Raw genomic sequence first — 57,671 nt, forward strand, 5'->3', positions numbered from 1 at the left:
CTGCGAATCGGTGCCAGACAAGGAATCACGGTCGATTCCCGCGATGCAATAGTTGGTGCGCTCCCTCAGCCCTCTCGGCTAAATGTGGGTAATTGAAAGATCCGCCGATGGTGTACGACTATTACGGTTTCCCCGAGCATACCTATCACCTCAAATATCCGGCGCCGGGCCAGCCCGAGCTCGCAGCCGAAGTGAAGGCGCTGGTGACGCGCACCGGGCTCGATTGCCGCGAGGATCCCGATCAGGGCTTTGACCACGGCACTTTCGTGCCGCTCGGCCTGATGTATCCGAACGCCGACATGCCGATCGTGCTGCTGTCACTGAAGTCGAGCTACGATCCGGCCGAGCATATCAGGGTCGGGCAGGCGATCTCCTCGCTGCGCGACGACGGCGTCCTGATCGTCGGCAGCGGGCTGACTTATCACAATATGCGCGGCTTCAATCGACCGGAGTCCAAGCCGGTCTCGTACGACTTCGAAGCCTATCTGAACGAGGCCATCAGCAATCCGGACGCGACACGGCGCAACGCCATGCTCGTCGACTGGGAGAACGCACCCAGCGCGCGCCTCGCGCATCCGCGCGAGGACCATCTGTTGCCGCTGACGGGCGCCGCCGGCATCGACATTGGCCGCCGCGTCTTCGTCGACGGGGTCGCAGGCGTGGCGATGGCGTCGTATGTGTTTGGTGGGTGATTTTCCTTTTGGGACAAGGGAGAGGGCATCCTCACCCGTATTTCAGCTTCATGAACAGGATGCCGCCGGCGAGCACCATGGTGATGGCGTTGGCGGCGACCAGCGGGCCGTCGCCGGAGAGCAGGCCGTAGACGAGCCAGAGCACAAGGCCCAGCACCATCACCAGGAACATGCCCAGCGAGATGTCGCGCGCCGAGCGCGTCTTCCAGACCTTGATGAACTGCGGCGCATAGGCGACGGTGGTGCAGGTGGCGGCGGCAAAGCCGAGCAGCTTGATCGCGAAGGGGTCCATGCCGGCTCTATAACATGGATTCGGCCGTGCTCACGCGCGGGCCGCCATGAGGTCGCGGTAGAGCGCGGCATAGTCGCCGGCGCGGTTGCGCCAGGAGACGTCGGTCGCAAGGCCGCTCAATTGCAGCCGCCGCCAGGTCAGCTTGTCGTGGAAGACTGTGTTGGCCTTGCGCAGCGTGCCGGCGAGGGCGTCCGCCGTCACGGGGCTGAACTTGAAACCGGTGGCATCATGGCCGGATGCGTCGGCCTCGCCGATATCGACGATGGTATCCTCGAGGCCACCAACGCGCGACACGATCGGGACCGCGCCATAGCGCAGCGCGCAGAGCTGGGTCAAGCCGCACGGCTCGAAGCGCGACGGCACGATCAGCGCGTCCGAGCCGGCCTGGATCAGATGCGCCAGGATCTCGTCGTAGCCGATCACGACTCCGATCCGGCCGGGATTGGCGCGTGCGGCGGCCTGGTAGCCGTCCTGCAGATCGCGATCGCCGCTGCCGAGCAGCGCGAGCTGCATGCCTTCACCCAATATGGTTGGAATGGCCTCGAGCAGGAGATCGAGTCCCTTCTGCCAGGACAGGCGGCTGATGACGCCGAGCAACGGCGCCTCGTCAGAGGAATCGAGATTGAACTGCTGCTGAAGCGCCGCCTTGTTCGCAGCCCGGAACGTGAGGTCTTCCGCGCCGAAGCGGTAGGCGATGTGCGGATCGGTTTGCGGATTCCACACGGAGATGTCGATGCCGTTGAGAATGCCGCTGAGCACGCTCGCGCGTGCGCGAAGCAGGCCGCCGAACCCCATGCCGCCTTCGTCGCTCTGGATCTCCCGCGCGTAGGTCGGCGACACCGTGGTGATGCGATCGGCGAATTGCAGGCCCGCCTTCAAAAAGCTGATGCCGCCGAAATATTCGATTTCGTTGACGTTCAAGGAGTGCCAGGGCAGGCCGATCGCACCAATCAGCTCGGGAGCAAACTTGCCCTGATAGGCCATGTTGTGAATGGTCATCACGGTGCCGGGCCGCGGCCGGTTGTCATAATGCAGATAGGCCGGCACAAGCCCCGCCTGCCAGTCATGGGCGTGGATGATGTCGGGCACGAAAGCCGGAACCAGGCCGTGCCCGATATCGGCGGCGACGCGCGAGAGCGCGGCGAAGCGCACGCCGTTGTCCGGCCAGTCGACGCCTTCGCTGGTGACGTAAGGATTTCCCGGCCGCGCATAGAGGTGCGGCACGTCGAGCACGAACAGATCGAGGCCGTCGTGCGAGCCTGCGAGCAGGCGTCCAGGTCCGCCGAAATAATCCGGCCAGCGCCGGATTTCCTCCGCTCCGGCGAGCAGCCGCGTCACGTCGGGATAGCCGGGCATCAGGGTGCGCATCTCGACGCCATGCGCCTTCAGCGCAACCGGCAGCGCGCCGGCGACGTCCGCGAGGCCGCCGGTCTTGACGATGGGATAGACTTCAGAAGCGACCGCGAGGACGCGAACAGGCGTCATTTATTGAGCCCATCGATCATCGGCTGGGTGATCAGCGAGATGCCCTGCTCGGTGGTGCGGAAGCGCTTGGCATCGAACTCGGGATCTTCGCCGACGACGAGGCCCTCGGGGATTTCGACGCCGCGGTCGATCACGACGTTCTTCAAGCGAGCGCCGCGCCCAACATTCACGTAGGGCATGATCACGGCATTCTCGACATTGGCGTAGGAGTTGATGCGGACACCGGTGAACAGCAGCGAGCGGCGCAGCGAGGCGCCGGAGATGATACAGCCGCCCGAGACGAGCGAGCTCACGGCCTGGCCGCGCCGGCTCTCCTCGTCGTGGACGAATTTGGCCGGCGGTGTGATCTCGGCATAGGACCAGATCGGCCAGGCGCGGTCGAACAGGTCGAGTTCCGGTACGACATCGGTGAGATCGATATTGGCGGACCAATAGGCGTCGACGGTGCCGACGTCACGCCAATAGGCGCCGTTGTGGCTGCTGGAGCGCACGCAGGAGGTCGAGAACTGGTGCGCGAACGCGCGGCCGTTCTTGACGAGGTATGGAATGATGTCCTTGCCGAAATCGTGGTTCGAGTCCGGGTCCTCGGCGTCGCGCCTGAGCTGGTCGAACAGGAATTTCGCATTGAACACGTAGATGCCCATGCTGGCGAGCGAGACGTCCGGCTTGCCTGGCATCGGCGGCGGGTCTTTCGGCTTCTCCAGGAAGGACTGGATCCAGCCCTTCTCGTCGATATGCATGATGCCGAAGCCCGATGATTCCGCGCGCGGCATCTCGAGGCAGCCCACCGTAACGTCGGCGCCGCTCTCGACGTGCTCGCGCAGCATCACCTCGTAGTCCATCTTGTAGATGTGGTCGCCGGCCAGCACGACGATGAAGCGGCAGGCGTGAGATTCGATGATGTCGATGTTCTGGTAGACCGCGTCCGCCGTGCCGACATACCACATGTTTTCGGAGACGCGCTGGCTCGCCGGGAGAATGTCAAAACTCTCATTGCGCTCGGGGCGGAAGAAGTTCCAGCCCATCTGAAGGTGCCGGATCAGGCTGTGCGCCTTGTATTGGGTGGCGACCGCGATACGGCGGATGCCGGAGTTCACCGCGTTCGAGAGCGCGAAGTCGATGATGCGGGACTTGCCGCCAAAATAGACCGCCGGCTTGGCGCGCCGGTCGGTCAGCTCCAAAAGCCGGCTGCCGCGTCCACCAGCGAGGACGAACGCCAGCGCCTGGCGGGCAAGCGGTTCACTACCGACGGCACTCATGTCATCCTCCCGCGCTCTGGCGCTTGCCGAGGCCTTTTGTCGCGAGAAGCCCCGCGGTCCCGCGCCCATTGGAACCGATAGTAATGGTACGAATAGTAAATCGGGAAGTAGGTTGTTAGTTGCGAGCGCGGCAAGCTTAATGCTTTGCCTTGATGCCGTTCTTGGCCACCGAACTCCGGCGTCGCGCCGGTGTCACATGGCGACCGAGCAGGCGCGCTGGCCCGCCAGCGGCCGTCTCGCAGCGAGACGTGAAGGGCACTTGTGCGCCGCACGCAAATTCGAGGCTTTGACTAGGCGCAAGGATGTTCGATCATGGCGATGCGATCCATTTCCAAGCGAAACGTCAGATAAGGAGTAAGACGATGAGGATCTGGAAAACGGCAATTGCCTGTTCGCTGGCCGGCGTGGTCATGGCCGGCCAAATCGAGCAGGCCGCGGGGGGTCCGATGCCGACCAACGTCGCGACGATGAAGGCTGCCGTCGGCGATGATGTCACGCAGGTACATTGGCGCGGCGGTGGCTGGGGATGGGGTCTCGGCGGCCTCGCGGCCGGTGCGATCATCGGCGGCGCCATCGCCGCCAGCACCGCGCCTTACGGCTATGGCTACTATGGCGGCCCGTATTACGGCGGCTATGGCTATCCGGGGTACGGCTATGGTTATGCCCCGGCTTATTACGGCTATGGGCCGGCCTACGCTTATCCGCGATACTATCGGCCGTATCGTCCGTACTACGGCTATCGTTACGGCTACTACCGGCCATATCGGGTCTTTCACCGGCCTTACTATCGTGGATATTGGTAAGGTTCTGCGCGGCTAGAGCGCGAGCCACACGATCATGCTCATGCTGGCGAATTGCATGAGCACGATCGCGGCAAGATGCAGCGGGCCGGCCTCGAGGCGAAGCCTGCGCATCCCGCCGGGTCCGCTTAGTTCGATCCTGCGACCGCAGCCGTGAAGCTGCGATCGACGGCTTTGCCGACGTCGAGCTTTTTCGGCAGGATGCCATAGCGCGTCGAGCGGTCGGAGGCATCCTGCACCTCCTTCACGACGTTCTCGTCGATCACGATCGGGCTGGTGCGCTGCGCGGTGTAGGCCGAGAGCAGCACGTCTTCCGGCAGCTTGGTCAGCTCGGGCCGTGTTCCTGGCATACTCGGAAAGGTGATCAAGCGACCATAGCCGCGCCTTGTTCAGCCGCTGCACAAGATCCTGCACCGCCGCGCGCTTGGTGGCGATGGCGTTGTCGGAAGCGACGATGAAGGTGATGGTTGGCGTCAGGCCTTCGCCGTCGGCGATCACGCGGGCTTTGTCCTTCAGCGTCGCGAACGAGACGTAGGGCTCCCAGACCGCCCATGCATCGATCGAGCCGGCGAGCAGCGCGATCTTGGCGTCGACCGGTCCGAGCGGCGCGAAGGTCGCATCCTCCAGCTTGATCTGCGCCTTCTCCAGCGCCGCGTCGATCAGGAACTGACCCCAGCCGCCGCGCGTGCCGGCGAGCCGTTTGCCCCTGAGGTCGGCGGCCGACTTGATCGGCGAATCCTGGCGCACCAGGATGGCCTGCGTCTTCGCGTCTGACCTCGTCCCGCCGATCGCTTTGATCGGCGCGCCGGCCGCATAGACCGACAGGAACGAGAGATCGCCGGTATAGCCGACGTCGAGCGCACCGGCGTTGAGCGCTTCCAGGATCGGCGCGGCCGCGGGGAATTCCGACCACTCGATTCTATAGGGCAGGTCTTTCGTGTAACCGGAGATTTCGAGCAGCGACCGGTTGCCGCCTTTCTGGTCGCCGACGCGCAGCACGACGGTGTCGGCCGCGAACGATGCGGCGGCTGTCGACAAGGTGAGGGTGGCGGCAAGCAGCGATGCCGCGAGACGGCGGGTGATGGGATGATGATGAGAGTTGATGCGCATGTGGCCTGTCTTGTTGCTTTGCCCACGACGCGTGAGCGAGCGATGCAGCGAGATGATGAAGTTTATGACCGCGCGGAGCGCAGTCAATGAAATGGCTATCCGTATTGCAGAGGCGACAGGCAAGGACGTTTTAGCAAAGTGATGCTTTCGAGAAAGTGCGGTGTGCGCGGCCGAAATTGCGTAGGAAAGAAGCAGGGAGCGGGAAGCGCGGCAGCGGCGAAAATGCTTTCATCGTTCGCGAGGGTGGCGATGGAGAGAATGACTTCGCTTCGCCAAACATTCGAAATTCCATTTCATTGACGATGCGGCGACTGCGCCGCATGATTTGCGCATCGCATCAACGCGGCGTGTGAAGCGCCGGCGAAAAGCTTTTCTCTCAAACGCAGCTCCGTACGGAAGATGCGCAACGCGAGCCGTTGCGCATGTAGCGGAGCAGTGCCAGCGCAGGAGTGGGACCGATGAGCAACGACGACAAGCGCGGTGGATCGAGTCTCGACCGGCGGCATCTGCTCCAGGCGGGGCTTGCGGCAGCCTTCGCTGCGCCGTTCGGCGCTCTTGGTGCGGCACACGCCTTTGCGCCGCGCGGGATCGCGCCCGGCGTCGACTTCTCGGAATTTCCGTTGTGCCAGACGGCATCGAATGCACCTGCGCTCACTGGCGCTCCGCGCAAGCTGAAACTGTCGTGGAATGCCGGCGCGGTCTGCCTCGCGCCCGTGCCGGTCGCCATCGAGCACGGTTTCTTCCAGAAGCACAATCTCGACGTCGAGCTCGTCAACTATTCCGGCTCGACCGACCAGTTGCTCGAGGCGATCGCGACCGGAAAGAGCGACGCCGGCCTCGGCATGGCGCTGCGCTGGCTGAAGCCGCTGGAGCAGGGGTTTGACGTCAAGATCGCCGCCGGCGCCCATGGCGGCTGCATGCGGGTGCTGTCGCGCCGCGATTCCGGCGTCGCGAAGCTCGCCGATCTCAAGGGCAAGATCGTCGCGGTCGGCGACCTCGCCGGCCCCGACAAGAATTTCTTCTCGATCCAGCTCGCCAAGCTCGGCATCGATCCGATCAAGGACGTCGATTGGCGCGCCTATCCCGGCAATTTGCTCAATGTCGCCGTGGAGAAGGGCGAGGTGCAGGCCTTCCTGTCCTCCGATCCGCTCGCCTATCTCTGGCTCAAGGATACTCAGTACAAGGAAGTCGCTTCCAATCTCGATGGCGAGTATCGCGAAAAGAGCTGCTGCATTCTCGGCTTGCGCGGCAGCCTGGTGCGCGAGGAGCCGCAGATCGCCCGCGCCATCACGCAAGCGCTGCTCGATGCCGCGATGTTCACCGCGCAGAATGCGACGATTGCCGCACAATCATTCCAGCCCTACGCGCCGAAGGCGGCCACCCTCGCCGACATCGAGGGCATGGTGCGCTACCACACCCACCATCATCATCCGGTCGGCGACGTGCTCAAGCGCGAGCTCAAGGCCTACGCCGATGATCTGAAGAGCGTGCAGGTCTTCAAGCCGAGCACCGACACGGCCAAATTTGCGGAGCGCATCTATGTCGACGTATTCGCTGTCTGACGGCCTCGCCTCCGGCGCGCCGCGCCTCTCTCGCGCGCCACTGCTTGCGAATTGGGTCCGGGAGACCGGCGTCGGCGTGCTCGCAAGCATCGCCTGGGTCGGCTTTGGCCTGTCCTGCCTGTGGTGGCAGGATGTCGGCGACTGGTCACGCACGCATTCGGTCGGCATTGCAGCCTTCATCGTCGCTGCGGTTGCCTTGTTCGGAACGCTGAGTGCCGATTATCTCGGCTCCGCAGGCCGCGGCTTGCGCAAGCGCGCGCCCTGGCTGGTGGCGCTCGGCGCGTTCCTGACCTTGTGGGAGGTCGCAACGGCAAAATTTGCTTGGCTGCCGCTGCCGTTCTTTCCGCCGCCGCAATCGATCGTCGAGGTCTATACCGATGATCTGCCAAAGCTGCTCGACAGTGTCTTTGCCTCCGTAAAACTGCAGCTCGGCGGTTATCTGGTCGGCGCCACGATCGGTTTCCTGACCGGCGTCTCGATCGGCTGGTCGCGCGCAGTTGGTTATTGGGTGCATCCGGTGCTGCGCTTCATCGGTCCGTTGCCGGCGACCGCGTGGCTGCCGATTGCCTTCTTCACGTTCCCGTCGAGCTGGAGCGCCTCGACCTTCCTGATCGCGCTGGCGACCGGCTTTCCGGTCACCGTCTTGACCTGGTCCGGCGTCGCCAGCGTCAGCAACGCCTATTACGACGTCGCGCGGACCTTGGGGGCCAAGCCGTCCTTCCTGGTGCTGAAGGTCGCGATTCCGGCGGCACTCCCGCACGTGTTCGTCGGGCTGTTCATGGGGCTCGGTGCGTCCTTCGCGGTGCTCGTCGTCGCCGAGATGATCGGTGTCAAGGCCGGGCTAGGCTGGTACCTGCAATGGGCGCAGGGCTGGGCCGCCTATGCCAACATGTATGCGGCACTGATCGTGATGTCGCTGCTCTGCTCCGGCGCGATCACGCTGCTGTTCTCGATCCGCGACCGCCTGCTGGTTTGGCAGAAGGGGACTGTAAAATGGTAGCTCTGGCTCAAGCGATCGCGCGTCCGGCTGCCGGCGCCGCGCTCGACATCGAGCAGGTCAGCCACGCCTTCGACATCGACGGCGCCGAGCTGCCCGTTCTCAGCGACGTCAGCATCTCTGTCGAGCCCGGCGAGTTTGTCGCGCTGCTCGGTCCCTCCGGTTGCGGCAAGTCGACCTTGCTGCGGCTCGTCGCCGGCCTCGACAAGCCGAGGTCCGGAACGCTGCGCGAGGACGAGAGCCGCATCAACAGTCCACATCCCTCGCGCGTGGTCGTGTTCCAGGATCCGACCCTGTTTCCCTGGCGGTCGGTCTGGGACAACGTCGCCCTGGGCTCGAGGCCCAGGGCATTTTGAAGAGCCAGCGTTACCGCGTCGACGATGCTCTCGATCTCGTCGGGCTGTCGTCTTTCCGCAACGCTTATCCGCACCAGCTCTCCGGCGGCATGGCGCAGCGCGTCGCGCTGGCGCGGGCGCTGGTCAACGATCCCAAGATCCTGGTTCTCGACGAGCCACTGGGAAAACTCGACTCGCTGACCCGCATCACCATGCAGGCCGAGCTTGTCTCGCTGTGGCAGCGCAAGGGTTTTACCACGCTGCTGGTGACGCACGATGCCGAGGAAGCCTTGGTGCTCGCCAACCGCGTCATCGTCTTCAATGACCGCCCGGCACGGGTCAAGGCCGACATCCGTGTCGACCGGCCCTATCCGCGCCACCGCGGCGATCCCTATCTGGCCGATCTGCGCCGCCAGATTCTCGGTCTGCTGGGGTTGGACGCGACATGGTGACTCCCGTAGCCAAAGGGCGCACAGCTCCCGCCCAGCCCGATTACATCGCGCGTGCTGAAGACCTGGCAGCAGGCTTTGCCGCACGCGCCGCCGAGCATGACCGCAATGGCAGCTTCCCTTTCGAGAATTTTCGCGAGCTCTCCGAAGCGGGCCTGTTGTCGCTCACGGTTCCTGCGGCTCATGGTGGGGCCGGCGCCGGCGCACGATACGCCGCGCGCGTGATCGGCATCATAGGCAAGGCCGATCCGCCGACGGCGCTGGTTCTGTCAATGCATTACATCAATCATCTCGTCATGTCGCGGAGCCCGACCTGGCCGGCGCGGCTGTCACGCAAGCTTGCGCGCGAAAGCGTCGAGGGCCTGGCGCTGATCAACGCGCTGCGCGTCGAGCCGGAGCTCGGCTCGCCCGCGCGCGGCGGTCTGCCGACGACGATCGCGCGGCGCACCGAAACCGGCTGGCGCCTCTCCGGCCACAAGATCTATTCGACGGGATCGCCGATCCTGAAATGGTACCTGGTCTGGGCCCGGACCGACGAGGCGGAGCCGCGGGTCGGGCAGTTCCTGGTGCCGGCGGGCCTGCCGGGCACGCGCATCGTCGAGACCTGGGACCACCACGGCCTTCGTGCCAGCGGCAGCCATGACGTCATCTTCGACGATGTCGTGATCCCGCTCGATGCCGAGGTCGATGTCCGCAAGCCGGCGGATTGGCGCACGCCCGACGTGACGCAGGCGACCATCCATACGGTGTTCGTTGCCGCGATCTATGACGGCGTCGCCCGCGCCGCGCGCGACTGGCTGATCACGTTCCTGAAGCAGCGCGTTCCCGCCGGCCTCGGCGCGCCGCTCGCGAGCTTGCCGCGGGCGCAGGAGATTGTCGGCGCCATCGAGGCGCGGCTCACGGTCAATGCACGGCTGATCGAGTCTTTTGCGCGCGATTTCGATGACGGCGTCCAGCTCTCTGCGAGCGAGTCCAACGTCATCAAGCTCACCGTCACCAACAATGCCGTCGCGGCTGTCGAGGACGCGCTGTCGCTCTCCGGCAATCACGGCCTCAGCCGCACCAATCCGCTGGAGCGTCACTATCGCGACGTGCTGTGCGGGCGCGTGCACACACCGCAGGACGATTCCACGCGCACCGGTCTCGGCCGCGCCGCATTGGGCCTCTAGCTTTCGGGAAAAATCAGGGAGACGGTCATGTCGATCGAGTTCATCGGCTTCATCAGCAACAACCATTCGTCCGAGACCATCGTCCGCGAAGGGCCGGTGCTCAATCCGACCCACATCGAGACGGTGGCGAAAGCGCATGAGAATGCCGGCTTCGATCGTGCGCTGCTGGCGCTTCATTCGACCTCGCCCGATGCGCTCCAGGTCGCGCAGCACGTCCTCCGGGTCACCGATCGCCTGAACGTGTTGATCGCGCAGCGGCCCGGCTTCACCGCCCCGACGCTGCTGGCGCGGCAGTTCGCGGCGCTCGACCAATTCTCGCGCGGCCGCGTCGCGATCCATGTCATCACCGGGGGCAATGCCACCGAGCTGCGGCAGGACGGCAACACGCTCGACGACAAGGACGAGCGTTACGCTCGTACTTCCGAATTCCTCGACGTCCTCAAGCTGGAATGGACCAGCGACAAGCCGTTCACCTACAGGGGCAAGTACTACCAGGTCGAGAACGCCTTTTCGCAAGTGAAGCCGTATCGCCCGGAAGGCATCCGCGTCTATTTCGGCGGTGCTTCCGATGCGGCGATCGACGTTGCCGGCAAGCACGCCGACACATTCGCGCTGTGGGGTGAATCCTATGCGCAGGTACGCGACGTCACTTCCCGCGTCCACAACGCGGCGGTCCGGCACGGGCGGCCGACGCCGCGTTTCAGCCTGTCAGTGCGGCCCATCATTGCGTCGACCGAGAAACAGGCCTGGGAGAAGGCGGAAGACATTCTGGCGCGCGCGACCGCGCTTCAGGACAAGACCGGCTACCGCAAGCCCGCCGACGGCCACGCCACGGCCGGCGCGCGGCGCCTGCTCGCACTCGCCGACCAGGGCAGCCGCATCGACAAGCGGCTCTGGACCGAGATCGCGAAGCTCACCGGCGCCAACAGCAACACCACCGCGCTGGTCGGTACGCCCGAGCAGGTCGCGGAAGTCTTTGGCGACTATTACGACCTCGGTATCAGCCATTTCCTGATTCGCGGCTTCGATCCGCTGATCGACGCCATTGAATATGGCCGCGAGCTGATCCCGCTGACGCGTGAACTGATTGCGAAGCGTCAGGCTGTTCGCGGCGAGGCCGCGGAATGATCCGTCTCACGTTAGCCGGTGCGCTGCTGTTGCAAGATCTTGTGTTTCGGACACGGCGGCGTACGAGGCACGAGATCTCACGCATTGCTCAAGCATCCGTGAGATGAGAATGCGCCCTTCTACGCGAAAGCCGCTCTCGAAACGTTCCTTCTGCATTTCGCGTCCCCGACAACATCCCCATTGCTATTTGCGCCCGCTCCCTTGCGCCACGCCAGTTCCCGCCAAGATGCTTTAGACGACCACATCGGGAGACCGGCCATGGGCCTACAAGAAACAAAAATCGAATCGCTTCCCTTCGTCACTGCCGAACTCAACTATCTCGCGCCGGTCTTAGGCAAGCCGCGTACCTACGCCTTCGATCCGCCGCCGGGCGAGCCGAAGAGCACGGCGCTTGCCGAGCCGCATCAGGTCCCGATCTTCGATGCGCGGCTGATTGCGCAGAATATCTCGCTTGATCGCGAAGGCTTCGCGCTGGTGCGTCATCCGACCCGCGTGAAGGATTTCTACAACGAGGAGGAGGTCAGGGCGGTCTATTATCCCGCCGTGGAGGCGTTCCTGCGCGCGACGCTGAAAGCTGATCGTGTCTTCATCTTCGACCACACCGTGCGCAAGCGCATCGAGGGCGCCCCCGACATTCGTGGCGGTGGCCCGCGCCAGCCGGCGACACGCGTGCATGTCGACCAGACCGCCGTCTCCGGCGCCAATCGCGTGCGCGAGCATCTGCCTGACGAGGCCGAAGAGTTGCTGAAGGGTCGCGTGCAGGTGATCAATCTGTGGCGGCCGATCCGCGGCCCCTTGCGCGATTCACCGCTGGCGATGGCCGACGGCACGACGGTTGCGCCCGACGATCTCATCGCTTCCGATTTGATCTATCCCAATCGTCGCGGCGAGATCTATTCGGTAAGGTACAATCCGAACCACCGCTGGTTCTATTTCCCCGAGATGACCACAGACGAGGCGCTGCTGCTCAAGTGCTATGATTCCGCAACCGACGGCCGTACGCGGTTCGGGCCGCACACTGCCTTCGTCGATCCGACCACGCCGCCAGATGCCGCGCCGCGCGAGAGCATCGAGGTGCGCACGCTGGTGTTCCACAAACAGTAACAAAGTGTGATGGTGCTGCCGGGCGTTGCCCGGCAGTGTTTCCGGAACTTTGGGGAACAAAGCCACGTTTGCAGCGCCGGGCAGGGCAACCGGGAGGGTGCCGTGCAAGCGCAGACGACGCTATTGGTATCTCTGGCCAGCTTTTTGCTTTTTGCCTTTTCTGCTGCCCACGCCGAAAGCGGGCTTGCTTCGTACTACGGATACGCGAAGGCCGGCAGAGGTGGCGAGCTGACATGCGCGCACCGGACGCGTCCTTTCGGCGCCGTGCTGAGAGTGTCCTATAGCGGACGAACGATCCAGTGCCGCGTCAACGATCGTGGCCCGTTCATCCGCGGCCGCATCGTCGATCTCTCGGTGCCGGCCGCCCGGGCGCTCGGCATGATGAGCGCTGGCGTGGTGCGGGTCTCGGTGGATTAGGCCGGCAAGCGGGCTATAGTGCCTCCCAAAGCAAGGGTGAGGGGCGCCATGGCCAGGATCAGAGTCGGACTCGTCGGCTGCGGCTTCGTGTCGGAGCTGCACATGTATGCGTTCCAGCGCGTCTATGGCGTGGACGTCGAGGTCGCGGCGGTGGCCGCGCGCGGCGATCACGTGGTCGAGTTTGCGACGCGCCACCATATCCCGCGGGTCTATCGCAGCTTCGCGGAGGTGATTGCGGACCGTGAGCTCGATGTCATCGACATCTGCACCCCGCCCAATCTCCATGCCGAGATGATCGTCGCCGCCATGCAGGCGGGCAAGCACGTCATCTGTGAAAAGCCGTTCGCCGGCTATTTCGGCCGCGAGGGCGACCAACAGCCGATCGGCAAGCGCGTGCCGAAGGCGCTGATGTACGAGCGCGTGCTCGAGGAGATGGACGCGACGCGGGCGGCGATCGAGCGTAGCGGAAAATTGTTCATGTATGCCGAGGACTGGATCTACGCGCCCGCGGTGACCAAGACCGCGGAGATCATCAGGGCTACCGGCGACAAGATCCTGTTCATGAAGGGCGAAGAGAGCCATTCCGGCTCACACGCCGCACATGCCGCGCAATGGGCGATGACGGGTGGCGGCTCGCTGATCCGCATGGGCTGTCATCCGCTCTCGGCCGTGCTTTACCTCAAGCAGGTCGAGGCAAAAGCGCGCGGCGAGACCATTCGCGTCGCCAGCGTCATTTGCGACGTCGGCAACGTCACCGCTGGCCTCAGGCCCGAAGAACGCACCTATATCAAGGCCAATCCGGTTGATGTCGAGGATTGGGGCACGCTGACGGCGACCTTCTCCGACGGCACCAAGGCGACGGTGTTCTCCGGCGACATGATCATGGGCGGTGTGCGCAACCTGATCGAGACCCACACGAGCGGCGGCTCACTGTTCGCCAACATCACCCCGAACACGCATCTGATGAGCTACCAGACCAGCGAGGAGAAGCTCGCCAGCGTCTACATCACCGAAAAGGTCGATCGGAAAACCGGCTGGCAATATGTCTGCCTCGAGGAGGAATGGACGCGCGGCTACTTGCAGGAGATCCAGGACTTCATGGAATGCGCCGCGACGGGACGGCAGCCGCTGTCGGACCTCGCGCTGGCGTACGAGACGATCAAGGTGAATTACGCGGGCTATTGGGCGGCGGAGGAGGGGAGAAGGGTGGTGTTGTAGGGCGTGGCTCTCTTACCCTCCTCTCGAGGGAGGGCAATCGCATATGGGAAGCGGCTTCCATGCGCGCATCCTTCGAGACGCCCGCTTTGGCGGGCTCCTCAGGATGAGGGCGGAGTGTGCGGCAGCAGTTTCAACGGGCCCTATGCCAATTAGCCTCATCCTGAGGAGACCGCGGAGCGGTCGTCTCGAAGGACGAGGCGTTTGCTCGGGCCACTCCAAGAATTCATATGCGATAGCCTTACCGTCCAGGGGAGGTTGCCACGCGAGCGCAACCGCCTCATGCCCCGTAGGTCGAGCCCTTCGGTAGCGGGAAGACCGGCTCCCGCGTGCGGATGTTCGTCGGCCACACCACCGAGATGTGCTCGCCGGCGTTCTGCATCACGACCGGGGTCGAGCGCTCGTTCTGGCCGGAGAGCGGCGTGCCCGGCCGGAAGAATTTAACGCCATAGCCCTGGATGGTGCCGCCAGCGGGGATGTCGACGTCGAGCGCTGCCTTGCGGATGGCCTCCGGGTCGAAGCTGCCGTATTTCTCTTTGGCGACCGGCAGCACGTTGTTGAGCAGCACCCAGGTCTGGTTGAAACCCATCGAGCAGTGCGGCGGCACGTCGGTCGCGCCGGTCTTGGCCTGGTAGCGCGAAACCATGGTCTTGATCAGGTCGCCCATGCCCGGCGCGAGCTTGGCGGGATCGAGCAACTGCGCCGGCACCGGATCGATGTTGCAGAAATTGTCGATGTCGGCACCGAAAGTCGCGCGCAGCTTGTCGAGCTGGCTGTAGCCGGCGCCGGCGCCGAACAGCATCTTGAAGCGCAAACCGCTCTCGCGGGCCTGGCGCAGGAACAGGGTGATGTCGGGGTTGTAGCCGGCATGCGAGATCACGTCGGCCTTGGCGCGCTTGATTTTTGTCACCAGCACCGAAAGATCGGGCGCGGAGGCCGAATACCCTTCGCGCAGCACGACCTGGATGCCGGCCTCCTTGGCATAGGCCTCGTCGGCGGAGGCAACGCCGACGCCATAGGGGCCGTCCTCGTGGATTAACGCGACCTTGACCTCCTTCGGATCGATGCCGAGCTTGGCTTTCGCATGCTCGGTGATGAAGCTTGCAAAGGCCTGCCCGTACTGGTCGGAATGGATCTGCGCACGAAACACGTATTGCAGGTTCTTGTCCTTGAACACCGCGGTCGAGACCGCGGTCGTGATCCAGAGGATCTTCTTCTGCTGCTCCACCTTCGCCGCCATCGGCACCGCGTGCGCGCTGGAATAGACGCCGTTGATGATGTCGATCTTTTCCTGGCTGATCAGCCGCTCGGCCTCATTGATCGCGACGTCCGCCTTGCTCTGGGAGTCGGCGGCGACCGGCACGATCTTGGTCTTGCCGCCGATGCCGCCCTTCTCGTTGACGAGGTCGATGGCGATCTGCGCGCCGACCGAGGAGGCGACCGAGCCGCCGGCGGCAAAGGGGCCGGTGAGGTCGTAAATCAAGCCGATGCGCAAATTCTCGGCTTGCGCCTGGGCCCGTGTCCAATCGAGGCTGAGTGCGGCGGCGGCAGCCGCCGATGTCTTCAGCAGCTGCCTGCGTGAAGTCGGCATCCTATCCTCCCTCAAAAACCGTCTTACGTTTGGCTTTTTTCGAAGTATTGGGAGCAGGATGGCGAAAGTCAACATCGCCCAAGGTCGATAGGCGTCGGCCGCGACACAACGCACCTGCGAAAGACAAAGGAAAAGCCCACCGCTCCGCGCGGGAGCGATGGGCTTGCACGGGCGCGGATCGATTACTGCGACAGCTTCACGAAGCTCGGAAACTTCATCTTGCCTTCCGCGATCTTCTCGGGCCAGACCACGACCTGCTTGGAGTCCTGCCACTGGAAGACGAGGCCGGTGACAGTGCCGGGGCCTGACTTGATACCGTGGGTGAACTCGTCGTTCTTGCCGTAGAACTGGATGCGGCCGATCGTGCCCTCGTAATCGGTCTTCTCGAGCTCGGCGACCATCTTGTCGGGATCGGTCGAGCCGGCGCGCTTGATGGCTTCCGTGATGAAGTAGACCTCGTCATAGGCGGTGTAGCCTGTATAGGCCGGCGGTGCGCCGAACTTGGCCTTGAAGGCAGCCGCGAACGGCTTCGTCTTGGGGGTGACGGCGACGTCGGGTGTCGCAACCGCCAGCGACGGTATGCCGTCGGCCGCGCCATTGGTGTCCTTCCAGAAGGTCGGGCTCAGCGCCTGCGCGCTGATGCCGAACATCGGGATCGGCACCTGCTGGTTCTTCCACTGCACCGTCGGCTGCACGCCGACATGGGAGATGCCGGTGACGATCACGTCGGGCTTCTTGCTCTCGATGTTGTTGAAGATCGGCGTGAAGTCGGTGGTGTCAGGCGAGAAGCGGACGTGCTCGACGACCTTCAGGCCAGCCTTCGGCAGGCAGGCCTCGTAGCCGACGTCGAGCGGCTTGGTCCAGGCGGCGTCCTCGCTCATGATCGCTACGGTCTTGAACTTGAGCTTGTCGACGAGCAGGTCCTTGGCGGCGTCGCAGACGAGCTGGGCCTGCGCGGCCGAGGTCAGATAGCCGTGGAAGGTGTACTTGTTCTTCTCGTAGTCGTTGTGAATCGCCTTGGTGATCTCGTTCGAGGCCGCGCCTGGCGTGATCAGCGGCATCTTCAGCCGCGCCGCCCAGGGCTCGAGCGCCAGCACGACCTCGCTGATATAGCTCGCGATGACGGCGGAGACCTTGTCCTCGCTGACGGCGCGCTGGAAGGCGCGAACGGAATCCGCCGACGAGCTCTTGTTGTCGTAGGTCACGATCTCGATCTTGCGGCCGAGCACGCCGCCCTTGGCGTTGATCTCGTCGGCGGCAATCTGCGCGCCGCCTGGCGTCGCCGCGCCCGCGATCGACTGCACTTCTGCGATGACGCCGATCTTGATCGGATCGGTCGACTGCGCGTAGGCGGGAGCGGCAAGGCACAAGGCCAATGCGGAGGCGAGAAGGCTGCTGCCGAGAACTAATGGTCGCATGGTCGTTTCCCTTTCTGTTTTTGTTGATGTTGACAGACTTAAAGAAAATCGGCCCCGGCCTCGCTCGCGAAGCGGCCGGGATCGCCTTCCCACACGATCCTTGCATGCTCCAGCACATAGACGCGGTCGGCATGTGGCAGCGCGAAGGTCACGTTCTGCTCGCCGAGCAACACCGTGATCGATGTGGTCTGCCGCAGCTTGGTCAGCGCCTTCGAGAGTTGCTCGAGGATGACGGGGGCAAGGCCCAGCGTCGGCTCGTCCAGGATCAGGATCTGCGGCTGCATCATCAGGGCGCGGCCGATCGCGAGCATCTGCTGCTCGCCGCCGGAGAGCGTCTGCGCCATCTGGCTCTGGCGTTCCTTCAGGATCGGGAACAGCTCGAACAGCCAGGCGAGCTGTGCGGCGCGCTTCTCGTCGGAAAGATGCTGGCCGCCGAGATCGAGATTTTCGCGCACGCTCATCTCGCCGAACAGCTCGCGTGATTCCGGGCATTGCACGAGACCGCTGCGTGCGATCTTCGCCGGACTGGTGCCGCGGAGTTTCTCGCCGCCGCGCACGATCTCGCCGCTGTAGGGCAGAAAGCCGGAGATGGTGTTGAACAATGTGGTCTTGCCGGCGCCGTTGAGGCCGACGATCGAGACGAACTCGCCCTCGTGGACGTGGATCGAGACGTTCTCCAGCGCCTGCGCCTTGCCGTAGAATACACTGACATTCTCGACCTGGAGCAGCGGCACCTTATCCTTGAAGCTGGTCTCGGGCCGTGCATGGGTCTCGATCGCTCCGCCGAGATAGACCCGGCGCACGGTCTCGTTCCTCATGACCTCGTCGGCCTTGCCGGTGACGATCTCCTCGCCGAGATACATCGCGAGCACGCGGTCCACGAGGGCTGCGACGCTCTTGACGTTGTGGTCGACCAGCATCACCGCACGGCCTTCGTCGCGAAAGCTGCGGATCAGGTCGGAGAACATCTCGACCTCGGCGCGCGTCAGCCCGGCGAAGGGCTCGTCGACTAGCACGACCTTTGGGTCACGTGCGATGGCCTTGGCGAGTTCGAGCCGGCGCAGATCGGCAAACGGCAGGGTCGGCGGGCGGCGGTTCATCACATTTCCGAGCCCAACGCGCTCGGCGATCCATTTGGCGCGCTCGATCAGCGCCTTGTCGGGGAACAGCATGAACAGGCTGTCCGGCAGCAGCGCGACCAGGATGTTCTCCAGCACGGTTTGCCGGTTCAGCGGCCGCGAGTGCTGGAACACCATGCCAAATCCCTTGCGCGCGATCTTGTGCGCGGGCAGGCCGGCGACGTTCTCGCCCTCGAAGATCACTTCGCCTGATGTCGGGCGCTCGATCCCCATCACGGTCTTCATCGCGGTCGACTTGCCCGAGCCGTTCGGCCCGATCAGGCCAAAAATCTCGCCCCCATTGACCTCGAAGCCGAGGTTCTTGACTGCGGTCAATCCGCCGAAGCGCTTAGTCAGGCCGCGGACTTCGAGCACGGCCCTGTTTGGAAGCCTCATATCCATCACGAGCGCGCCTCGCGCGAGAGGGCCGCTCCGAGGAAGCCGCCAGGGAAGAACAGCACGACGAGGAGCGCGACCGCCGAGACGATGAAGGTCGCGAGCTCACCGGTCGGCCGCAAGAACTCGCCGGCGACGATCAGGAAGATCGCGCCCAGCGCTGCGCCCAGCACGGTGCGCCGGCCGCCGAGCACGGCGGAGACGATCACGTTGACGCCGACCGCGACGTCGACGACGGTGCCGACCGAGGCGGTGCCGAAGTAGAATACCAGCAGCGCGCCTGACAGCCCGGAGAAGAACGCGCTGACGATGAAGGCGGCGAGCTTGTGCTTGACGATGTTGAAGCCGAGCGCGCCGGCCTGCACCGGGTCCTGGCCGCTGGCCTGGAGCACGAGGCCGATCGGCGATTGCGAGAGGCCGTAGAGGATTGCGGCCGAGATCGTCATGAAGCCGAGCGCGATCCAGTAATTCACGCCGGCGTTGATAGAGATGACGTCGGGAATGGTCAGCCCGATCTCGCCGCCGGTGAGGTCGGCGAACACCACCACGAAATTCTGCAGCATCAACACCGCGACCAACGTGGTCAGGCCGAAATAGGGCCCGCGCACGCGCAGGGCCGGCAACGCCAGCACGAGACCGGCGATGACGGAGGCGAATGCGCCGAGGACGATGCAGAGATAAACCGACCAGCCAAACTGGGCATTGAGGATGCCGGCGGTGTAGGCGCCGACGCCGATCAGGAAGGTCGGCCCGAAATTGACCTCGCCGGCAAAGCCGAACAAGAGGTCCCAGGCCATCGCGAACACACCGAAATAGAATGCGACGGTGAGCAGGCCCAGCACATAGCCAGAGACGTAGAGCGGCAGCGTTGCCGCGATGAGGACGAGCGCGAGCGAGACGAAGAAGAGGCGAGAGGTGAAGAAGGTGGCCATCTCAGCGCCTCCCCAGAAGGCCCTGGGGCCGGATGTACATCACAAACACGAGCAGCAGCAGCGCCGGGATGGTGCGATAGGCCGGCGAGATCAGATAGGCGGTCAGGGTCTCGAGATAGCCGACCACGAAGGCCGCGATCAGCGAGCCGGAGACGCTGCCGAGGCCGCCGAGCACGACGATGGAGAACGCGCTCGCGGTCAGCGGACCGACGCTGTAGGAGCTGACGCCCAGAAACATGCCCAGTAGCACGCCGGCGATGCCGGCGAGGATACCGTAGATCGCCCACACCACGATGTAGATGTTGGTGAGCTCGAGGCCGAGTAGCGTGACGCCGCGCGGGTTCATCGAGGCGGCCAGCACGGCCTTGCCGGTGCGGGTGCGGTTCACCAGGAGCCACAACAGAGCGATGACCAGGCAGCAGACGATTGCCGTGAAAATCTCGTTGCGCGGCGTGCGGACGCCGAGGATCTCGACCACGCCCTCGACGATCGGCAGCACGGTCTTGGCGTTGTTGGTGAAGAAATAGGCGATCAGCTCCTGGATCATGATGCCCCACAGCAGCGTTCCGGTGAGGACGAAGATCTCCTTCTCCTCGTTCGGAATGCGGCGCGAATCCTGGATCGGCTTCACCACCGCGAAATAGGTGGCAAATGCCGTGATGAGGGCGACGCCGACGCCGATCAGCGCGCCGGCATAGGTGCCGACGCTGAGAATGCTGGCGGCGGCCCAGGCCGCCACCGCTGCCGCCACCATGATAGCGCCGTGGGAGAGGTTGAGCACGCCGGAGACGCCGAATATCAGCGTGAAGCCGGTGGCACCGAGAGCGTAGAGAGCGCTGATGGCAAAGCCATCGATCAAAATCTGGAATGCTCGCATTGATGATTGGCCGGGCAACCTGGCTGCCACTTGGAGAAAAAGGTGCTGCGTGCACCGCATGCGGAAAGCTCTCCGGGCAAGGCCCGGATGTCGTTCCGATCAGTTCGCGGTGGACTTGATGGAGCTCGGGAGACTGACGTCACTCCTGACGGCGTCCTCCGGCGCGCCGATCACGGCGGCGTCGAGCGAATTCGCAACGCAACAGAGAGTCTATTCTTCATGTTGTTTTTCTCCCTTGAACAGCCTCTTGTGAGCTATTGGGGCGCGACTATACCGGCGAGGGCATTCTCGGCAAGTGAAACTGCATTCAGGATTGTGAGAGGCCGGTTAAAGTCCATTGCTGCGCAAATAGAGTGCAGCGTGACTCGCGCACGTCAGGCATGCAGATTCGGTCGAGGCCCATGCATGTGTGCCGCCAGCATGCTCCCATCTATTCAACGTGCGTGCAGCAGCGACGGATCGAGCGGGCCGAGGCGGGTGGGATCGAATGGCGAAAGGTCGATTTGCGTCGTGCCCTCGGCGATCAGCTGCGCCAACGCCTCGCCGGTCGCGGGTGCATTGAGGATGCCCCAGACATTTTGTCCAGTCGCAACGTAGAGACCCTCGCTCTGCGGCACCTTGCCAATCAGCGGCAGACCATCCTGCGTCACCGGGCGGAAGCAGGCCTGCCGCGCGATGATCTTCTCGGGCCGGAACAGCGGCGAGAGCCGCTCGCTCATCGCCTGCAGGCGCGCGATCGCGTCCTGGTCGGGCGTCACGGCGGCGGGATCGAGCGGCAACGGCGCGATGTCGGAAAGCGCCGTGATATGCGTGCTGCCGTCGGCACGTGGGAAAACCTCGATGGACACGGCGCCGCCATTGTCCGCATGCTCAAGAAACAGCGCATGGGCTGGCACATCCGAGCCGGTGTCGTACACGATGCTCGGGCTGCGCTGGCCATAGATGGCGGGCAGGTTCATCCATTGCGCCGCGAGCAGCGACCACGGCCCCATCGCGATGACGACGGCGTCCGCCTCGATGACGCTGCCCTCGACCTGGACGCCGCTCGCTGTGATGCCATCCGCGTCGCGCAGGATGCCGCTGATCCGGCCGCGACGAAGTTGCACGCCCTGCGTGAGCGCCGCATCCATGAGGAACGAGGTGAATTTGCGAGGGTGAACGATCGCGGTCGTCGCGGTCGTGCCGATGGTTTGCGCGATGGCGACGCCGTTGGCAAGCCAGCCAAGTGCGGAGGGCAGATTCCGCCGTGCGTCACCATCGGGGACAACGAGACCGCTATAGGCGGTCATGGGGCGGTAGCCCCAATCGCCCGCGATCTCCCCGGGCAGTTGCGCATGAAGTGCAAAGCTGCGCCGCGCCAGTGCGTCGAGCGGCGTGCCGCTGCACCAGTCGCGCGCGAGGAAGCCGCCGGCCTTGCCGGAGGCTGCGGCCGCGATCTCTGTCCGTTCCACCACAATGACATCGATGCCGCGGCGACGAAGAAACCAGGCGGTGCAGGCGCCGATCACGCCACCGCCGCAGATCACAACACGCATGGCTTTTTTCCTCGCGCGCCGAAGGATTATCAAAACAATTGGCGCCGGCGAGGAACGTCGGCGCAGCGTCGCAATGAGCTTGTGTCGCTCAGCCTGGTCCTGCGCCCTGCGTTGCCGTGTAGACCGCGTAGAGCGACTGGCTCGCCGCCATGAACAGCCGGTTGCGCTTTGGGCCGCCGAAGCAGACGTTGCCGCACACCTCCGGCAGGCGGATGCGGCCGAGCAGCTTGCCCTCCGGCGACCACACCGTCACGCCGCTATAGCCGACGGCGCGCCCGGCATTGCTGGAGGCCCAGACATTGCCGTTGACATCGCAGCGCAGGCCATCCGGCCCGCACTTCACGCCGTCGATCACGCAATCGCTGAACTTTCTAGGGTTGGAGAGCTTGTTGTCGCTGCCGACGTCGAACACGAAGATCTCGCCCTTGCCGCCCGGTCCGGTGTCGCCCGGTCCCTTGCCGGTCGAGGCGATGTAGAGCTTCTTGTAGTCCGGTGAGAAGCACAGGCCGTTCGGATCTGGCACCTGGTCTTCGGTGACGACGAGATCGATGCGGCCCGACGGGTCGATGCGATAGCAGTTGGTCGGGAGCTCGCGCTTGCCCGGCACGAAGCCGGCGGGCTGTCCGATCCGCGGATTGAGCTTGCCGCCCGCATTGCTCGGACCACCCGCGACGTCGGGCTCGCCTTCGTAGAGCTGGCCGCCATAGGGCGGATCGGTGAACCAATAGCTGCCGTCGGGGTGTGCGACGATGTCGTTCGGCGAATTCAGCTTCTTGCCCTGATAGGAGTCCGCGAGCACCGTGGCGGTGCCGTCATGCTCATAACGCGTCACCCGGCGCGTCAGGTGCTCGCAGGAGAGCTGGCGGCCCTGAAAGTCGAATGAGTTGCCGTTGGAATTGTTTGAGGGCGTGCGGAACACGCTGACGCGGCCGTCATCCTCGCTCCAGCGCATCTGCCGGTTGTTGGGAATGTCGCTCCACAAGAGATACCGTCCCTGCGCGCTCCAGGCCGGGCCTTCGGCCCACAGCACGCCAGTATAGAGACGCTTGATCGCGGTGTTGGGCTGCGCGAGATCGTTGAAGGAGGGATCGACGGCGATGATGTCGGGGTCCCAGAAATACGTGGTCGGCGCGCCCTGGGGACCGAAATCGCGCGGCGGGGTGGTGATCGTCGTCGGCGGTGCGGCGGGGCCGGTCTGGGCCAGGGCGGAGCCGGCTCCGGCCATTGTGGCGGCGGCGCCGAGCGCAAGCCCTTGTACAACTCCTTGGACCAGTGTTCGTCGTGAAAGCGCAGCATCCTGGTCACGCTGCCCTTCGTCACGAGCCTCTTGGCGTGTCATCGCGTCCTCCCGATCATGTTCGCTGACCGGTTGATCCGGCCGAGCGGGCGGAGGTTAGTGCGGTCCGCTGCCGGTTGCGAGGGGTGGAATCGAAACCGCTGCGCGATGGCGGGTCGCAATTTCGTCACCTTCGAATGCGTTTGGATTGGAGGCGCTAACGGGGATAAAGCCGGAGTTCATTGTGCAAGTTGTCGTTCTGGTCATCCTGCTCGCGATCGCATTTGCGGCCGGCTATTTCACGCGGGACTACGTCTCCCGCAAAAGGCGGGCGGAGGCGCGCCGCTGGCGTGAGTACACTGAGCCGGACTGGCTGCCTGCCAACGCGCCGGCGAACACCAACGAGATCACGAATGCCGGCGCCGCTGTGGTCGCCACCGGCGAACTCGGTCAGATGCTGAACCGCTGGGAGAACAGGGCCCGCGCCCGCCGCACTGGCACGGGATAGCCGGCGCGTCTTGCGCTCGTCTGGTAACCTGGATGCAGCGAAGCGTATCCGGGACAGTTTTCGTTGTGCTTCATGCGGGCTGCAATCTCTCCTATTTAGGTCAGTTCCACTGACTATCTTTTAGGCGTTGCAGTTACAGGCGTTTCTCGTTTAGAAACGGGCGGATCGAGCCCCTCCCGGCAACCAACCGTCAACGGTTTTGACCGAGGATTGAGGGCTCAAAGGGTCTGGCAATGCTGATTCGCGGCCAAATCGATGGGATTTCGGGGGAGGTGGCCGTGGCCGCCGCCACGATCCCGGCCGCGCTGCTGCCCACCCTCCTTGTTGGCGGGCTTCTTCTTAGCTGCCCCTGAGGGCCGGCTGGGCGCCACGCGCCTGGGCGCTCAGGGGTTGTACGAGATCACCGGACACCTCAAGCGCCCAGACCACTGAACGGCGCAAAAGCTCAAAAGGAAATCTAGAATGGCCACCGTGAACAAGTCCGACAAGGACCGCGTCATCATTTTCGACACCACGCTGCGCGACGGCGAGCAATGTCCCGGCGCCACCATGACCTTCGAGGAGAAGCTCGAAGTCGCCGAACTGCTGGACGATATGGGCGTGGACGTCATCGAGGCCGGCTTTCCGATCACCTCCGAAGGCGACTTCCAGGCCGTCAGCGAGATCGCCCGCCGCTCCAAGAATTCGGTCATCGCCGGCCTGTCACGCGCCCACCCTGCCGACATCGACCGCTGCGCCGAGGCGGTGAAATTTGCCAAGCGCGGCCGCGTCCACACCGTGATCGCGACCTCGCCGCTGCACATGCGGGTGAAGCTGAACAAGACCCCGGAGCAAGTAATCGAGACCTCGGTCGCGATGGTCGCGCGCGCCCGCAACCAGATCGACGACGTCGAATGGTCGGCCGAGGACGGCACCCGCAGCGAGATGGACTTTCTGTGCCGCATCGTCGAGGCCGTGATCAAGGCCGGCGCCACCACGGTGAACATCCCCGATACCGTCGGCTACACGGTGCCGGAGGAATACACCCACTTCATGAAGACGCTGATCGAGCGTGTGCCGAATTCAGATAAGGCTGTGTTCTCCGTGCACTGCCACAACGACCTCGGCATGGCGGTCGCCAACTCGCTGGCCGGCATCGTCGGCGGCGCGCGTCAGGTCGAGTGCACCATCAACGGTATCGGCGAGCGCGCCGGCAACGCCGCGCTGGAAGAGATTGTGATGGCGATCAACGTGCGCAACGACAAATTCCCGTACTGGAACAAGATCGACACGACGCAGCTCACCCGCGCCTCGAAGGTGGTGTCGGCGGCGACCTCGTTCCCGGTGCAGTACAACAAGGCTATCGTCGGCCGGAATGCGTTCGCGCATGAGAGCGGCATCCATCAGGACGGCGTGCTGAAGGACGCGTCCACCTACGAGATCATGCGGCCGGAGATGGTCGGCCTCAAGCAGTCCTCCCTGGTGCTCGGCAAGCATTCCGGCCGCCACGCCTTCGTGCACAAGCTGGAGGAGATGGGCTACAAGCTCGGCCCCAATCAGCTGGAAGATGCGTTCACGCGGATGAAGGCGCTGGCCGACCGCAAGAAGGACATCTACGACGAGGACATCGAGGCGTTGGTTGACGAGGAGATGGCAGCCTCGCACGACCGCATCAAGCTGACCTCGCTGACCGTGATCGCCGGCACCCACGGTCCGCAGCGCGCCACCATGAAGCTCGACGTCGACGGCCAGATCAAGATCGAGGAAGCCGAGGGCAACGGTCCGGTCGACGCAGTGTTCAACTGCATCAAGCGCCTGGTGCCGCACGAGGCCAAGCTCGAACTGTACCAGGTTCACGCGGTGACCGAAGGCACCGACGCGCAAGCTGAAGTCTCGGTGCGGCTGTCGCAGGACGGCCGCTCGATGACGGCGCGCGCGGCGGATCCGGATACGCTGGTCGCCTCCGCAAAGGCCTATCTCGGCGCGCTGAACAAGATCGTCATGAAGCGCCAGCGCGACACGGTGACGACGGCAGCGGCGAGCTGACAAGCGAAGCCTTGTCATTCCGGGCGATGCGCGTGGGCTTCACCTCTCCCGCTCGCAAAGCGGGAAAGGGCGCGCAGCGGTGCTCGTGGCATTCACCATGAATACCTGCCCTGCTAACGGCCAATAGCCGCATGGCGCGCCGCCCTGTATTGATGCAGCCGGCATGAGGACGGTCGCCCGCGCGCCGGGCGGCCCAAATAACATCAGGGAGAGATTATGCGCACCTTCGCGATCGCGGCCTCCGTCGCGGCATTGGCCTTAGGCCTTGTCGGCCCCGCCAGCGCCGACCCGATCATCATCAAATTCAGCCACGTCGTCGCCACCGACACGCCGAAGGGCAAAGGGGCGGAGAAATTCAAGGAGCTCGCCGAGAAGTACACCGGCGGCAAGGTCAAGGTCGAAGTCTATCCGAACTCGACGCTCTACAAGGACAAGGAAGAGCTCGAGGCGCTCCAGCTCGGCAGCGTGCAGATGCTGGCGCCGTCCAACTCGAAATTCGGCCCGCTCGGCATCCGTGAATTCGAGGTATTCGATCTGCCTTACATCCTTCCCGATCTGAAGACGCTGCGGAAGGTGACGGAGGGCCCGCTCGGCGCGAAGTTGCTCAAGCTCCTGGACGCCAAGGGCATCACCGGACTTGCCTATTGGGATAATGGCTTCAAGCAGATGAGCGCCAACAAGAAGCTGGTCTCGCCTGCCGACTATCAGGGCGTGAAATTCCGCATCCAGTCCTCGCGCGTGCTCCAGGCCCAGTTCAAGGCGCTCAGCTCGCTGCCGCAGGTGATGGCGTTCTCGGAAGTCTACCAGGCACTCCAGACCGGCGTCGTCGACGGCCAGGAGAACACCTGGTCCAACATCTATACCCAGAAGATGCACGAGGTGCAGAAGTACATCACCGAGACCAATCACGGTTACATCGGTTACGTCGTGATCGTGAACAAGAAGTTCTGGGACGATTTGCCGGCCGACATCCGCGACCAGCTTTCCAAGGCGATGAAGGAAGCGACCGCCTTCAGCAACGCGCAGTCGCAGAAGGAGAACGACGACGCGCTCGCCGAGATCAAGAAGAGCGGCAAGAGCGAGATCATCAAGCTCACGCCCGAGCAGGACGAGGCGATGCGCAAGGCGATGGAGCCGGTCTACAAGGACGCCGCAGGCCGCGTCGGCCAGGCGCTGATCGACGAGTTCCAGAAGGAAGCCAAGAGCACGACGAACTGATCTCGATGCACGATGAACGGGGCTTCCGTGCCAGCTGCACGGAAGCCTTTTTGTTGCAAACGATTTCCGATTGTGGCTGGCGGTAAATCAGCCGTTACGTAGTCCTAAGAACACCGCTTCCTGTCCAAGTTGTAAGTTGCGCGTCGGCGGCGCCGCCCTCATCCTCAGGGCATCCTTCCAGAGGAGGTCCGTATGAGGAAGTTCACCATCGCTGCCATCGCCGTGCTCAGCGTCGCCGGCTCGGGCGCGGTCTATGCTCAGTATCATCGCCCGTGGATGGAGCGCTTCCATCACATGCGCATGAACCCCGAGGACCGCGCCGCCTTCATCGACGCACGGATCGCCGCCGTCCACGCCGGCCTGAAGCTCAATGCCGATCAGGAGAAGCTGTGGCCGCCGGTCGAGGCCGCCGTGCGCGATTTCGCCAAGCTGCGCATCGACCGCGCCAATGCGCGGATGAATGCCGGCCCCGGCGATACCGACAGGCCGGAGGATCCGATCGCCCGCCTGCGCCAGCGCGCCGAGGACATGGGCGCCAGCTCCGCGGCCCTGAAGAAGATCGCCGATGCCGCCGATCCGCTCTACAAGACGCTGGACGAGGGCCAGAAGCGCCGCCTCGCGGTGCTGACCCGCCACCGCGGCCCATTCGGCGGCGGCGAAGACGGCCTGCCCCGTCACTTCATGGAACACCGCATGGACCGCATGATGGAGCGTGGCATGGGGCACTTCCACCGTGACCGTTTCGACCGCGACGGCGGTCCGGATGGGGACCGCGAGGGGCGGCTCTGAGCAGGGCCGGATTGTCCCGCGATTAATCCTGGCGAAGCCGCTGGAATCCGGCGGCTTTTCGCTATTTTGGACTTGTGGACGAAGCCTTGGAAAACTTGCGGCCGATCGCTTGCCATACCCGGATCGCTTTGCTAAACGACCGGCCTCGCAAGGCCTTACCGCCTTTCGGGCGCATAGCTCAGTTGGTAGAGCAGCTGACTCTTAATCAGCGGGTCCCAGGTTCGAGCCCTGGTGCGCCCACCATATAAATCAAACACTTAGCGGTTTGAGCGAACGGCAAAACCAGCGCCGTTTACACCACCGTTTACAGTTTTGTTCGCGCTTCGAGCTTCAGCACCGCAGCTTCCGCGAGCTGAATGTCGCGACCGAGATAATGCGCATCGAGAATAGCCTCGACGTCCTTCAACGAGTGACCTGTGACGGCCGCGATCTGCGGCACGCTGGCGCCTGCGATCGCAAGCCGAACCACCGCCGTGCCTCGCAAGTCATGAAAGGTCAGGCCTTCGATGCCGGCGCGCTCGCAAGCCTTTCCCCAAGACGTCCGAAAGCCATCGGAGGTCCAGGGGCGGCCCAGTGTGTTCGTCAGGATAAGCGGCCCCCGGCGGTTCGTCGCATCAAGCAGGGCCCTCAGGGGTGCGCCAGCGGGGATTGCAACCCTGCGACCACCTTTCGATTGCCGAAGGCGAATGTAAGGGCTCTCGTAGGCCGACCAGGGGAGTCGCAGAAGGTCTCCCTGCCGTTGTCCACTCCATAGAGCCAAGATTAGCGCCAGCTGGATCTCGCTGGAAGCGACCGCTAGAGGGAATGGCGCTTGGGACCTCTCGCGAAATGCTGGAGGTGAAGGGCGACAAGCTTGAACGGACGAGCTTCGATGGAAAGAAGGCAACAAAATTTACCTACTCCCGCTGTCCCTATTGAAGGGAGCAACTCGGGCTCGGCTATAGGTCTTGGCTGTGTGAAAACGCCGCGATGGATGAGAGCGATAGAAGAAGTTGTTGCAAGGCCGATCTGGCGCTCAAGCTGATCAGCGAGGTCGTCGAGAGACATCTCGTACCTAAGCGACCGCCATTTGCTCTTTGCCTCGGTAAATGGGGTACGAGCCGTTTACCGGCCCTTACGCGAGCCTGCGCGGTCCTCCGTAGGCCTCGCCGACGGCGCACAGGCTGCGCTCCTATCAAATCAAACCGGAAAATCACCCGGGCGAAATATCCTCAAAGGGAGCGGTCGCGCGTCCCCGGGCCGGGCGATCAGGCTGATAGGACCCGGCCGAAACATCCACCGTACCATGATCAAAGTAACAGAATTCTTCCGCCTTAGCTCATCCGCCAGATGTCGGCCATTCCTTCTAGAGCCTCGTATGACCTGATGGACGTCGTGGGGTTGATCTTCGTGAGCCCCACGAACTGGGCTCGCACCGACTAGCGGAAGTGCCGCTCTCTTTTGGCGACAGCATAAGCCCAGTTGATCTCTTTAGCCTTCTTTTCGGCGAGTTCACGCAACTCCCTGCCTAGGCCTTCAACACGATCAGGATGATATCGCGCGATCTGCTTTCGAAACGCGGTTTTGATGTCGCTTGGTGGTGCTTCCTTACTCACGCCCAAGATCTCCCACCATGCACGCTCCGAGGCGGGTCTTGCGACCGGTTCATCTTCTGATCCACAGTCCTCGTCGGTCCGTCGCGCACCAGCTTCTGCTCTTTCTTGGTGCGCGGATTCAACGCTAGCCCGGCGATATTCGAGAACCCCACTCACAATAAAGAAGCCGATGAGGCCACAGCCGATGATGACGGAGAACTCAATCCAACCCAAATCCATGGATTATTCTCCGTGAAATTGCAGGTTTTCTCGAATCTCTTTCAGCACTTCTTTTGGAGAAGAGCAAAAACGCGCGATCGAGAAAGTATTCTCCCATCGTCGTGCGCGATTGACGTGCGCGAGCTGCGTCTGTGCCTGACGCAGCTCTTCCGACGCTAACATCAGCTGGTTGGTTTCTAAAGCCGGCGCTGTAGCTGGATATGCTTGGTCGTTATGGGAGCGGATCTTCCACTGATAAGCTGCGAACTGATAAGGATTGGCTGCAAACGGAGTCAGTTGGCGGACTGATAAGGGGATCTAACAAAAGCTTATCAGTGTCTGTGGCCGGGTTCGATTCTCTTCACCTGCTCCAACGCTACCCAAAGATCCCGGTAAAATTCGCAAGCAATCAAGAAACATGGAGTTTTGGACAATGTCGGCCGGCAAATCGCGGCCCGTGCCAAGCCCCGGCCTCGTGGGGGGTATACGGAGGAATCGCGTTACAACTCCCACGCTATAGGCTTCGCGAATTTGACCCTTGTGAATTGGTCGAGAGTATAGGATGGAAATACAGTGATTGATCGCATAATTCCTTCGTCTACTCCACGAATCGACTAGCTTAGCGCGCGAGGATTTTGGGGGACGTTGATGAGAACGATTGCTCTACTCTTTGCCTTCATGGCAGCTCTGCCTGCAGCTCGCGCCGAGGCTCCCGTCAAAACGATATCTCCTGAGGAAGCCCTGAACCATTATGGGAGGTTGGTCACCGTGAGGAGCATTATCTCCGCGGACACGACATCTGGGCGAGGGAACAGGTTTCTGAATATGGGAGGAGCGTATCCAAACCAAGCCTTCACCGGCTGGATACCTTCCAAAAACGCGAGCGCCTTTTCTGGCGTGCCTAATGTTACAGGGAAAACGTGCGCAATCACGGGCGAGGTGCAACCCTATAAGGGGAAGCCCGAGATCGTCCTAAATTCGCCATCGCAGGTAAGGTGCGAATGATGGGGACGGCGATCGCTGGGGTCTTCGTGTGAGGGGGAGCCGCGCAGCATTTTGCGGTATCTAGCAGTCCCTTGCGAGGACGAGAGCTCTGTGAGCAGGTATAAGGTTACACACAGTTTCACGAGCAAATGGTTTGCACACTAAGGCCGCAGGAAACGGGCGAACAATTAACCGCGGAGCCAGTTGGCGACTGATAAGCCTCGGTCGCAAATGGAGTCAGTTGTCGACTGATAAGGTAATAGGCATAACCTTATCAGTTATCGCACGACCGGCCTCGGCGTGAATTCGCCTTCCTGTGCCGTTGCCAAGACACCCATCGCCAACGGCTCGGTCTTGCGGCTCACGCGAACACACGCCACTCAATGTTGTTGGGCGTTCCAGTCGCGCTTGATCTTTTTGGCCAGCGACCATTTATGGACTTCGGTTGGACCATCATAGATACGAAAGGCGCGGATCTCGCGGAAAGCCTGCTCAACGATCGTTTCGGTCGAAACGCCGGTACCGCCCATAACCTGGACGCATCGATCGGCGACGCGCATCAAGGCTTCTGACACGGCCACCTTCGCCATCGAACTCTCGGTTGTCCCGAGCGAGCCGGTGTCGAGCACGGCTGCGCACCAGTCGATCATCAGTTCCGACTGTTTGAGATCAATGAGATTTTCCGCCAGCATGAAACCGACGCCTTCGTGGTCGACCAGCGGTTTTCCGAACGCGTAGCGGCGGCAGGCGTAGTCGGTGGCGATCTCGTTGGCGCGGATCGCCAGACCCAGCCAACGCATACAATGCGACAAACGTGCGGGGCTGAGGCGGATCTGCGCATATTTGAAGCTATCCCCGGACGCACCGAGAATCTGTTCGGCGGATACGCGAAGATTCTCTATCTCGATCTCGGCGTGTCCGCCGGGCATCGAACTATCGATCGTATCCAGCACCCGCATGGTGCGGATCGCGGGGTTCGGGAGGTCGACGAGAAACATGCATGCGCCGTCGGACGATTTCGCCATGATGATGCGACTTGAGCGCCTTCAGCTCCGGTAATGAACTTCTTTCGTCCGTTGATGACCCAGTGATTGCCATCCAGCCTGCACGTGGTCTGCATCATCGATGGGGCCGATCCTGCACCGCCTTCATCCGCCGGCTCGGTCATAAAGAACGCCGAACGCGCTTTGCCCGACACTAAGGGTTCCAGGAAGCGCGCCTTCTGCTCGGCGCTTCCGACCTTGCCGAGCAGGTACATATTGCCCTCATCGGGCGCCATGGTGTTGCACGCCAGCGGTCCGAGTGGGGAGAGACCAGATTTGATCAGCGCCTTCGCCGTCTCGACTTGTGTGAGATGTGATCCATCCGGCAGAATGTGGGGCGTCAACACGCCGGCCTTGCGTGCCTTGGCGCGCAGTTCCTGCACCAGTTCGTCACTTGGGCCGTGAGGACCCGTTCGCGGATCCTTTTCGTAGGGGATCACGTCAGTGCGGATGAAGGCCTCGATCTTCGCGGCAATGATTTCGACTCGGTCAGGCATTGGAACGGATACTCCGGTCGACTTCCGCTAGGGCGGAATTTGGTGGCGGGATTTCAGTCGTCCGTGCTCTATCAGAGCGCATTAAAGCGAGTGCCGCAATAAAAGCGGTGACTGGACTTGATCATATAGACAAGAGGATGTGACAGGAGCAATAGCTGGCGGTTAAGCCGACCTCGCTGCGGACGCGACATCGCGCGGCCTCAACCACGCGTTCGCACCGGCTCGCTCTTGATGAGAATGCCGGCTGCATCACGGTCGAAGGTGTCCGGCGTGACTCCGTCTCTGCGCAGCAAATACTTTTCTACCTTGTTGGTCGGCGTCTTCGGCAGGTCTCCCAAAACGCGGACGTAGCGGGGCACCATGAAGTGCGCCATTCGCGGCTTGAGAAAGTGGATGAGCTCCGCTGGATCGAGCGCCTGTCCCTCGGCGAGGGAGACCGCGACGAGGACATCATCTTCGCCATGTTCGCTCGGGACGGAGACGACCGCGACCTCCCGGATCGCAGGGTGTGCGGCCACTTCGAGCTCGACCTCGAACGAGGAAATGTTTTCGCCGCGCCGACGGATGGCATCCTTGAACCGGTCGACGAAGAAATAGTTTCCATCGCGATCGACGCGGAAAGCGTCGCCGGTGTGAAACCAGCCATTCCGCCAGGCAAGCGCAGTCGCCTCGGGGGCCTTGTTGTAACCATGATTCATCGCCCAGGGCGCGTCGGATCGAATAATCAATTCGCCGATTTCGCCCGGCGCGACTTCGCAGTCATGGGCATCGACGAGGCGAACCTCGATGCCGGCCCGCGGCTTGCCGCAGGCTGCCGCAACGGTCGGATTCGGCTCGGCTGCCAGCGGGCAGGAGACCTCCGACATGTTGAAGAGCGTGCGGGTCGTGATGCCGTAGCGCTTGCCGAAGGCGATACCTTCCTCGCTGAGCGGAATGACCGTGACGTTCTTGAGCGGGCTGCCCTTCTCCTCGCCGCTGTCGGTCCGCTTCATCAGGAAGCTTGCCATGACGCCGAGCAGGATAACCATCGTGGTGTTGGTCTTCGCGACCGTGGACCAGAATGTAGCGGTGTCGAAGCGATCGACCATGGCGATCGAGCCGCCATTGATCAGCATGGCGTAGCTCGGCGCCGTGCCGCCGACGTGGAAGAGGGGGAGGTTCACCATGAAGGTGTCGCTGGCGTCGAGATAAGGAATGCCGTCCCTGTCCGCCGAGATGCCCCGTCCCATTGCATAGAGATGCGCATAGGACGACAGCACGCCCTTCGAAGGGCCGGTCGTGCCGGACGTATAGATGATCGACTGAGTGTCCCACGGTTCGATCGGGCGTTCGGTCATTGGGGCATCCGAGGATGCCGAGTCGAGCGCGCTCGCCGGGAGAACCTCGATCCCCTCGACCGGGGCCGGCTCGCCGCCGATCACGACGATCTTGCGCAACTCGCTCCTGTCGATGTCGCCGAGCCGCGGCAGCAGGCTGGCGTGGACGATCGCGACCGCCGCTCCCGCGTTGGTGACGACATGCTGGAGAATGCCACCGCGATAGGCGGTATTGATCGGCACGTAGACGGCGCCGATCATGTTGATGCCGAACCAGGCGCGCAGGCAGTCAGGACCATTCGGCAGCCAGACGAGGACGGTGTCTCCCTGCTTCACGCCCAGCGATTGCAGCGCGTTGCCGGTCCGTCGCGCCAGATGCAGGAGATCGCGATATTTCAGCTGGTTGCCGTCGTCGAAGGTCGCATAGACCTGATCCGGCGTCTCGCGTCCCCAGCGTTCGAGCAGGTACCGCAGGACGCAATCCTCGGCGGCGGGAACCTTGTGGCTCGTCATTGAAACCTCCCTGCTTATTCTTGTCGTGGCGCGGTACCCATATGGCGCGCTGGGCGATCCGAATCTCAGTCCGGCTCGATGGCGCGCAGCCCCCGCGCGATGCGCGACAGCGTTTCCAAGCAACCGGTGATTTCCGCGGCCGACACGCCGTTGGTCCCTTGCCGGAAGAATTCCAGCGAGCGTTCGTGCAAATCTCGCCACGCCTCGATGCCGGCGGGTGTCAGGCTCACCATCCGCTTGCGGCGATCGTCCTCGGCCTCGACGCGCTCCACGAGGCCTTTCTTTTCCAGGCCCTTCAGCACGGCGTCGAGATTCTGGCGGCTCACGCCGAGATAGGTGTAGAGCTCCGAGAACAGCATGCCCTTGGGATCGCGGTATAGCGCGCCCAGCGTTGCGCCAGTCACGGCCGAGAAATTCAGAACACGCACCGCCTGGGTCTCGTAGATGTTGGCGGCTTGAAACAGCCTGAAGAAGAGCTTGTTGTTGAGGTGGTCACGCGTGGAATTGCCGGCCGGCTGCTCTCGGCTGTTCTTTGTTCCGCTCCTGGTTGCCGACCGCATTCGCGCATTCCCCCTGAGATGTGTAATGATATTGACATAATATTTGGTTGTCCATAGCCTTCGGCCCAGGTGTAGACCCGGAGCTGGGAAGGATCGACATGCCATTTGGTAAGATGCTCATCGCGAATCGCGGAGAAATCGCGCTGCGCATCGCGCGCGCGGCGTTTGAGCTCGATATCCCGGTCGTCACCGTGTTTCCTGCTGATGATGCTGGTTCCGCCCATGCGCGGATTGGCAGCGAGACGCGGGAATTGCCCGGCGTGGGGGCCGCAGCCTATCTCGATATCGCGGCGATGGTCGAGGCGGCGCGGCAGACCGGTTGCGATGCGGTGCATCCCGGCTACGGATTTCTGTCAGAGAACCCGGACTTCGCGCGCGCCGTAGCGGCCGCCGGCATGACCTTCATTGGTCCGGCCGCGGAGACGCTCGAGCTGTTCGGAAACAAGGCGGAGGCGCGGCGGCATGCGCGCAAGGCCGACGTGCCCGTGCTCGAGGGATCGGCCGGACCGGTTTCGGAAGCCGAAGCGGCGGCCTACCTCGACAAGCTCGGCAGCGGGGGCGCGATCATGATCAAGGCGGTCGCCGGGGGTGGGGGCCGTGGCATGCGCGTGGTGTCGACGGCTGCCGACCTTCCCGCCGCCTGGGAGCGTTGCCGCTCTGAGGCGCAAGTGGCATTTGGCGCCGATGCACTCTATGTGGAGCGCTATTTGCCGAACGCGCGCCATATCGAAGTGCAGATCGTCGGCGACGGGCATAGCGTCGTCCACCTCGGCGAGCGCGACTGCACCATTCAGCGGCGTCACCAGAAGGTGGTCGAGATGGCGCCGTGCCGGAGCCTCGCGCCCAAAGTCCGTGAGGCGATCTGCGACGCCTCGGTGCGCATGGCCGGCAGCGCGGCGTATCGGGGCTTGGGGACCTTCGAGTTTCTGATGCCTGCGGAGGGTGGCAGTTTCGTCTTCATCGAGGCCAATCCGCGCCTCCAGGTGGAGCACACGGTGACCGAGGAGATCTACGGGATCGACCTCGTCAAGACGCAGATCCGGGTCGCCTCAGGCCTGCGGCTGCGCGACATAGGTCTCGGCAGCGCGCCTGTTGCCCGCGGCGGCGCGATCCAGTTCCGCGTCAATATGGAGAAGATGACGGCCGATGGCGGCTCGCGGCCGACCGGCGGCGTCGTGACCGGCTTTACCTTGCCGAGCGGCCCGGGAATCCGCGTCGATACGTTTGGATATGTCGGCTATCGCACGAGCCCCCGCTATGATTCCCTTCTCGCGAAAGTCATTGCCTATTCGCCGGAGGGCATGGACGACGCCATCCGGCGCGGCCGGCGGGCCCTGGAGGATTTTCGCATCGACGGCCTCGAGACCAACATTCCCGTGCTGAGGGCCCTCGCTGCAAACCAGGACTTTCTGGCCGACCGCGTCTCGACGAAATTCCTGGAGCAGCACCTCGAAAGTATTCTTGCGGCCGCCGCCAGCTTTGCAAACCGGGACGACCTGCCGGCCAGGCGGGCGAGGGATGTCCGCGACGTCGATCCGCTCGGCGTCTTCGATGCGAAGGTCGCCATTCCACCATTGCAACCGGCTGCGGCGCGCGGACCGCAGGTAGCGCATGTTCCTGAGGGACTTGTCGCTGTGCCGGCGCCGCTGCAGGGCACGATCGTCGCCTGCAATGTGGCGCGGGGGGACCGGGTGCGCGCGGGACAGCAGGTGTTCGCGATCGAGTCCATGAAGATGGAGCATGTCATCGTGGCGCCGGCCGCGGGCGTGGTCGAAGACATTCTCGCCTCGCCCGGTGACACGATTTTCGAGGCCGAGTCATTACTGCACATCGTCCCCTCGGACGACGACGCTGCCGGTGTCGAGACGGCCGAGGCGATCGATCTCGATCACATTCGCGGCGATCTCGCCGAAGCGCTCGCGCGCCGCGCGGAGCGGCTCGACGAGGGACGGCCGGATGCTGTCGCACGTCGCCGCAAGACCAACCAGCGCACCGCGCGCGAGAACATCGCCGACCTCTGTGATCCCGACTCGTTCATCGAATATGGCGGCCTCGCGCTCGCCGCGCAGCGCCAGCGTCGCTCGCTGGAGGAGCTGCGCCGCATGAGTCCTGCCGACGGCTTGATCACCGGCGTTGGCGCTGTCAATGGCGAGCTGTTCGGTGACGAGCAGTCGCGCTGCGCGGTCATGGCCTACGACTACACGGTGTTCGCGGGCACGCAGGGCGTCGTCAATCACAAGAAGAAGGATCGGCTGCTGACGCTCGCTGACCGATGGTCGCTTCCCGTCGTGTTGTTTGCGGAAGGTGGCGGCGGTCGGCCCGGCGACGAATGGCCGACGCCCGCCGGACTCGAGACCACGACGTTCACGAAGCTCGGCGGTATCAACGGCAAGGTGCCACTGGTGGGCGTGGTTTCGGGGCGGTGTTTTGCGGGCAATGCCGCGCTGCTCGGCAGCTGCGACGTCATCATCGCCGACCGTACCTCGAATATCGGCATGGGTGGCCCGGCGATGATCGAGGGGGGCGGTCTCGGTGTGTTTCGCCCCGAGGACATCGGCCCCGTCGACGTCCAGGCGCCGAACGGCGTGATCGACGTGCTGGTCGAGGACGAGGTGGAGGGCGTTGCCGCTGCCAAGAAGTATCTCGGCTATTTCCAGGGGCGAACCGGTGACTGGTCATGCGCTGACCAGCGCCTATTGCGCCACGCCGTGCCAGAGAACCGGCTGCGCGCCTACGACGTCCGGCCGATCATCGAGACGCTTGCGGATGCAGGCTCCGTGCTCGAACTGCGCCCATCCTTCGGGCGCGGCATGATCACGGCGTTCGCCCGCATCGAGGGCATCCCGATTGGCCTGATCGCAAACGATTCACGTCACTTGGGCGGTGCGATCGATGCCGACGGCGGTGACAAGGCGGCGCGCTTCATTCAGCTATGCGACGGGTTTGGCATTCCCATCGTGTCGCTCTGCGACACGCCAGGCATGATGGTGGGGCCGGAGGTCGAGAAGACCGCCCAGGTGCGGCACGTCTCGCGCGTCTTCGTGGCAGCATCCCGGGCAACGGTGCCGTACTTCACCGTCGTGCTGCGCAAGGCCTACGGGCTCGGGGCGCTGGCGATGGCCGGTGGATCGAGCCAGATGTCGTTCTTCATGGTGGCATGGCCCAGCGCCGAGTTCGGCGCCATGGGGCTCGAAGGCGCGGTGAAGCTCGCCTATCGGAAGGAGCTCGCTGCAATCGAGGATCCGGCAGCAAGAAAAGCCTGGTTCGACCAGATGGTCGCCAAGTCCTACGAGGACAACAAGGCGCTCAGCGGCGCGACCTTCCTTGAGGTCGACGATGTCATCGATCCCTGCGCGACCCGGCGCTGGATTGTCCGCGGGCTCAAGGCGTCGATGCAGCCGGGCCGCTTCAGCGAGAGACGAACGACGCGCGTCGATCTGTGGTGAACACGGGCGAGCAAGGGAGGAAACAATGACAAAAAGCGAATCCGACACACGCTACCTCCGCAGCGAAGAAGCCTATCTGGCTCACGTTCGCAGCCTGCAGGCCGCGGTCTGGCCGAGCGGCGTTCCCAAGGAGCCGGTGTTTCCTCTCGGGCGCCGGCCGTTGACGCACTACCTTCGCGAATGGGCGCGGCGGCAGCCGGACAAGGCGGCAGTGCTGTTCTACGGCCGGGCCATGAGCTACGCCGAACTCGACCGCCTCAGCGACCGCTTTGCCGCTCTCCTGAACCGTCTCGGTGCGCGCAAGGGCGACCGGGTTGCGGTGTTCCTGCCGAACTGCCCGCAGTTCTACGTTTGCTTCTTCGGCATCCTGAAGGCCGGCTGTGTCCACGTGCCGGTAAACCCGATGTTCACCCGGCCCGAGCTGGCCTACGAGATCAACGATACGCAGGCGCGCATCGTGGTCGCGCATGATCAGCTTGCCGCTCTCGTCGAGGAGGTCCGGCAAGAGTGTGGCATCGAGCATTTGGTCGTCACCAGCTTTGGCGATGCGCTGGGTGCCGAGCCGGAAGGGCCGCTGCCGCCCGCGCTGACGGCGCCGCGGGTTGCGATCGCCAATTCGATCGACCTCATGGGCGCGCTCGCAAAGGAGACCGCCGCGCCGCCGCAGGTGGATGTCGGTATCGACGACATCGCGGCCCTGAACTACACGGGCGGCACCACCGGCATGCCGAAGGGCTGCGTTCATTCGCAGTTCGACATGCTGTTCACGGGTGCCATCATGGGGTCCGTTTCGATGACGGTCACTTCCGAAGACGTGGTCATAAATTTCTGGCCGATCTTCTGGATGGCGGGCGAGGACCTCGGCATCATCCTGCCGATGGTGACGGGCGCGACCTGCGTGTTGATGGCCCGCTGGGATGCGCAGGCCTACATGTATGCCGTGCAGCGCTATCGCGCGACGATCTCGAACATGGTCGTCGACAATGCGGTCGAGATCATGAGCCGAACCGATGCGCGCGACTTTGACCTCAGCTCGCTGCGGGAAGTGATGGTGGCGTCGTTCGTCAAGAAGCTCAATCCGGTCTTCCGCGATGGCTGGCGCAAGCTCACGGGCACGACCCTGCGGGAAGCCGCCTGGGGGATGACGGAGACGCATTCCTACGACGCCTTCAATCGCGGTTGGCAGGATGACGATCGCGATCTCAAGCAGCGTCAGATCTTCTGCGGCATTCCGGTGCCGCAGACCGATTTCAAGATTACGGAATTCGGGTCGGACAGGCTGCTGCCGCTCGGCGAGGAGGGCGAGTTGTGCGTACGTACGCCCTCGCTCCTGAAGGGCTATTGGAACAAGCCGGATGCAACGGCCGAAGGCCTCGTCAACGGCTGGCTGCGGACCGGCGATATCGGAATGATCTCGGAGCGAGGCACCATCCATTTCCTCGGCCGGCGCAAGGAGATGCTGAAGGTGAAGGGCATGAGCGTCTTCCCGTCGGAGATCGAGGCCGCCCTCGGCCAGCATCCGGACGTGACGGGGAGCGGTGTGATCGGGCGGGTGGACGACACTCGCGGGCAGGTGCCGGTCGCCTTCGTTACCGTGTTGCCGGAGCGCAAGGGCACGACGACTGCCGAGGTGCTTGCTGCCTTCTGCCGGGAGCGCCTTGCGGTCTACAAGATCCCGGAGATCCGGATCGTCGACACGTTGCCGATGACCGCGACCGGCAAGGTCAAAAAGGAAGAACTCGCTCAGCTCTATGGCTGAGCGAGTTGTCAGGTTGAATATTTCTTGACGGCGTTACTTCTTGAACGCCTTGCATTCGCTTTCGCTGACCGGGATGAAGGCTTCCGATCCCGGCATCTTCTTGACTAGCGTGATCAGGTCGGTGGCGCTGCTCATCGTTCCCGGCTTCTTCGCTTCGGCATAGTAGACGTCGCGCATCAGGCGTCCGTCCTCGCGGATACGGGCGCCCGAGGTGAAGAGATCCTCGACCGGCGTCTCCTTCATCTTCGTCAGCACCGCCGTCGTATCCGTGGTCCCGGCCGCCTTCACCGACTTCAGATAGTGCAGGACCGCGCTGTAGACGTTGGCCTGCGGATCGCTCGGCATCTTGCCGAAGGCCTTCTTGAAGCGCGCGGCGAAAGCCTTGGTCTGGTCGTTCTCGTCCCAGTAATAGCTCAGGACCAGCGGCATGCCCTGCGTCGCCTCGTTGCCGAGCGCGTCGATATCGACCGTCGTCAGCGAGAACGGCACGAAGCGCTGGCCGGTGCGTTCGATGCCGAACTCGGCGGTCTGCTTGATCGCGTTGGTCATGTCGGCGCCGCCGCCGATGAAACCGATGTTCTTGGCGCCCGAGTTCTGCGCCTGCAGCAGGAACGAGCTGAAATCTGGTGTGTTGAGCGGGAAGCGCACCGCGCCGACGAACTTGCCACCACCCTTCTCAATCATCTTCTGGGAGTCGCGCTCGATCGAATGACCGGCCGCGTAATCAACCGTCAGGAAGAACCAGGACGTCGGCTTGCCGTCGGAGGCACCCTTGATCGTGAGGTTGGCGACTTCGTATCCGTCATTAGCCCACTGCATGCCGTTAGGCGAGCAGGACTTGCCGCTGATGTCGCGGCTCGACGCCATGGAGACGACCAGCAGCTTGTTCTTCTGCTCGGCTATGCCCTGCACGGCGAGCGCAACACCGGAGCTGTAGATGTCGAAGATCGCATCCACGCCTTCGGTGTCGAACCAGCGCCGGGCGATGACCGAGCCGACATCCGGCTTGTGTCCGTGGTCAGCGGAGACTATCTCTATCGGCTTGCCGAGCAGGGTGCCGCCCATGTCTTCAATGGCGAGGCGAGCGGCCGCAACCGATCCCGGTCCGGTGATGGCGGAATAGACCGAGGCCTGATCGTTCAAAATGCCGATCTTGACGGGCTTGTCTTGGGCCGAAGCAGCGCTCATGCATGCGAGGGTCGCCATCAGCGCAACTGATGCGAGTGTTGATCTCGTCCGCGTCATTTTCTTCCTCCCGATGTTTTTGAACCGATGTTGCGGTCCAAGGTTTCACGGAGGTCTATATATGTCAATATCTTTACATGAATGCGGCGCCCCGAACCCTTGACGGTATTTAGTACATGTCGGATGGATTGTCGCAGGCTGCAATCGGTGACGTGAATGCAGACGCGCGCGCCCAGCGTTTACGCCAGCAGACGCTCGAGGATGGGTTGCGCCAATCGCCAGCGATGCATGACCTCACGCGTATCGTCGCCGGAGATGCGGCCGGATCGCGGTGTAGCGGGCGGCATGCGACTGAAGCGCGGCGCCGGAACGGTTGCGTCACATCGATGGTGTTGCGTGCGACACTGTGGATCGTTCGCCGCCTCATTCCAGTCGAGCACGGGCGCGATGCAGGTGTCGTCGATCCCCAGCAGCCCAACCCATTCGGCATGGCTCCGCGTGAGGTCAGTGGTTTCGTCTGGAGGGTCGAGACCGAGCTTGGCAGGCGCGTTGCGAAGGGCGAGACGCCTATCCTGATCGAGCCCATGAAGATGGAGATTCCGGTTGTGGCGGAAGCTGACGGAGTGGTCGTGCAGATCGCCGTGGAGGAGGGTGGCCGTCAACGAAGGTAACACGGTCGCTGTTCTGGAGGTGTGACGAGCAATCGGGAAGCGACCAGGCTTCGGGCTGAGCACTCTCGAAACGGAGTCGGTTGTCTGACTGATAAGGAAAGACGTAAAAGCTTATCAGTGCTGCGGCCTAATTCTGTGCATAGCGGACAGATGCGTTTCACAACTGACTGGTGGATCACCGCTCCCCCATCCGCGGAAGCCTGCACAGGGCTCTTACAAAGCCTGTAAGGCGGGATGAGGACGCGAGCCGAAGTCCCGTAGGACCGCCACCCACAACCGCTCCGCCGGCCCGAACCAAGCCTAGCTTCCCACATTTGATTCGAGGACCAGTTTCCGCCCGAGCAAACCGGCCAGAGACAGTAGGTGATTAGCCCAAAGCGTTCGCTGACTTCTGGGAGGGGCCCGGGAGGCAGGGAACCGGTTTCGATACCCTGCCAACCGATCTGCCTCAATCCACTACCAAGTGAAGTTGCTTCGTTAATGCAGCAAAGGTCTCAAGCTCTCTTTTGATCTGAGCAGCCATTTCGGCAGAGGAGTTTCCGACCGGTTCAGCCCCAAGATCGAGCATGCGTGCTTTTGCCTCGGAGGAGTTGATGATCTCGACCAGCTGACGCTTCAGCTTCTCCACGATGAGCGGCGGCGTATTTGCGGGCGCCAACAACCCGAACCAAGTCCCGACATCGAATCCAGGCACCGCGCCCTCGGCTAGGGATGGCACGTCAGGCAACGCCGTCGACCGCCGCGCGGTCGTGACTGCGAGAGCCCGCGTCATACCATCCTTGACCTGCGGCAGAGCGGACGTGACGGTATCGAACATGACCTGCACCTGGCCTCCGAGCAAATCAGCCAGTGCGGGGGCGCTTCCACGATATGGCACGTGAACAATGTCCGTCCCCGTCTTCAACTTGAACATTTCGCCGATAAGATGATGCGCTGTGCCGGAGCCGGCTGTACCGTAGTTCAAGCTGCCAGGCTTCTGTTTCGCCAGAGCTATGAACTCTTCGATGGTCTTCGCCTGTACGCTGGGGTTCACTACGACCACGTTGGGAACCAGGGCGATGACGGTAATGGGTGAGAAGTCGCGCCCGAAGTCATAAGGTACTTTTGGATAGGCACTCTGAGCGATGGAGTGATGTGTTGCTCCCATCAACAAGGTGTAACCATCAGGCGATGATTTTGCTACCATATCCGGCCGATTGTTGCGCCGGCCCCACCGCGATTCTCGATGATAACCGGCTGTCCCCACTTGGCGGTCATTGCTTGTCCGACGAGTCTCGCAAGGAGATCCGTCGTTCCTCCAGCGGCAAACGGAACGATGATCTTGATCGGTCGATTTGGATAGCTCGCGGCACCATCCTCTGCAGTGGCTACAGTCGCGCCAACGACTACGCCGACAACTGCTCCAAGGATCGTCCTCAGAACGCGCATTGTTTCCTCTCTTTTTTTCTCTAGCAGAAACATGAAGCCCGGCAGTTAGCCGGGACCAAGCTGTTCAGCGGCCAATGCACCGCCGACCCGTCAAGTCTATTTCCGGCGAGCCGGTCAAAAATCTCAAATCTTGGCGATGCAGCTAGCAACATTGGTATAGATTCCTGATATCGGCTGCCAAATGGCTAATTCATACTAATGGTCTTGGTTGTATTGAGCTAGGTGCACGCGGGCTACGAGCAAGCATCTGCTGCGATAAAAGGACGGGAATCCATCGCATTCCGCGAGCCCGGCAGTACTGCCGCCAAAGACATCAGTTTCACCTCGGGACTATGGCGGTCGAGCGCTGAGCGCCTCAGAACTGCCGAACCCGACATGAGCGGAAGCTCCCTAACGACCGTGCGTGAGCAAATGTCGTCTGCTCTTTCACGGTGAGGCAACGGGCCATCTAATTAGTGGGCTTTGGAAGTATCAGAGCTTCGCCTAAGTGGATTGGTTGGGGAGGGGCTGAAAACGCAAACGAGAACCGGTGCTGAAATGGCCGTGCCGATCGCCAGCCAGAAGCCATCGATACGAGCCGGGCGTGTCATCGGTCACCTGCCGACCGACGTAACTCTCACTGAGTGGCCGTCCTCGTTCTTATTGTCCACAGCGTCTCGGGCGCGGTTCAACGTCAGCCGAAGCCGCTGATAGATGTGGCGACGGCTCTAGTAAGCAAACATCAAAGAAAGATGGAGTCAGTTTGCGCACCGATAAGGATCTCGGTGAAACCTTATCAGTGCGATAGACGAGCGGAATGGCGCTGCCAGACAGGATTGACTGAGTCAACAACCCCGATGAGCACTGATTTTATTGAGCTTTTCGGTCCGGCGAATAGTTTTTGTGTGGCACTCTTGAGGGGCGCGCGCGACCATGATTACCACATTCGGCGTGAGTTAGCCACGTCGGCGATGCCGTTGTTAATCCTCCTTTGGCCGACCGACGAGTCGTTCCTAGGTGCGTGGGAAAGCCAGTCTTGTCGTATCTGAAGAGATGCTCGGGCGCTGTAGAGTGCGTTCCGGAGCAACCAGACGAGACAGTATGGCAAATCGTTTTCATCACCGGCAGCGGGGACGGTCTCGGCCTGGCAGCGGCCCAGCTGCTCCTCGACACGGACACGCGGTGTGCTGCACGCTCGTTCGGACGGCGCGCCACAGCCGTCGGGTGTCGGACCAGCGGCGGTCAAACGTGACGAAGGTGAAGTCCGGACTGCCTTCATAACCGGACCACACGCAGACGCCTAAGTTGGTCGGCTTGGGGCCAATAGCGTTGGTATGCCGTTCGCGGCCGGATACGCGCGCGAAGGCCGCGGGTCATGATCTCGATTAGCGCTTTCCCGCACAAGCGCGAGCTTGCCTGGACCGGCCGATCAGTTGCTACTCGAGCCAGCAGTGTGAAAGTGCTCCAGACTGTTTCTCGCGGCAAATCGTTCGCGCGCATCCTTTGCTTGCTTGCTTGCTTGCATACAAGGGGTGTCGAGGATACATTGGCGCGTTGTCGCAGAATATGGAATTGAGTGCCCGCAACGGGCAGCTCGACGCACCAAATTTTTTATCGCTTGCCGTTGCGGCTGAATTGATCACTGTTCAAAGCGCTGCGCTCTTACGTGCCGGCGATGCAGGTTGCCGATACCGCTTCTCGACGAGCGGACGGTTTTTTTCGCCCCGAACGCGCCATGTGAGCACAAAGCTCATGAGAGGTGTGTGCCATGACACAAGCATCCATCAAAGTCGGCATGATCGCAGAAGAGACGGGAGCACTTTCGTTCATGGGCCGCGCCAACGCCAATGTGGCAAGGATGGTGGCTGACGAGATCAACGCCAACGGCGGCCTGCTGGGGCGGAACATCGAACTCTATCTCGAGGACGGCGCGACGACCGACGCCGTCGCGGAGGCCAAGGCGGCCAAGCTTGTTTCGCAGGACAAGGTGGATGTGATCTTCGGCGGCATCTACAGCTCCACGCGGCAAGCCATCAAGCGCGCCGCCGTCGTGAAGGGCGGGACGCTCTACATCTATCCCGAGCAGTACGAAGGGCAGGAATGCGACCCGCTGATCTTCTGCACCGGTCCGGTGCCGGCGCAGCAGCTCGACCCACTCATTCCCTGGCTGATGCGCAAGACGGGTGCCAAGACATTCTACCTACCGTCCGCAGACTACATCTGGCCGCGCGTGATGAACGAGAGGGTTCGCCAGCTCGTCACGGCCAATGGCGGCAGCATCGTCGGCGAGGAGTACTATCCCCTCGATCAAATGGAGTACGACGAGACAGTCGGGAGGATCATGTCCAGCGGCGCGGAAGTGGTGTTCAACACCATCGTTCCGCCCGGGGTAGTGCCCTTCTTCGCGCAGCTCCATAATGCCGGATTTCAGAGCCGCGGCGGGCAGCTGATCTGCACCTATTTCGACGAGAACCTGCTCGGCCTGCTGCCCGCGCCGCATGTGGAAGGCCTCTACGGCTGCCTCGACTTCTACCAGAACATCAGCGATCCCTTCAGCAAGACGCTGCTCGGCGCGTACGACAAGCGCTATCCCGGCAGAGAGCAGTTTACGGGCGGCAGTGCCTGCTCCGGCCTTTACCGTGGGATGAAGCTCTGGGCGGCAGCCGTGAACGAGGCCGGCTCGCTGCGCCAGGAGGACGTCATCGCAGCGCTCGATCACGCTGGGATCGCTGAGGGGCCGGGTGGTCCGGCGGAAATGGTTCCAGGCCAGCACCACGTCCGCTTGAACATGTACATAGCCCAGGCGAAGAACGGCCGTTTCGAGGTGGTCGAGAACCTGGGAGCCATTGGCCCGGACGAGGCGGTGGTGCCGCCCGCCCGGAGGTCGGCCAGGGACCGATAGCATAGTCAGCCGTCAGGTAGGAGGCATGAGATGAATGTCCCGTCTCCGGTCAACGAGAGTATCCTGAGCCAGCGCCTCGGCGCGCTCAGATCGGTAAGAAGCTGGGCACCGAATGTCCTCCCGGAGCTCGAACGCTTCATCCGTACCGCCGACGACTATGATCTCTTTCGCATCAACCCCATCCAATACAGCGGCCTCGTCCACCTGTCCGAGGCGGACGCGATAGAGCTGTTCGTACACGCCGCCAAGGTAGGCCTGTTCGAGATGGACTGGCTGCTCATCTGCGCCTATTGCCCCCAGGTCGCCGGCAGCTTTCGCGAGCTCGACCAGGTCCATCCACGCTTTCAGTGCGCGTTCTGCAACGCCGTCAACGATGTGGCGCTGGACGACTACATCCAGGTCACCTTTACGGTATCGAGCGGCGTGCGCGACATCATATTCCGCCATCCCGAAATGCTGTCTGTCGAGGATTTTTACCTGCGCTACAATTTTTCTAAGGGCTTCATCGCTCCGCACGGGATGTCGCACCAGCAGCTCGTTGCCGCGCTCTCACGGGGCTTCGCCGATGTCGAGGGCCATGAGCACCGCAGCTTCGACTTCGAGGTCACAGCTGGCCGTTTCGAGATGCTGGATTTGAGCCACAAACTCCTTCTGGTCTTCTTCGTGAACGGGGAGCCGGCAGAACGGCAAGCGACGCTGGTCCAGCTCGAGTCGGGCCGCTTCCGCGTGCCGGACCGGGCCACGGCACCGAGAGACATGGTTCTCGGCGACGGACGCTTTTCGTTCCGGCAGACAGCGGATCTCAGCCCGGGCAAACACACCATCCGGATCGAGAACCGCACCGGCGATCGCGGTCGCTTCTGGTTTGTCCAATATCCCTTCGGTTTCCAGCCCCATCTGGTCGAATATGAGCCGTTTCTATCCGGAAAACGCTTGCTGCTCACCCCGAGCTTCCGCGAACTCTACAAGGCGCAGCTAGTGGATGAGGGCGAGAGCATCAACGTCTCGGACATGACTTTCCTGTTCACCGATCTGAAGCAGTCGACTCCGCTGTATGAAAGCGTTGGCGACGTGAACGCGTATTTTTTGGTTCGTCAGCACTTCGAGATCCTGAACAGGATCATCCGCGAACGATCCGGCACCATTATCAAGACGATCGGCGATGCGGTCATGGCCGGGTTCGAGCGTCCGCAGGACGCCGTTTGCGCCTCCATCGAGATGATCGAAGAGCTGTTGCGATTCAACCGGACCGCTTCGCGGCCGCTGGGTCTCAAGGTCGGTGTCCACAAAGGTCGGGCGATTGCGGTGACGCTCAACGACCGGATCGACTATTTCGGACAGGACGTGAATATCGCCGCACGCGTGCAAGGCCTCGCCGACGTCAATGAAGTTTGCATCAGTGCAACGGTTATGGAGGCGCCGGGCGTCGATGACATCGTCAATTCACGCTCGGTGTCGCGCAACTACGAGAACCTGAAGGGCATCGGTCAAAAGATGGAAGTCCATCGCGTAGCAATCAGGCCGACGCAGACATAAACGAAACGACCGCGGTACCGCCGCGAGGCGAAGGCCGACGGTTCCTCGACGACAGACCGAAACGGGCCGATGTCCGTTGAAGGTTATTCGCGCCGATTTTCCCGCGGCCTTCCCGATGTCCGGCCCGGCCTCGACTGCCGGCGAGCCGACACGATGGCCATCTTCGCCTTCGGGTCATGTGTGGACGACGCCCTCATTGCAAGAAGAATCTAACGTTCCGCTTGCGGTCGGGTGCAAGTCATGTGTCCGGCCTGTTTGCGCGGCACCATGACCGCTGGCCCTGATGTAATCCGCGGATCGGGTCCCAATCATTCGCACGGGCTTTGACGCCCATGACCCAGAAGCGGGTTGTCCCAATCGACGGCTCGACCGTTTCGCATCACGCCATCATCACCCTCGCAATTCGATTGTTTTGCTCCGCCGTCGCCTCACGCTCCCGTTGCCAAGCCTCTTCAGGTGACTGCAGCGAGCTCCGGCGCTCGATAGTGTCCCCCTTTGGCCATGATCGCCCAAGCGATGCGCGCCATCTTGTTGGCAACGGCAACAGCGACGAGCTTGGCCGGCTTCTTGCCCAACAGCTTCATGACCCAGGGATGCTTTTGCGGATACTGCCGGGCGTGTCGAACAACCGCCGTTGCACCGACGACGAGCAACCGTCGGAGATAGCGATCTCCCTGCTTGGAGATGCCGCCGAGCCGCTCCTTGCCGCCCGTCGAGTGCTGCCGCGGCACAAGTCCGATCCATGCTGCAAAATCCCGGCCGGATTTGAAGACACTCGGGTCTGTGACGGTGGAAGCGATGGCGGTGGCCCCGATCACGCCTATCCCCGGCACGGTCTCGAGGCGGCAGCTCATATCGTTGGCACGATGATGGGCGTGGATGGCCCGATCCAGAGCCCCGACCTGCAATTCCAGGGCAACGAGTTGATCGACAATGGCATGCAGCGCCTGTTTCATCGCGGACGGAAGAGCTTCGCGATTACTCTCGTCCGTGATGATCGCGGCAAGCTGCGCGAGACCTTCCCGTCCCGTCTCCGCAACGAGGCCGAACTCGGCAAGGTGGGCTCGGAGCGCATTGATCAGCTGTGTGCGTTGACGGATTAAAAGATCCCTCGTTCGATGCAACATCAGCAAGGCTTGCTGATCGGCCGACTTGATCGGCACGAACCGCATCGATGGGCGTGTCACAGCCTCACAGATGGCGGCTGCGTCGGCAGCATCATTTTTCGACCGTTTGACATAGCCTTTCACGTAGCTCGGCGGCATCAGACGCACGGTATGACCGAGCTTGGAGACTTCAGGCGCCCAGTGATGAGCGGTTCCGCAGGCTTCCATGCCGACCAGGCAAGGAGGAATCTTGCTAAAGAAGTCGACGACCTGCTTGCGCCGCAACTGACGGCTGATGACGACCTTACCCGAACTATCCACGCCGTGCACTTGGAACACGTTCTTGGCGAGATCAACGCCGATGGTGCTAACCTGCATATGGACGACCCCCTCCGGTGATTCGTTGTTCAACGATCACCCTTTTGGCACACTCGATGCCGGGAGCGGGCGTCGTCCACTACATCATTCGCGTCGGTGTGGCTGGGTGCCGCCGAGTTCCGCTTCACCCCTATAAACAGACGTCGTTGCCGCGCGTCGGATTGTCTCAGACGGGCCAGCAGCTGACATTACTGCCTCCAGCTCCTTCAACGAACGGATTCGTTGGCTTCGCGTGCGAGCGGAAGCCGTTCTTGCACGCAGCGTTGAAGAGCTTTAGGGGGAAGCCCACCATCCGTCGGGAAATGGCTCAAGCAACGTCCAATCGATTTGGTCGTCGTTCTCAGGGGGCCTGAGAGCTCCTGCATTTCTGCTTGGTGGCGTGTAGCGACGGACGCTGACAATCAGAGCTCCGACATGACGACCTCGAAGACGGCGCGAAGCATGGCGTCTAGAGCGCAATGCAGGCGCACCGCGGGCGCTTCGCTCTGCATCTTCGACTAGACCTCGAAGATGTTCCAATTCTGAGAGCTGAGAGGCGAGCTCGCCAAGTCGTTGGAGATAAAGCATTGCGCGAGAGCTTCGCATAAATGTCCTCCACAGTACAAAAAGCACTACTAGGACGGCTTCAGAGTATTCGGGATAAAATGGTAATCTACCATGGCCGAACATCGGCTTTCAACACGGACGTCAGGCTCATTGCCTCAGCGAGGGCTGATGCCTTTCGAGCGCCTGCAGCAGCGAAGGGCAGCTTTTGGGTCACATGCTGAAGTGAAGAGAGTTCACTGCCCGAATCCGCGCTCCACCTGAAAGCAGACCGTCGTTGGTGGTCGGGCGAGGCAGCTACGGGCCATCTGCAGACGCGTCCAACCGGAAAGAGGCGCGGCCTTACTCTTGATCGGGCTTGGGGTTTACCTGCGCTAATGCTTCAGCCGTTTCGATCGAGCTGCGCAGCGCCGCTTCACTTCTGGCCAAGACCCTGTAGCTCCGTTCCATCGTTTGAAGGTGCTAGCGGGTCGAGGCGTTCAAGGGATGCCGTCCGCAGCTTTACGGTAGTGTTCCGCTTGTTCAAGATATTCTTCGGGGCTCATTTACCGGATTCCGTGAGCGGCCCTACTTCTTCTTTGAGCTTATGCAAATCTGAAACAGCGATTTTCCGGCCTCGTCTATGACTTCTAACCGCCACTGTTGGCCGGGCCGAAACCTACCATCAATGTCCTTGAAAAGCTGGCCAGCAAAGGTCGTGGCCTCTCGCCATGCCGCTTCGTCGTCAGGAAGTTCCTCACCGTGCCTGTCGGCACTCGGTTCGATTTCGTGAACGTGGAAGAAATATCGCGGCATGGTGGTAAAATGCTGAGGTTCAGAAGAGTTCCACGTGTTAATCGTTGCCGGCCCAGGCCGAACCTGGAAAAAGGCCACTACCGCAACGAAAACGCCACCGAGCCGAATAATGCTCAGTGGCGCTGCGCTGGAACTGGAAACTGCAATCCTCCAGTAGCGATTGGTCTGGGCGATCGGAATTTAGGTTCAACGCTTTCCGATCTCGTCCTCGATTTCTTTGATCAACTGGCGGATTTCGGCAGTATTCATGCCGTCGAGCGCGGCGCGCTTGTAGCGCTCGACGATTGTTAATTCGGGCTCTGAAAAAGGCCCAGCGCGATCTTCCATCGCTATCTCCCTTTAATGGGAGGCGTGAGCATTGCGGCTCTCAGTCACCGATAAATGCCACGGACCGGGCGGTGATGGCAGACGTTAGCGCGCCGCCGATGCATTGTCTCTACGAAATTGGATTCGGAAAAGCCAATTTCAGCCAGCGAGGTCGGAAACGTCCAGCACCTCTCAGTCGTCCCAAACCAGTTCCCCGCACTCGCATTGTAGATGTGGACGTAGCTAGAGGTTTTGAGGCTCCAGAGGCGTTCAAGGAACCGGGTGGGCCGATTGCACTTGGGGCATCGGATCGGCGCGTTCGTCTGACCTTGCCGCATGGCACGTACTCCGCCAATCGAGGCATACGTGGGGCGAGCAAAAGCGTTCCTACAGCTTCTGATTTCAGGCTAACCCGAGCGGCTCCGCCGTCCGGCCGTTGTGGGTCAAAATCGGTGATCCAGGCGCTGGATTGCGCTTCCGCTCTACACCCGGCAGCTGACGTCTAAACGAGCATCTCACTGGGTAGCGATGGGCCAACAGGCGACATTCTGACGAGCGACGCCGCGATGCGAGGCGGCTTACTCGTGTCGTCAAACCTTGAACTCGGCACTATGCCCAGAAGCAAGCCGCCGATGAACGTCCCGATCATTGATCCCTAGTCCGGGACTTGGGGGGCTGTAAACACGGGATCGCCAATGTGTTAGACTTTGCCCAGCCGATCAGGGAGAAAAGCCATGCCCGCCGAGTTCGATGAAGACCGCTTCAATATGGCTATCCGTAAGTTTCTGAAGCATGTCGGAGTTACAGCGCAGCGTGAAATCGAGAACCTAGTGCGTAGCGGGGCGGTGAAAGGTGGCGAGCTCAAACTGCGAATGACCCTGTCCGCTGAGGGGACGCCGCTGAAACATGTTGTCGAGGAAACAGTCGCACTCTGACGAGGGCACACGCTGCGACCCAACGTCCGTTCAGGGTCAGGAACGTCGAGTGAGTATGCGCGCGACCACGTCCGGTCTATCCCCAAGCAGCAGACACCAAGGCAACCGTCGAGATCCGACGCTATGGGCCAAGATCAGTCAAACCTCTTTCCCCCACCATGTCATCGATGTAGCGTAACTACGGAGCTGCTCAACGGGATGTGCCGAAGTCCCCGTCTATTGTGACGAGCAGCAATTGTGCCCTCGGCGGGCATCGCATTCTCCACTGATCGCCTTTTTGCAGTGCCGTCATCCCGTGTGTGTTCCGCCGCGGAACACCGCCTGAGAAGCATGAGGGCCTAATCATGAACAGGTTCGAGGGCGCGCTGAAAATCGCTATAACGTTCCTTGCGTCGGCAACAGTTTGCGTGGCGCTATCCATTTTGACGGCCACAGCGGGCGACTCGCCGCCACGGTGGGCTTATCCGGAGAACAATCCCAACTACAAGCCGCCGGTCGATGACGGTAACGTTGTGCGTGTGCCGAACAGCACGGCCGGTTATACCTGGAGCCAGCTCCGGGACCGATTCGTCGCACCGATCTGGCACCCGGGCGACCATCGGCCGCTGCCGGACATCGTAGCCAACGGCCGCAAGCCCGACGTGCTCGCCTGCGGGTTTTGTCACCGCGCCGACGGGCCTGGGGGTCCGGAAAACGCTGACCTCGCAGGTCTTCCGAAGAGCTACATCATCCGACAAATGGCTGACTATAAGAACGGCGTGCGCAGCACCGCCGTCGCTGGCCGTCTGCCGACGAGCTTGATGATCGCCCTTTCCAAGCCGATCACCGATGCGGAAGTGGAAGCAGCGGCGGACTATTTTTCCGGCCTCCAGCCGCGCAAGCGCATCAAGGTGGTCGAGAGCGATACCGCGCCGAAAAGTTACATCGCGGCGTTCCTCTGGGCAGCGGTGGAGGGCGGTGAACGTGAGCCGCTTGGGCAACGCATTCTCGAAATTCCCGACGATCTGCACCGTTTCGAGAGCCGCGATCCCCGCTCGACCTTCACCGCCTATGTGCCGGTCGGCAGCCTAGCGAAAGGCGAGGCACTGGTGAAAGGCGGGTCGGGAAAGACGGTCGCATGCGCCCCATGCCACGGGCCGGAGCTCAAGGGTCTCGGGCCGTTGCCGAGCATCGCCGGCCGCTCACCGAGCTACATGTTTCGCCAGCTCTACGATTTCGGGCATGGCGCGCGGAGCGGCGAGTTGAGCCCGCTGATGGCACAGGTGGTTAACAACCTCGACCAGGACGACATGCTGGCGATCGTAGCCTATCTTGCTTCGCTCGATCCGTAACGCGGGGCGGGGCCGCCGACCTAGGGCGGCGCCCACGGAAGCAGGGCCGAGGCCAGCTACAAGTCTCTCGCAATGCCGACGATTCAGTCCGGCCGCTTAATGGGATGGACCGGCTGCTTCCCCCGCGGGGATAGTCTGCAAAGATTACCCTGCAGCATCCGGAGAAGCACCCATGACCACCACACCTTTGGCCTCGATCGGCATCGACATCGGCAAGGAAGTCTTCCATGTCGTCGGTTTCGGCACTGACGGCAAGATCGCTTTCCGTCGCAAGATCAAGAGACTGGCACTCTTTGAGGTCTTTAAACGACTGCCTCCCAGCATCGTCGGCATGGAGGCTTGTCTCAGCGCGCACTTTGTCAGCCGTGCTCTGCGCCAACTTGGCCATCAGCCAAGGATCATTCCTGCGATCTATGTGAAGCGGTTCGTGAAGGGACAGAAGAACGACGACAACGACGCCGAAGCTATTGCAGAGGCCGCCCTGCGGCCGAACCTGCGCGTCGTCCGAGAGAAGACACAGGACCAGCTCGACCGCCAGGCTCTGCATCGGGTTCGCTCCCGCCTGGTCTCGCGGCGAACGGCGACCATCAATCAGATCCGTGCCTTTCTGATCGAGCAAGGCATCGCAGTCAGGACTGGGGCGACGGCTCTGCGCAACTCGCTTCTGGCGATCTTGGAGAACCGACAGGACGAGATATCGCCGCGAATGCGCGATCTGATCGTGGGTCTCTACGGAGACTGGATACATCTCGATGAGCGGATCGAGATCCTCGCCGGCGAGATCGACCAGATCGGCGAGAAGGAAGCCAACTGCCAGCGTCTCATGAGCATTCCCGGGATCGGTCCGCTGATCTCGACCGCCATCGTGGCGGCCATCGGCACCGGTGAGGCATTCGAGCGCGGACGAGACTTTGGTGCCTGGCTAGGCCTCGTGCCACGTCAGTACAGCACGGGTGGCCGATTTATTCTGGGACGCATCTCCAGGCGCGGAAGCAAGTATCTCAGGACCTTGTTCATCCAGGCTGCAAACGTCACCCTGATGCGCCCGCACAATTGGAATCGATTCAGCTTCGGAGCATGGCTGCAGAACGCAGCTCCACGGCTACACCGCAACAAACTGGCAACGGCCCTGGCCAACAAGCTGGCGCGGATAGCATGGAGCATCTTGCGCAACGAGAAGACCTTCGACACACTCCAATACAAGTGATCGCAATCTGAATCCCACGCCGAGTTCGCGACAGAGAAAATGCATGGAACGGATCGATGAACGCATCCAGCGTCTGGTGACCCAAATGGTTGCTTGCCAGCCTGTCCGCTAATAAGACCAACGATGCGTGCGTATTTCCATCAAGGCCACGGCCCGCGAGCCGATCAAACAGGCCGGATACATATCAGCGACTTTCGAAACCACGCACGATCTCTATTGCGAAACGCAGCCGGTCCATACATTTGGGTCACAAGCGGCGGTCGAGCATCACGGCAGATGAGGTCTGCTCTCCCCGTAACGGCGGACCTCACCGGGCCGCCCAGCGACTTCGCGTTGGGGGCACGAGCAGAGCTTCACTTCCGATCGCCAACCATTCCCATCATTGGGGCGAGCCGGAAGATCTCGCCGCGCTTGCGATGTGTCTGGCGTCACCGTCGTCGCGGTACATCATGGGCACGGTGATCCCGGTGAATGGCGGTTTACGGCGGTATCAGTTCTAGGGCGGACGAGTCGACCGCCCGCGACCGGACTTGGGCCTGGCTTAGTTTTCCGACGACATCGACATCTCTCCGCTTATGGCGCGGTCCAAGGCGTCGATGAGTGTTTGCAACTCGACGAATTTGTTGCGTGCACGCTCGGCTTTGTCGCGATCAAAAGGAGCGGCCAGCACGGTTGCATGCGCGTCCCTGTCCTCGATCATGCGACTACGGGCTTTCTTGAGTGTTTCAAGCCGCTCGCTCATCAATATTCGCCTTCTTGCCACTTCGATCCGAACCGAACACTCAATTGAAGGCCGCCGGTAGCTCACCCTTGCGAAAGATGACCGTAGGCTCATCGTCATAGTCGCCCATTTCGGGATCGCCACTCGACGAGAACGCAACGACAGCAAGCTTGCTCAACGCGAGGCGCTCCGCCGTTCGGAGCGCGGCACTTTCCGTTTTGCAGACGATCGGAGAGTCCGGCTTCAGATGTCCGCCCGTTCCGGCGTTGAACGCTTGCACAACATAGGTTGTTTCACGGGCCACAAAGATTCCTTTGACTGCTGACAAGCGCGGGATGACGCCAACGACCGCGCCGGCTCGCTTCGCCGCCCTCCCTGTCTCGCACTCCCACTACCGCGGTGCCGCAATCTCAGCAGCCGCGACAGATATTCTTCAGCTTCGCTGCGGTTAGGGCCTCTTCGGCGGCGAATGGGTCCTTGTATGCCGCTCGCGATGCGTCGCTCTCGACCGTCACAGGCGCCTTGATTTTCGGAGGAAAAGCGGCGTCATAACAGGCGAGACGTCCGCTGGTGTTCTCGATCGTGCGGCAGTCGAGCTCCCGGGCAAGAGCGTTTTGCGCAAAAGTGCAGAGCGCAAACACCGCAAGAGACATCTTCATCATGTGCCTTTCCGACCAACAATCATGAGGTTAATGCGGCCTCATGCTTCGAGCTGATCGAACTCATCGGACAGCAGGATGCGGCCTCGCGGCGTGCAAATCCGCACGTCCGAATACCCCCTATCCAGGAGCTCGTTCGCCTTCTTCAAGGCCGCAGCGGTTGTATCGTGGCCAAAATTGACGCGGCCCGATTGATGGTCCCTGCTGACCAGGAATTGCAGCTGTGTGGCCCTATCCATGCAGGATGGCCGCTGCGAATACCAGGAGCAGAAGAAAGAGCGGAACGATCACCGGCGGTACGATCCAGTCGGCCAGACGAAAACGCGACATATGCGCTCCTCCTTCTCGGCGGGAGCGCTCGTCACCCTCAGTCACCGGTCGAAGCCGCGGGAAGGGCGGTGATGTCGCAACCCTACGCTTCCCCAGTGGGAATAGCGAGCTTTAAAACGCGGCCGCCGTCGGTGGATTCCAGCAATCGATGACCCCGTCGTGGCGCGCCGGAACTTGAGAGTAGATTGTCGCCAATGAACGGCCTCGGCTTGGAGCGTCGGCGCCCAAGACGCGCGCCGCGGGACCCGGATGCCGGAGCACCGTCGAGGTCCGGCCGAAATCTCTGCGCTCTTGAACGCGCGATCAATGCAGGTAGAAAGACTACCGCACCTCCGCGTCGACCGTTGACGGGAGGCAATAGTTCGCGCGCAGGAGACTGCTGTTTGCCAAACTCAGCCGTTTTATTGCCGGTTGATGGACAGCAGCGCGAACAAGGCAGAATCACCCTGGTTTGAGCAGCCTCCCGCGTAGTCTCAAAACCCGCCGCGATCTCTGTTGTACCGTCTGAAACGTTCCACTTCCAACGTCCCTGACCGGATTGCGACACGGCTACGTCAAGCAGGCGAACCGGGGATTTGGCCACAACAGCAATATGAACCTGAATTCCGCAGTTACAAGTGCGCCGTGCGCCGAGATCGCATAGTCTGTCTCGAGCTGCTTGCATGCATGAAATATTGGAGCACCTGTTGGTTGCGCTTCGAATTCAACATAAAACTATCTATCGCTTCCGTGGGTTGGTAAGCCTTGCACCACACCGCTTGATGCTTCGTCCACGCGAAAGTCGCGACCTTCGTCTCGCATCGCAGAACTTGACGATAACGCCGGTAGCGGTTCCGGAATGGGCACATGACGTCTTCGGTAATGCAGTCGCTGTGGCCACGTTCACGACCATGACCGATACGCTCGTTATCGATAGCGTAGTGAATATCTCGCTCAACACGGCTGATTGGCCCATTTTCGCCATCGCCGTTTCGGCGATCTCCTACCCATTCCGCTACTCCGCTGACGAATGGACCGACCTCGGAGCACTGACTATCGCTCAATATCCTGATCCAGCCGAGCGGTTGCAAAACTGGGCGAGAGGTTTCATCCGCAGCAGTCCGACCGATACCCTTTCCCTGCTCAAGGACCTGAATGCCGGTGTCGCGCAACGCATCCAGTATCAGAGCCGTGAAGTCGAGGGCACCCAATCGCCCAACGAGACGCTCGATCGCGGCTGGGGCTCGTGCCGCGACTTAGCGGTGTTGTTCGCAGAAGCCGCACGCAAGCTCGGCTTCGGTACGCGCGTCGTGTCGGGTTATCTGCACGATCCGAACCAGGACCTGCTGGGTTCGGCCGAAGCAGGCTCAACTCACGCCTGGGCCGAGGTTTTTGTTCCCGGAGCGGGCTGGATCACCTTCGACCCGACCAACCGCAGCGTCGGAGGCCGCAATCTGATCCCCGTTGCGGTCGCTCGCGATATCAGCCAGTGCACGCCGGTGTCAGGGAGCTTCTTTGGCAGCACTGACAGCTTTCTGAACATGGATGTGAAGGTATTGGTCACCTCAATGACCGAAGATAGTCATATCTATCCAGCAGGAAAGAGTGCACAGTCGGTGACGATTTCGTCGCCCGTCGAACGATGATGCCAATCTGGACATCATCCTTCGCAGAACTGGCTTGCGGAACTGAGCTGCCATGCGAGCCGCCGTAAACGGCGTTGGCAGCGAACGCCATTAGCGCAACCACATCACCGAGGCCAAGCCCACGCGGCCCTCCTTCTCGAAGAGAGAGCGGCGCCTGAATGCGAGTGGTACGGCTTGCGCCGCATAGGCCAGGGAGACCGAGTGTCGATCGAGCGCGCCATTGTAGAGGCCCGACGCAAGCCGTGGGGGAGCCGCAACTTGCTTCCCTGGAGCGACATCGCCGCTAGTGACGATCCAATCGGCGAATTATGGTTCCGGCGCGCGGGCGCGACTTCTCCGGAAAGCGTGCTGCTGCTCAAACTGCTCTTCACGACCGAGCCGCTGTCCATTCAGGTTCATCCCGACGATACGTTCGCCCGATCGATC

45 protein-coding genes, 1 tRNA gene and 3 pseudogenes (1 of these 49 running past the window's edge) are annotated in these 57,671 nt (G+C 62.3%); 25 read left to right on the forward strand and 24 right to left on the reverse strand.

Annotation, left to right across the window (positions count from 1 at the left end; genetic code table 11):
- Nucleotides 1-101 precede the first annotated feature (101 nt).
- Nucleotides 102-692 (forward strand): annotated as a pseudogene (locus IVA78_RS13540) (class III extradiol ring-cleavage dioxygenase); the annotation flags it as partial.
- A 31-nt stretch (nucleotides 693-723) separates the two neighbouring features.
- Here IVA78_RS13540 and IVA78_RS13545 read toward each other — a convergent pair.
- From IVA78_RS13545 to glgC, 3 genes are read right to left on the reverse strand one after another with little or no spacing between them, the layout of a single operon-like run.
- Nucleotides 724-984, reverse strand: coding sequence for a SemiSWEET transporter (locus IVA78_RS13545; RefSeq protein ID WP_247465690.1), 261 nt, complete (start codon nucleotides 982-984; stop codon nucleotides 724-726).
- Nucleotides 985-1,014: 30 nt separating this feature from the next.
- On the reverse strand, nucleotides 1,015-2,469 hold the full coding sequence (gene glgA, locus IVA78_RS13550) for a glycogen synthase GlgA (protein WP_247465692.1): 1,455 nt from the start codon (nucleotides 2,467-2,469) through the stop codon (nucleotides 1,015-1,017).
- On the reverse strand, nucleotides 2,466-3,728 hold the full coding sequence (gene glgC / locus IVA78_RS13555) for a glucose-1-phosphate adenylyltransferase (RefSeq protein ID WP_247278571.1): 1,263 nt from the start codon (nucleotides 3,726-3,728) through the stop codon (nucleotides 2,466-2,468). Before glgC ends, glgA begins: the two co-directional genes overlap by 4 nt.
- A gap of 362 nt (nucleotides 3,729-4,090) precedes the next feature.
- On the opposite strand from glgC, the gene IVA78_RS13560 reads away from it, so the two are divergent.
- Nucleotides 4,091-4,531: a hypothetical protein gene (locus IVA78_RS13560; protein WP_247465695.1), complete on the forward strand. Its 441-nt coding sequence runs from the start codon at nucleotides 4,091-4,093 to the stop codon at nucleotides 4,529-4,531.
- A 125-nt stretch (nucleotides 4,532-4,656) separates the two neighbouring features.
- Here IVA78_RS13560 and IVA78_RS13565 read toward each other — a convergent pair.
- Nucleotides 4,657-5,638: pseudogene (locus IVA78_RS13565) on the reverse strand (ABC transporter substrate-binding protein).
- 458 nt (nucleotides 5,639-6,096) lie between these two features.
- Between IVA78_RS13565 and IVA78_RS13570 the strand changes: the two are divergent.
- The 8 genes and pseudogenes from IVA78_RS13570 to IVA78_RS13605 all read left to right on the forward strand — a co-directional run bounded on the left by IVA78_RS13570 (nucleotide 6,097) and on the right by IVA78_RS13605 (nucleotide 14,017).
- Nucleotides 6,097-7,200 carry an ABC transporter substrate-binding protein gene (locus IVA78_RS13570; RefSeq protein WP_247465698.1) on the forward strand — a complete coding sequence of 368 codons (1,104 nt, stop codon included), beginning with the start codon at nucleotides 6,097-6,099 and terminating at the stop codon, nucleotides 7,198-7,200.
- Nucleotides 7,178-8,200 carry an ABC transporter permease subunit gene (locus IVA78_RS13575; RefSeq protein ID WP_247465700.1) on the forward strand — a complete coding sequence of 341 codons (1,023 nt, stop codon included), beginning with the start codon at nucleotides 7,178-7,180 and terminating at the stop codon, nucleotides 8,198-8,200. Before IVA78_RS13570 ends, IVA78_RS13575 begins: the two co-directional genes overlap by 23 nt.
- Nucleotides 8,194-8,984 (forward strand): annotated as a pseudogene (locus IVA78_RS13580) (ABC transporter ATP-binding protein). Before IVA78_RS13575 ends, IVA78_RS13580 begins: the two are co-directional and overlap by 7 nt.
- Nucleotides 8,978-10,150, forward strand: coding sequence for an acyl-CoA dehydrogenase family protein (locus IVA78_RS13585; protein WP_247465702.1), 1,173 nt, complete (start codon nucleotides 8,978-8,980; stop codon nucleotides 10,148-10,150). Before IVA78_RS13580 ends, IVA78_RS13585 begins: the two are co-directional and overlap by 7 nt.
- 27 nt (nucleotides 10,151-10,177) lie before the next feature.
- A complete protein-coding gene (locus IVA78_RS13590; RefSeq protein ID WP_247465704.1) occupies nucleotides 10,178-11,278 on the forward strand; it encodes an LLM class flavin-dependent oxidoreductase in 1,101 nt (366 codons plus the stop codon).
- A gap of 258 nt (nucleotides 11,279-11,536) precedes the next feature.
- Nucleotides 11,537-12,382 carry a CmcJ/NvfI family oxidoreductase gene (locus IVA78_RS13595; protein WP_247465705.1) on the forward strand — a complete coding sequence of 282 codons (846 nt, stop codon included), beginning with the start codon at nucleotides 11,537-11,539 and terminating at the stop codon, nucleotides 12,380-12,382.
- 102 nt (nucleotides 12,383-12,484) lie between these two features.
- Nucleotides 12,485-12,799, forward strand: coding sequence for a septal ring lytic transglycosylase RlpA family protein (locus IVA78_RS13600; protein ID WP_247278610.1), 315 nt, complete (start codon nucleotides 12,485-12,487; stop codon nucleotides 12,797-12,799).
- A gap of 48 nt (nucleotides 12,800-12,847) precedes the next feature.
- Entirely contained in the window at nucleotides 12,848-14,017 is a 1,170-nt protein-coding gene (locus tag IVA78_RS13605) for a Gfo/Idh/MocA family oxidoreductase (RefSeq protein WP_247465708.1), read from the forward strand.
- Between the two features lie 277 nt (nucleotides 14,018-14,294).
- On the opposite strand, the gene IVA78_RS13610 is transcribed toward IVA78_RS13605, so the two are convergent.
- The 7 genes from IVA78_RS13610 to IVA78_RS13640 form a co-directional block, all read right to left on the reverse strand.
- Nucleotides 14,295-15,605, reverse strand: coding sequence for an ABC transporter substrate-binding protein (locus tag IVA78_RS13610; RefSeq protein ID WP_247306393.1), 1,311 nt, complete (start codon nucleotides 15,603-15,605; stop codon nucleotides 14,295-14,297).
- 182 nt (nucleotides 15,606-15,787) lie between these two features.
- Entirely contained in the window at nucleotides 15,788-17,023 is a 1,236-nt protein-coding gene (locus tag IVA78_RS13615; RefSeq protein ID WP_247278582.1) for an ABC transporter substrate-binding protein, read from the reverse strand.
- A gap of 38 nt (nucleotides 17,024-17,061) precedes the next feature.
- Complete coding sequence (locus tag IVA78_RS13620; RefSeq protein ID WP_247465710.1) at nucleotides 17,062-18,543, reverse strand: ATP-binding cassette domain-containing protein; 1,482 nt, start codon at nucleotides 18,541-18,543, stop codon at nucleotides 17,062-17,064.
- Nucleotides 18,543-19,469, reverse strand: coding sequence for a branched-chain amino acid ABC transporter permease (locus IVA78_RS13625; RefSeq protein ID WP_247465712.1), 927 nt, complete (start codon nucleotides 19,467-19,469; stop codon nucleotides 18,543-18,545). The genes IVA78_RS13620 and IVA78_RS13625 overlap by 1 nt, the downstream gene beginning before the upstream one ends.
- Before the next feature lies 1 nt (nucleotide 19,470).
- Nucleotides 19,471-20,346 (reverse strand): branched-chain amino acid ABC transporter permease, encoded by an 876-nt coding sequence (locus IVA78_RS13630; protein ID WP_247278585.1) that lies wholly within the window; start codon nucleotides 20,344-20,346, stop codon nucleotides 19,471-19,473.
- Between the two features lie 434 nt (nucleotides 20,347-20,780).
- Nucleotides 20,781-21,881, reverse strand: coding sequence for an FAD-dependent oxidoreductase (locus IVA78_RS13635; RefSeq protein WP_247465714.1), 1,101 nt, complete (start codon nucleotides 21,879-21,881; stop codon nucleotides 20,781-20,783).
- An 88-nt stretch (nucleotides 21,882-21,969) separates the two neighbouring features.
- Entirely contained in the window at nucleotides 21,970-23,220 is a 1,251-nt protein-coding gene (locus IVA78_RS13640) for an SMP-30/gluconolactonase/LRE family protein (RefSeq protein ID WP_247465716.1), read from the reverse strand.
- Nucleotides 23,221-23,398: 178 nt separating this feature from the next.
- Here IVA78_RS13640 and IVA78_RS13645 point away from each other — a divergent pair, with 178 nt between their 5' ends.
- From IVA78_RS13645 to IVA78_RS13665, 5 genes are all read left to right on the forward strand, one after another.
- Nucleotides 23,399-23,665, forward strand: a complete 267-nt coding sequence (locus IVA78_RS13645) for a hypothetical protein (RefSeq protein ID WP_247335605.1) — start codon at nucleotides 23,399-23,401, stop codon at nucleotides 23,663-23,665.
- Nucleotides 23,666-24,127: 462 nt separating this feature from the next.
- Nucleotides 24,128-25,690 (forward strand): 2-isopropylmalate synthase, encoded by a 1,563-nt coding sequence (locus tag IVA78_RS13650; RefSeq protein ID WP_247278588.1) that lies wholly within the window; start codon nucleotides 24,128-24,130, stop codon nucleotides 25,688-25,690.
- 216 nt (nucleotides 25,691-25,906) lie between these two features.
- Nucleotides 25,907-26,908, forward strand: a complete 1,002-nt coding sequence (locus IVA78_RS13655) for a TRAP transporter substrate-binding protein (protein ID WP_247335359.1) — start codon at nucleotides 25,907-25,909, stop codon at nucleotides 26,906-26,908.
- Between the two features lie 192 nt (nucleotides 26,909-27,100).
- Nucleotides 27,101-27,697: a Spy/CpxP family protein refolding chaperone gene (locus tag IVA78_RS13660; protein ID WP_247278590.1), complete on the forward strand. Its 597-nt coding sequence runs from the start codon at nucleotides 27,101-27,103 to the stop codon at nucleotides 27,695-27,697.
- Nucleotides 27,698-27,864: 167 nt separating this feature from the next.
- Nucleotides 27,865-27,940: transfer RNA gene (locus IVA78_RS13665), tRNA-Lys, on the forward strand.
- Nucleotides 27,941-28,001: 61 nt separating this feature from the next.
- On the opposite strand, the gene IVA78_RS13670 is transcribed toward IVA78_RS13665, so the two are convergent.
- The 6 genes from IVA78_RS13670 to IVA78_RS13695 form a co-directional block, all read right to left on the reverse strand.
- Nucleotides 28,002-28,586 carry a tyrosine-type recombinase/integrase gene (locus tag IVA78_RS13670; RefSeq protein WP_346275299.1) on the reverse strand — a complete coding sequence of 195 codons (585 nt, stop codon included), beginning with the start codon at nucleotides 28,584-28,586 and terminating at the stop codon, nucleotides 28,002-28,004.
- A gap of 529 nt (nucleotides 28,587-29,115) precedes the next feature.
- A complete protein-coding gene (locus tag IVA78_RS13675) occupies nucleotides 29,116-29,511 on the reverse strand; it encodes a DnaJ domain-containing protein (protein ID WP_247465722.1) in 396 nt (131 codons plus the stop codon).
- A gap of 1,343 nt (nucleotides 29,512-30,854) precedes the next feature.
- The gene (locus IVA78_RS13680) at nucleotides 30,855-31,433 is read right to left on the reverse strand and encodes an acyl-CoA dehydrogenase (RefSeq protein WP_247465723.1); all 579 of its coding nucleotides are present in this window, start codon (nucleotides 31,431-31,433) and stop codon (nucleotides 30,855-30,857) included.
- A complete protein-coding gene (locus IVA78_RS13685) occupies nucleotides 31,373-32,014 on the reverse strand; it encodes an acyl-CoA dehydrogenase family protein (protein WP_247465726.1) in 642 nt (213 codons plus the stop codon). The genes IVA78_RS13680 and IVA78_RS13685 overlap by 61 nt, the downstream gene beginning before the upstream one ends.
- A 200-nt stretch (nucleotides 32,015-32,214) precedes the next feature.
- Nucleotides 32,215-33,843, reverse strand: coding sequence for an AMP-binding protein (locus IVA78_RS13690; protein WP_247465729.1), 1,629 nt, complete (start codon nucleotides 33,841-33,843; stop codon nucleotides 32,215-32,217).
- 65 nt (nucleotides 33,844-33,908) lie between these two features.
- Nucleotides 33,909-34,403: a MarR family transcriptional regulator gene (locus tag IVA78_RS13695; RefSeq protein WP_247465732.1), complete on the reverse strand. Its 495-nt coding sequence runs from the start codon at nucleotides 34,401-34,403 to the stop codon at nucleotides 33,909-33,911.
- A 98-nt stretch (nucleotides 34,404-34,501) separates the two neighbouring features.
- Between IVA78_RS13695 and IVA78_RS13700 the strand changes: the two genes are divergently transcribed.
- Nucleotides 34,502-37,849, forward strand: a complete 3,348-nt coding sequence (locus tag IVA78_RS13700) for a carboxyl transferase domain-containing protein (protein ID WP_247465734.1) — start codon at nucleotides 34,502-34,504, stop codon at nucleotides 37,847-37,849.
- Between the two features lie 25 nt (nucleotides 37,850-37,874).
- Entirely contained in the window at nucleotides 37,875-39,608 is a 1,734-nt protein-coding gene (locus tag IVA78_RS13705) for an AMP-binding protein (RefSeq protein ID WP_247465737.1), read from the forward strand.
- Nucleotides 39,609-39,641: 33 nt separating this feature from the next.
- On the opposite strand, the gene IVA78_RS13710 is transcribed toward IVA78_RS13705, so the two are convergent.
- Nucleotides 39,642-40,796, reverse strand: a complete 1,155-nt coding sequence (locus IVA78_RS13710) for an ABC transporter substrate-binding protein (RefSeq protein ID WP_247465740.1) — start codon at nucleotides 40,794-40,796, stop codon at nucleotides 39,642-39,644.
- A gap of 185 nt (nucleotides 40,797-40,981) precedes the next feature.
- On the opposite strand from IVA78_RS13710, the gene IVA78_RS13715 reads away from it, so the two are divergent.
- On the forward strand, nucleotides 40,982-41,464 hold the full coding sequence (locus IVA78_RS13715) for an acetyl-CoA carboxylase biotin carboxyl carrier protein subunit (RefSeq protein ID WP_247465743.1): 483 nt from the start codon (nucleotides 40,982-40,984) through the stop codon (nucleotides 41,462-41,464).
- A gap of 448 nt (nucleotides 41,465-41,912) precedes the next feature.
- Here IVA78_RS13715 and IVA78_RS13720 read toward each other — a convergent pair whose 3' ends face one another.
- The gene (locus IVA78_RS13720; protein ID WP_253075280.1) at nucleotides 41,913-42,650 is read right to left on the reverse strand and encodes a tripartite tricarboxylate transporter substrate-binding protein; all 738 of its coding nucleotides are present in this window, start codon (nucleotides 42,648-42,650) and stop codon (nucleotides 41,913-41,915) included.
- Between the two features lie 2,016 nt (nucleotides 42,651-44,666).
- Here IVA78_RS13720 and IVA78_RS13725 point away from each other — a divergent pair.
- Both IVA78_RS13725 and IVA78_RS13730 read left to right on the forward strand, forming a co-directional pair.
- Complete coding sequence (locus IVA78_RS13725; protein WP_247465745.1) at nucleotides 44,667-45,773, forward strand: substrate-binding protein; 1,107 nt, start codon at nucleotides 44,667-44,669, stop codon at nucleotides 45,771-45,773.
- A gap of 30 nt (nucleotides 45,774-45,803) precedes the next feature.
- On the forward strand, nucleotides 45,804-47,309 hold the full coding sequence (locus IVA78_RS13730) for an adenylate/guanylate cyclase domain-containing protein (protein ID WP_247465748.1): 1,506 nt from the start codon (nucleotides 45,804-45,806) through the stop codon (nucleotides 47,307-47,309).
- Nucleotides 47,310-47,761: 452 nt separating this feature from the next.
- Here IVA78_RS13730 and IVA78_RS13735 read toward each other — a convergent pair whose 3' ends face one another.
- Complete coding sequence (locus IVA78_RS13735) at nucleotides 47,762-48,793, reverse strand: IS110 family transposase (protein ID WP_247465848.1); 1,032 nt, start codon at nucleotides 48,791-48,793, stop codon at nucleotides 47,762-47,764.
- A 1,524-nt stretch (nucleotides 48,794-50,317) separates the two neighbouring features.
- Entirely contained in the window at nucleotides 50,318-50,458 is a 141-nt protein-coding gene (locus IVA78_RS13740; RefSeq protein WP_247465751.1) for a hypothetical protein, read from the reverse strand.
- A 713-nt stretch (nucleotides 50,459-51,171) separates the two neighbouring features.
- Here IVA78_RS13740 and IVA78_RS13745 point away from each other — a divergent pair.
- From IVA78_RS13745 to IVA78_RS13755, 3 genes are all read left to right on the forward strand, one after another.
- The gene (locus IVA78_RS13745) at nucleotides 51,172-51,372 is read left to right on the forward strand and encodes a DUF6494 family protein (RefSeq protein ID WP_247465752.1); all 201 of its coding nucleotides are present in this window, start codon (nucleotides 51,172-51,174) and stop codon (nucleotides 51,370-51,372) included.
- Between the two features lie 344 nt (nucleotides 51,373-51,716).
- Nucleotides 51,717-52,703 (forward strand): c-type cytochrome, encoded by a 987-nt coding sequence (locus IVA78_RS13750; RefSeq protein WP_247465755.1) that lies wholly within the window; start codon nucleotides 51,717-51,719, stop codon nucleotides 52,701-52,703.
- Nucleotides 52,704-52,875: 172 nt separating this feature from the next.
- A complete protein-coding gene (locus tag IVA78_RS13755) occupies nucleotides 52,876-53,910 on the forward strand; it encodes an IS110 family transposase (RefSeq protein ID WP_346275300.1) in 1,035 nt (344 codons plus the stop codon).
- 541 nt (nucleotides 53,911-54,451) lie between these two features.
- Here IVA78_RS13755 and IVA78_RS13760 read toward each other — a convergent pair.
- The 3 genes from IVA78_RS13760 to IVA78_RS13770 form a co-directional block, all read right to left on the reverse strand.
- The gene (locus IVA78_RS13760) at nucleotides 54,452-54,652 is read right to left on the reverse strand and encodes a hypothetical protein (RefSeq protein WP_247465758.1); all 201 of its coding nucleotides are present in this window, start codon (nucleotides 54,650-54,652) and stop codon (nucleotides 54,452-54,454) included.
- Between the two features lie 40 nt (nucleotides 54,653-54,692).
- Complete coding sequence (locus tag IVA78_RS13765) at nucleotides 54,693-54,959, reverse strand: hypothetical protein (protein ID WP_247465762.1); 267 nt, start codon at nucleotides 54,957-54,959, stop codon at nucleotides 54,693-54,695.
- A gap of 82 nt (nucleotides 54,960-55,041) precedes the next feature.
- Nucleotides 55,042-55,293, reverse strand: a complete 252-nt coding sequence (locus tag IVA78_RS13770; RefSeq protein ID WP_247298289.1) for a type VI secretion protein — start codon at nucleotides 55,291-55,293, stop codon at nucleotides 55,042-55,044.
- Between the two features lie 1,013 nt (nucleotides 55,294-56,306).
- Here IVA78_RS13770 and IVA78_RS13775 point away from each other — a divergent pair.
- Nucleotides 56,307-57,245 carry a transglutaminase family protein gene (locus IVA78_RS13775; protein ID WP_247465850.1) on the forward strand — a complete coding sequence of 313 codons (939 nt, stop codon included), beginning with the start codon at nucleotides 56,307-56,309 and terminating at the stop codon, nucleotides 57,243-57,245.
- A 201-nt stretch (nucleotides 57,246-57,446) separates the two neighbouring features.
- Nucleotides 57,447-57,671, forward strand: the 5' portion of a protein-coding gene (locus tag IVA78_RS13780; protein WP_247465765.1) for a class I mannose-6-phosphate isomerase. 693 nt of this gene lie beyond the right edge of the window; the window shows 225 of its 918 coding nt (coding positions 1-225); the start codon lies at nucleotides 57,447-57,449; its stop codon lies off the right edge, out of view.

Origin of the sequence: Bradyrhizobium sp. 137, assembly GCF_023074095.1 — a bacterium.
Classification (GTDB): domain Bacteria; phylum Pseudomonadota; class Alphaproteobacteria; order Rhizobiales; family Xanthobacteraceae; genus Bradyrhizobium.

Excerpts from the sequence above, each read along its gene's own strand:
- IVA78_RS13545 (WP_247465690.1), bottom strand. The coding sequence starts at position 984 with ATGGACCCCTTCGCGATCAAGCTGCTCGGCTTTGCCGCCGCCACCTGC.
- glgA (WP_247465692.1), bottom strand. The coding sequence starts at position 2,469 with ATGACGCCTGTTCGCGTCCTCGCGGTCGCTTCTGAAGTCTATCCCATC.
- glgC (WP_247278571.1), bottom strand. The coding sequence starts at position 3,728 with ATGAGTGCCGTCGGTAGTGAACCGCTTGCCCGCCAGGCGCTGGCGTTC.
- IVA78_RS13560 (WP_247465695.1), top strand. The coding sequence starts at position 4,091 with ATGAGGATCTGGAAAACGGCAATTGCCTGTTCGCTGGCCGGCGTGGTC.
- IVA78_RS13570 (WP_247465698.1), top strand. The coding sequence starts at position 6,097 with ATGAGCAACGACGACAAGCGCGGTGGATCGAGTCTCGACCGGCGGCAT.
- IVA78_RS13575 (WP_247465700.1), top strand. The coding sequence starts at position 7,178 with ATGTCGACGTATTCGCTGTCTGACGGCCTCGCCTCCGGCGCGCCGCGC.
- IVA78_RS13585 (WP_247465702.1), top strand. The coding sequence starts at position 8,978 with ATGGTGACTCCCGTAGCCAAAGGGCGCACAGCTCCCGCCCAGCCCGAT.
- IVA78_RS13590 (WP_247465704.1), top strand. The coding sequence starts at position 10,178 with ATGTCGATCGAGTTCATCGGCTTCATCAGCAACAACCATTCGTCCGAG.
- IVA78_RS13595 (WP_247465705.1), top strand. The coding sequence starts at position 11,537 with ATGGGCCTACAAGAAACAAAAATCGAATCGCTTCCCTTCGTCACTGCC.
- IVA78_RS13605 (WP_247465708.1), top strand. The coding sequence starts at position 12,848 with ATGGCCAGGATCAGAGTCGGACTCGTCGGCTGCGGCTTCGTGTCGGAG.
- IVA78_RS13610 (WP_247306393.1), bottom strand. The coding sequence starts at position 15,605 with ATGCCGACTTCACGCAGGCAGCTGCTGAAGACATCGGCGGCTGCCGCC.
- IVA78_RS13615 (WP_247278582.1), bottom strand. The coding sequence starts at position 17,023 with ATGCGACCATTAGTTCTCGGCAGCAGCCTTCTCGCCTCCGCATTGGCC.
- IVA78_RS13620 (WP_247465710.1), bottom strand. The coding sequence starts at position 18,543 with ATGGATATGAGGCTTCCAAACAGGGCCGTGCTCGAAGTCCGCGGCCTG.
- IVA78_RS13625 (WP_247465712.1), bottom strand. The coding sequence starts at position 19,469 with ATGGCCACCTTCTTCACCTCTCGCCTCTTCTTCGTCTCGCTCGCGCTC.
- IVA78_RS13630 (WP_247278585.1), bottom strand. The coding sequence starts at position 20,346 with ATGCGAGCATTCCAGATTTTGATCGATGGCTTTGCCATCAGCGCTCTC.
- IVA78_RS13635 (WP_247465714.1), bottom strand. The coding sequence starts at position 21,881 with ATGCGTGTTGTGATCTGCGGCGGTGGCGTGATCGGCGCCTGCACCGCC.
- IVA78_RS13640 (WP_247465716.1), bottom strand. The coding sequence starts at position 23,220 with ATGACACGCCAAGAGGCTCGTGACGAAGGGCAGCGTGACCAGGATGCT.
- IVA78_RS13650 (WP_247278588.1), top strand. The coding sequence starts at position 24,128 with ATGGCCACCGTGAACAAGTCCGACAAGGACCGCGTCATCATTTTCGAC.
- IVA78_RS13655 (WP_247335359.1), top strand. The coding sequence starts at position 25,907 with ATGCGCACCTTCGCGATCGCGGCCTCCGTCGCGGCATTGGCCTTAGGC.
- IVA78_RS13660 (WP_247278590.1), top strand. The coding sequence starts at position 27,101 with ATGAGGAAGTTCACCATCGCTGCCATCGCCGTGCTCAGCGTCGCCGGC.
- IVA78_RS13675 (WP_247465722.1), bottom strand. The coding sequence starts at position 29,511 with ATGGATTTGGGTTGGATTGAGTTCTCCGTCATCATCGGCTGTGGCCTC.
- IVA78_RS13680 (WP_247465723.1), bottom strand. The coding sequence starts at position 31,433 with ATGCGGGTGCTGGATACGATCGATAGTTCGATGCCCGGCGGACACGCC.
- IVA78_RS13685 (WP_247465726.1), bottom strand. The coding sequence starts at position 32,014 with ATGCCTGACCGAGTCGAAATCATTGCCGCGAAGATCGAGGCCTTCATC.
- IVA78_RS13690 (WP_247465729.1), bottom strand. The coding sequence starts at position 33,843 with ATGACGAGCCACAAGGTTCCCGCCGCCGAGGATTGCGTCCTGCGGTAC.
- IVA78_RS13695 (WP_247465732.1), bottom strand. The coding sequence starts at position 34,403 with ATGCGGTCGGCAACCAGGAGCGGAACAAAGAACAGCCGAGAGCAGCCG.
- IVA78_RS13700 (WP_247465734.1), top strand. The coding sequence starts at position 34,502 with ATGCCATTTGGTAAGATGCTCATCGCGAATCGCGGAGAAATCGCGCTG.
- IVA78_RS13705 (WP_247465737.1), top strand. The coding sequence starts at position 37,875 with ATGACAAAAAGCGAATCCGACACACGCTACCTCCGCAGCGAAGAAGCC.
- IVA78_RS13710 (WP_247465740.1), bottom strand. The coding sequence starts at position 40,796 with ATGAGCGCTGCTTCGGCCCAAGACAAGCCCGTCAAGATCGGCATTTTG.
- IVA78_RS13720 (WP_253075280.1), bottom strand. The coding sequence starts at position 42,650 with ATGGTAGCAAAATCATCGCCTGATGGTTACACCTTGTTGATGGGAGCA.
- IVA78_RS13725 (WP_247465745.1), top strand. The coding sequence starts at position 44,667 with ATGATCGCAGAAGAGACGGGAGCACTTTCGTTCATGGGCCGCGCCAAC.
- IVA78_RS13730 (WP_247465748.1), top strand. The coding sequence starts at position 45,804 with ATGAATGTCCCGTCTCCGGTCAACGAGAGTATCCTGAGCCAGCGCCTC.
- IVA78_RS13735 (WP_247465848.1), bottom strand. The coding sequence starts at position 48,793 with ATGCAGGTTAGCACCATCGGCGTTGATCTCGCCAAGAACGTGTTCCAA.
- IVA78_RS13740 (WP_247465751.1), bottom strand. The coding sequence starts at position 50,458 with ATGGAAGATCGCGCTGGGCCTTTTTCAGAGCCCGAATTAACAATCGTC.
- IVA78_RS13745 (WP_247465752.1), top strand. The coding sequence starts at position 51,172 with ATGCCCGCCGAGTTCGATGAAGACCGCTTCAATATGGCTATCCGTAAG.
- IVA78_RS13750 (WP_247465755.1), top strand. The coding sequence starts at position 51,717 with ATGAACAGGTTCGAGGGCGCGCTGAAAATCGCTATAACGTTCCTTGCG.
- IVA78_RS13755 (WP_346275300.1), top strand. The coding sequence starts at position 52,876 with ATGACCACCACACCTTTGGCCTCGATCGGCATCGACATCGGCAAGGAA.
- IVA78_RS13760 (WP_247465758.1), bottom strand. The coding sequence starts at position 54,652 with ATGAGCGAGCGGCTTGAAACACTCAAGAAAGCCCGTAGTCGCATGATC.
- IVA78_RS13770 (WP_247298289.1), bottom strand. The coding sequence starts at position 55,293 with ATGATGAAGATGTCTCTTGCGGTGTTTGCGCTCTGCACTTTTGCGCAA.